Source organism: Brevundimonas sp. S1H14 (genome assembly GCF_047716865.1).
GTDB classification, from domain to species: domain Bacteria; phylum Pseudomonadota; class Alphaproteobacteria; order Caulobacterales; family Caulobacteraceae; genus Brevundimonas; species Brevundimonas naejangsanensis.
On sequence record NZ_CP136679.1, the window covers coordinates 545,961 to 600,899 of the forward strand.

Sequence of the window (54,939 nt, forward strand, 5' to 3'; positions counted from 1 at the left end):
GATCAGCCTTCGGCGGGACGCAGGCCGTTGGCGGCCTGTTGCACGGCGGCGGGGCGGCGCTGGCCGCCGGCGGCGATGATGCGGTCGATGCGGGCCTTCTCGGCGCGGAAGGCGTTCAGGTCGGCGCCCGCCAAGACGGTGCCTTCCTGGGTCTTGATGCCCGAGGGATTGATCCGCTGGCCGTTGCGCCAGATTTCATAGTGCAGGTGCGGTCCGGTCGAGGCGCCGGTCGAGCCGACATAGGCGACGACCTGGCCCTGGGTCACGCGCTGGCCCGCGCGCATGCCCGAGGCGTAGCGCGACAGGTGGCCGTAGCCGCTTTCCAGACCGTTGGCGTGGCGGATGCGTAGCCAGTTGCCGTAGCCGCCCCAGCGGCGGGCCTCGACCACCACGCCGTCGGCGGGGGCCACGACCGGGGTGCCGGTCGATGCGGCGAAGTCCATCCCCTGGTGCATCTTGCGATAGCCCGAGATCGGGTGGGTGCGGACGCCGAAGTTGGAGCTGACACGGCGGAAGTTCTGCAGCGGCGTGCGCATCATGGCGGTGCGCGTATTCTTGCCGGTGGCGTCGAAATACTGAGCCGTCTTCGAGCCGGCAGGCTGGAAGCGATAGAAGGCGTGGCCCTTCAGCTCGGCATAGAGGAGTTCGCCGGTCTCGACGGTGCGGCCCGATTCGGTGACCTTGCGGTCGAAGACGAGGGTGAATTCATCGGCGGCGCGCACGTCGCGCTGCATGTCGAACTTGTGGGCGAACAGCTGGCTGGCGCGGCGCACCACGGCCGAGGTGGCGCCCAGTTCGCGGGCGCTGGCGGACAGGGAGCGCTGAACCTTGTCGTTGGCGACGACGGTTTCCTCGGTCACCTTCTCGTCGAGCGAGCGTAGGCGAAGCGCGCCGTCGAAACTGCGCGACACGGTCAGCTGGCTGGCCGGGCCGGTGCGCATGGTCAGGCCGATCAGGCGGGCGTCGCCCATGCCGCCGCGCGGCTTGGACACGGCGGTTTCAAAACGCAGGCCGGCGCGCAGGTCCTTGAGGTCGAAGGCGCTGGCGACGGTGTCGGCCACGGCGCGGGCTTCTTCGGCGCCGACGCCGGTGCGGCGCACGGCCTGTTCGAACGTCTCGCCGCGACGAATCTGCACGGGAATGGCTTCGGGGGTGGTCATGCCGGCCGGAGCGGCGGCGGCGGCGTAGGCCTGGGCTTCCAGGAATTCGATCTGTTCCGCCGTCAGAGGGGGAACCTCCTCGGCCTTCACCTGTTCAAACCCTCGACCCGCAAGCAGGGCGATGCCGACGGCGGCGCAGGTGGTCAGCAGGTGCGGCGCAAGCCGAACAGGCTGGCGGCGAGGATCGAACTGAGCCATGGGTCCCCGGCGAATCGACGACGCGTGCTGCGCCAGACCAGTCGAAATTAGGTCACGTCGGACGTCCCCGACCGACAGTGAAGCGAGCCGTATAGCCCGCCTGATCCATGTTGGGAAGCGGTCAGGTTACATTCGGTTAACTTGGCGGGGGATTGATGAAGTATTTCGACGTTCGCTGCGGCCTTGTCGTGAATCTTCGCCATTTTTAGGGTCTGATCGTCGTGTAGTGGCGATGATGACACGGTATAGTTGTCGCAAGGCAACGACTGTCATCGTGGCGCATTTTGTGGCGTTGTCGCCTTCAACCGTTAGATGATGATCGTCCCGCGACCTTGACCGAAGACGCCGATCCTTCCTCGCCGCGCGAGCGACCTCGCAAGCCTTCCCCTATGCGGGCCCTGATGAAGGGCGCCGGGGTCGCCCTGATGGTGATTCTGGTGCTGGCGGCGGCGCTTTATCTGAACCGCCGGGCGGCGGCGCGCGAACTGCTGGTCGGCTGGCTGGAGCGCAAGGGCATCGACGCCGACGTCGAGGTCGAGCGGTTGGAGGTCAACGGCTTCGTCGGCAGGATCTCCATCGGCGATCCCAATAATCCAGATTTCAAGGTCGAGCGGGTCGAGGTCGATTACGCCGTGGGCCTGCCCTGGTCGAAAGCCGGGCTGGGCGTGACGCCCAGTCGGGTGCGGCTGGTTCGGCCGATCGTCCGCGCGGCGTGGAAGGACGGCAAGCTGTCTCTGGGCAGTCTGGACCCTCTGGTCGAAGAGTTCACCGGCAAGCCGCCCAAGCCGGATTCGCGCGCGCCCCTCGTCATCGTCGAAAGCGGTCAGGCGCGCATCGACACGGAATACGGGCCGGTTAATCTGCTGGCCGACGCGCGCATCGACAACGGCAAGCTGATGCGTCTGTCGGGCCGTATGCCTGCGGCCTCGCTCAAGAGCGGCGGGATCGAGGCGCGCGGTCTGGGCGGCGTGGTCGAGGCGACGACGACCGGCGATCGGCTGGCGATCGCGCTTGATCTTCAGGCGGAACGGTTTGCAGCTGGGGATCAGGCTAGCGGCGAGGGCGCGGTCCTGCATCTGAAAGGCGACCTGCCTTATCCGGACATGAAGACGCGGCGCGGCGACGGGCGCATCGCCCTGACCGGCCGGTTCTCGGCCGATGCGGCGAGCGGCGCCGGGATCCGGGGGCGCGCGCTTGGCGCCGACCTCAGTTTCGACGGTCAGGTCTCGGGCTGGCTCAACAAATACGCGCTGACGGGCAAGGGGCAGGCGACGGCCGCGGCGGCCGCTGTCGCCGGCGAGGGGCTACAGGCGAACGCGTTGGACCTTCGTCTGACGGACGCCGATCTGTCGGTGTCCGGCGGCGTCGATGCGGGGCAAGCGCAGTGGCGGCTGACGATGCCTGCGCGCCTCAGCGCCGGTTCGGGCCGGGCGGGCGACACGCGGCTGGAGGGGCTGGACCTGACCTCGGCCAGCCTGCGCGCGGGCGGCCACGGCGATGCGCTGGAGGTGCAGGGCCCAGTGACGCTTCAGGCGCGCTCCGTGCGCGCCAAGGACTTCAACCTGCGTAGCGCCAACGGCGCGCTGAATGTGGATATCGTGCGCGACGCCGTGACCCGCATCGATGTTCAGGGCGCGCTCAAGGTCGATCATGCCGCCGTGACCTCTATGGGCGCGCCGACAGCGGACGACCTGCCGGAAATGGCCGAGTTGAAACGCGCCCTGGGCGACTTCGCCCTGAACGCGCCGCGCATCCGCCTGGCCAGCGACAACGCCGGACTGGAGCTGACCCTGCCGCAGCCGATCACGGCGCGCCCGGCCAACGGCGGCGAGGTGCGGCTGGAGGCCCACCGCAAGCCCCTGTTCACCTCGGGCGAGGGGGCAAATGGGGGCGGGGCGCTGAGCCTGACCTCCACGCGCGGCGGCGGCCTGCCGGAAGCCCGCTTTGAAGGGGTCGAGTGGCGTCTGACGCGCGGCGGCTTTGCGGCGCGCCTCAAGGGACGGGCCGGGCTGGACTTCGGCCCGGCGCGCGATATCGCCTTCAGCACTCAGGGCGAACTGGCTTCGTCGGGCGGGCGGCTTACCTATACGGCCGACGACTGCATTCCTCTGACGGTCGGCAAGCTGGATCTGGGAGAGAACTCGGTCGAGGCGATCTCGGGGCGCCTCTGCCCCGGCGGGGAGCCCCTGATCACGGCCCAGGGCGGCGCCTGGCGCGCGCGGGCTCGTCTGGCCGATGTAGCGGCGACGGCGCCGTTTCTTGAGATGCGGTTTTCCGAAGCGGAAGGCTCTCTGGCCGTCGACGGCACGGCCAAGGGGCTGTCGATGCGAGCCGCGATCTCCAAGGCCCAGGCGTCCGACGTCGCTGATCCGGCCCGCTTCCTTCCGCTTCAGGCCAAGGGCGAGGCGCAACTCGCCGATGAGGTCTGGACCGCCGGTTTCGATCTCAGTCGACTGGACTATGAGGTCGGCCGCATCGACCTGCGCCACGACGGGCGCCTTCAGGCGGGCGGGGCGGCGATTTCCGCGCCCAACCTGATCTTCACCGAGCATGGGCTTCAGCCCGACGACCTCAGCCCGCTGGTCGCCGACTATGTGAAGTCGCCGGTCGAGGGCTCGGCCGGGTTTGAGGGGCGGTTCGACTGGACTGCCGAGGGGGCGACCAGTTCGGGCGTTCTGACCGTGCCGGATCTGGATTTCACCAGCCCGGCGGGCAAGGTTCAGGGTCTGAAAGGGCGGGTGGAGTTCACCAGTCTGACGCCCCTGATCACCGCGCCGGATCAGAAGCTGACCGCCGACCGCGTGCAGACGGTGACGCCGCTGACCGATTTCCAGTTGACGTTCGGCCTGGACGAAAAAGCCCTGACCATCGGCGGCGGGCGGATTCAGGCGGCGGGCGGGCGCATCAGCGTCGAGCCCCTGTCCCTGCCGCTGACGCCCGGCGAGGGCTGGGGCGGGGTGATCGTGGTCGAGGGCGTGCAGCTGAACGAGCTGCTGAAGAGCGCCAATCTTCAGGACAAGGCGGAACTGGACGCCGTGGTGTCCGGCCGTCTGCCCTTCACCTATGACCCCAAGGCGGGCTGGCGCATCGTCGGCGGCGTGCTGAACGGGGTGCGGCCCGGCCGTCTGTCGATCCAGCCCGAGGTGTTCGACGATCTCGGCGCGGGTGGAGGCGCGAACTCTGCCGATCTGCCGCCCAACACCATGCAGGATCTGGCCTATCAGGCCATGCAGGACCTGGCGATCAGCGACCTGACCGCCGAGGTCAACAGTCTGGACGAGGGGCGTCTGGGCGTCCGCTTCCGCATCAACGGCCGCCACGATCCGCCCGAGCGCGAACAGTTGCGCCTGACCTTTATGGAGCTGATCCGCCGCGACTTCATGAACAAGAAGCTGAATCTGCCGTCCGATACGCCGATCGACCTGACGCTGGACACGACGTGGAACGCCAATCAGATCGTCTCGGACCTGCTTGAATACGCCCGGCGCGGCGAAACACCCGTGCTGACGACGGATGAGCAGCCTTGATCGGCGGCTCCGCTTTGTTCAGAACCCGTTCACTCGCCGCAGCGTTATATGGCGGTGACTTCCAACGCCGCCTTCGGAGATCGGCCTCATGATCAGCAAGCGTCAGATCGTCGCTGCGCTCGGCCTCAGCGCCGTCAGCCTGGCCGCATGCGCGCCTACGGTGAACATCAAGTTCAGCGAGCCGCTGCAAATCTACGCCAAGCTCGACGCCGATATCCGCATCAAGCTGGACCAGGAACTGCAGAACCTGCTCCGCGAAAACCCCAACCTGTTCTGATACGAAAGGGGGCTTTGACATGACTAATCGCAAACTCTTCGTCGCCGTGGCCGCTGTGGCCGCCCTGGGCGTCGCCGCCGGCGCCGCCGTGGCACAGACCGCCTCGCAGAAGGCTCTGGTCGATCAGGCCAAGGCCGCAGGCTCGGCGGGTGAGCAGGCTGACGGCTATGTCGGCGTGCGCACCTCGGTCGACGGCGACACCCAGGCCGCCATCAGCGCCACCAACGCCGGTCGTCGCCAGGCCTACGCCCGCAGCGCCGCCGACGCCGGCACCACGGCCGAAGTGGCCGGGGCCCGGATGTTCGAGACCCAGTTGTTGCCGCGCATCAGCTCGGGCCAGTGGTACAAGAACGCCCAGGGCCAGTGGGTCCAGCGCTGAGCTGAGCCATGACAAAGACCTCCAGAGGCGGGCGGCTGGTCCGGCTTCTGCGGTCGCTGGTTCTCGCCGTCGCCATATCGGCCGTCAGCACGCTTGGGCTGGCGGCCTATTGGCGTCTGATCGGCGGCGGCGAGATGAGCCTGCACGGCTGGATCGCCATGGGGCTGGGCGTGCTGGGCACGGTCGGCCTGGCCTGGGGGTTGATGGCTCTGGCCTTCCGCTCGGATCGCGACGGCTGGGACGATCGGGTCGACAACCATCTGGATCCCGGCATCGAAGGCTCCGAGGACCGCAAGGACGAAGAGCTCTATTACTGACGGTTCAGGCTGCGGCTTCGGCGCTGTCGGTCAGGGCGGGCAGAAACAGGCCGCGTGTCAGGGCCGCGACGACGGGCACGGCCACGGCGTCGCCCATCAGCTTCAGCGCCGCGCTTTCGCTGGCGGGCAGGCGATAGGCCTCGTCCACCCCCATCAGCCGCGCCGCCTCGCGCCCGGTCAGGCGGCGCAGGGCGACCCGGCCGTCCTCCACAATGACCACATACTGTCGCGACGATCCGCCCGACGGCGTGCGCAGACAGCCCGCCAGCCCGTCGAAGCGCAGCTCCAGCCGTTGCAGCTTCCGCCCGTCCTTGGTCCGCACCCGGCGGAAGGCGGCGCCCACGCGCCGCTCGCCCGAGGCCTGGATCGCCTCCAGCCGCGCCCGGTGCAGCGGCGACAGCATGGCCAGCAGGGACTGCGCCTCCGCCTCGTCGAAACAGGGAACGTCAGGCTCAAGCACCGCCGCCAGATCGAGGTTGCGGCGCGGCGGCGTGTCCAGCCGCCACCAGGCCCAGTTCGCCTTCAGGGGCGCCGGCAGCCGCGCCCAGGCGGCGGTCAGGCGCGGCGAGTGGAAGGGCAGGGCGGGGCCTTTCAGACGCGGCCCCTCGATCCCCCGCATGGCGATGATGAACAGGCGCGGGCGCGACTGGGGCAGCCACAGTTCCGCGTCCAGCTCCAGCGCCCCGACCGTGTAACCAGCCTCGACCATCGCCCCGCATACGGCGGCGAAGTCCTGTCCCTCGCCCGAGGTCAGCAGGCCGACCACGTTTTCCAGCACGATGAGGCGCGGCGCCCGACCCTCGGCGTCCAGCCCCTGCATCAGCTTCCAGAAGCCCCAGAAGGCGCCCGACCGCTGCGCCTTCAGTCCGCCGCGCGCGCCCGCCAGACTGACGTCCTGACACGGCGATGAGGCCCAGCACAGGTCCGGCGCGCCCGGAACCTGATCGGGCGTCACCGTCCAGACATCTCCGTGGATCAGCGGCGTGTCCGGGTGGTTGGCGCGAAAGGCGCGGGCCTTGGCTGCGTCGATGTCATTGGCCAGAACAGTGCGGAAACCGGCGCCGCCCAGATGCAGCCCCAGCCCCGCCAGCCCGCCGCCCGCAAAGAACTCGCAGGCCGTGAAGGCGGCGCCTGAGTCTGTGGCTGGTGCGGGACGAATCGGCATGACGCCACATTAACCCAGGCGCGCCGCTTTGGCGCCTGCCTTGACGGGACGGCGGCAAACCCTGACCTTGGCTGACGAACCTCAGAAAGGATCGCCTATGCGCGCCGTCGCCCCGTCCGTCGCCCTGCCTGCCGTCTTGTCAGCCGCCGCCCTGTCGCTGGTCCTCGCCGCCTGCTCCCAACCTGCCCAAAAGGCGCCGGAAGCCGTCAAGGCCGAGCCTCGCGCCCTGGCAGGCGTCGATCTGGACCAGCCGGTGCGCGTGCTGGGTACCGAGCCCTTCTGGGCCGTGGAGATCACGCCGCAGGCCCTGATCTATTCCGGCGTCGACCGGCCGGAGCAGAGGGCCGCCAACCCCGGCCCGACGCTTCAGGGCAACCTCGTCAGCTGGACGACGAAGACTGAAGCGGACGCCGATCTGACCGTCACCCTGACGGCGACCGACTGTTCGGACGGCATGAGCGACCGGACCTATCCCCTGACCGCCAAGGTCGAGATCGGAGGCGAGACCCTGACCGGCTGCGCCGCCGCCACGGCCGCGATCGAGCGAGCGGGTGAAAGCGGTCGCGTCGAGTAAGGTCAAGCTGGCGCCGGGCTTGCACTGATCCCCTCAGCGCGGCCGGGCTGTCCCCGGTCGGTTCACCGGCCAGGATGGTCCCATGACGCCCTTAGCGACGCCGATCGACATCCGTCCCCTGACTTCGCTCAGGTTCCTCGCGGCCCTGTGGGTCGTGGTCTATCTGATGTGGCCCAATCTGGCGGTCGGCGGCATGCCTGCTCTGGCCGCCAAGGGCTATCTGGGGGTCGAACTCTTCTTCGTCCTGTCGGGCTTCATCCTCAGCCACGTCTACCTGCAGGCCTTCGGCGAGAAGCGCTTCGGCTATAAGGGTTTCCTGTGGGCGCGCATCGCGCGGATCTATCCGCTGCACCTGTTCACCCTGTTCGGCGTCATGGCCCTGGGGCTGGCGGCGACGGCGGCGGGGATGGCGATCGATTCCGGCATCCTCAGCTGGAAGACCCTTCTGCCCAATCTGCTGATGCTCCACGCCTGGGGCTTCGCGGGCGAGGCGGGCTGGAACCACCCGTCCTGGTCGATTTCGGCTGAGTGGTTCGCCTATCTGACCTTCCCGCTCTTCGCCGCCGCCGCATGGAAGCTGCGGAACCGGCCGTGGGTGGCGACGGGGGCGGCGGCCCTGTTTCTGGCGGCCCTCTATGTCGGCTTCGAGCGCGTCGCGGGTTATCGCCTGACCGAGGCGACGTTCAAATGGGGGGCGCTGCGGATCGTGCCCTGCTTCGCCTACGGCTGCGCCCTCTACCTGGTCTACCGCCGGGCGCCCCTGCCGCGCGCGGGCCTGCTGGCTGCGGCGGCGGCGGTCGTGATGGCGCTCAGCGCCGCCCTGTTGAGCTGGGACGGGATCACCGTCCTGTCGGGCGGTCTGCTGATCCTGGCCCTGGCCAGCATTCCCGCAGACAAGGCGGGCCTGCTGGGATCGGCGCCGGCCGTCTATCTCGGCGAGATCAGTTATGCCGTCTATATGTTGTGCGCCCCGTGGCAGATACTGGCGGTCAATGTCGTCGCCCGTTTGACCGGCGCTGAAGACAAGCAGCTTCCGCTGGTGTTGTGGCTGGCGATCATCGCCGGACTGATCGTCGTCGCTGCGATTGTTCATCGGCTGATCGAGCGCCCGGCCCGCAGTTTCCTGCGCGGATGGGCGAAACGGCGTCGATCATCTGTGGATCGACGGGGGAAACAGTCGGAAACAGTTCTTCAACATTCTGACCCTATCGTCTAAGGCTTGTCCGCGTTCAGTCGGGAGCACGCCAGATGATGAAACGGCTCACAGCCGCCGCCCTTGCGGCGACCCTTGGCTTCTTCGCCTTCAGCACCACCCCGGCCCAGGCCGGCGACCCCTACTGGCAGTGCGTCACCTTCGCGCGCATGTTCTCGGGGATTCAGATTTTCGGCGACGCCTGGACCTGGTGGCGTCAGGCTGTCAGCAAGTTCCGCACCGGCAATGCCCCTGAGACCGGCTCGGTCCTGGTGTTCCAGCCCCACGGCCGGATGAGCGCCGGCCACGTCGCCGTCGTCTCCGACGTCCTGACCGACCGGGTGATCCGCGTCACCCACGCCAACTGGGGCGGCAGCCGCGGCAAGGTCGAAGAAAACGTCACCGTCGTCGACGTCTCCTCCTCTGGCGACTGGAGCCGGGTGAAGGTCTGGTACAACCCGATCAACGATCTGGGCACTACCGTCTATCCGACCTACGGCTTCATCTATAACGGCGCCCGCGACGCCTTCGCCAACGGCCGCCAGATGGCCGCCAACGCTATCGCCGACGACCGCGCGGCCAACTAACCCCAGGTCGCGGCCGCGTCGAAAAAGGGTCTGGCCCCGCTCGGCTGATCGGGCGATAGCTGGTTCATGACCGACGCAAACGACATTCGCGGACCCAATATTCGGGATCGGGCCATCGACACGGCCAAGCACGAGCCGCAGGGCGTGACCTACGCCGGCTATCTGGCGCTTGACGACATCCTGTCCGCCCAGAAGCCGCGCTCCGACCAGCATGACGAGATGCTCTTCGTCATCATCCACCAGACCAAGGAACTGTGGCTCAAGCAGATCCTGCACGAGGTGGCCCTGGCGCAGACGCTGGTGCGCGCGGGCGATCTGGTGCCCGCCTACAAGAGCCTGGCCCGCGTCAGCCGCATCCAGTCGGTGATGACCCAGAGCTGGGACATCCTCGCTACCATGACGCCCGCCGACTATTTGAAATTCCGGGGCGACCTGGGCGCCAGCTCGGGGTTCCAGAGCGATCAGTTCCGCCGTCTGGAGACCATGCTGGGTCTGAAGGACCCTCGGTTCCTGCGCTTCCACGTCGAACGCCCCGACGCCCATGCGGCGCTGAAGGCGGCGCTGGAATCGCCCAGCCTCTATGACGACGTCCTGCGTCAGCTGGCCCGCGCGGGCCTGCCGGTGCCCGACGCCGTGCTGAACCGCGACGTCAGCCAGTCCTATGAGGCCGACGAGGGCGTCGAGGCCGCCTGGCTGGAGGTGTATCGCGACACCGAGCGCTGGTGGCCCCTGTACCAACTGGCCGAGAAGCTGGTCGATCTGGACGACGCCCTGCTGACCTGGCGGCATAAGCATGTGGTCACGGTCGAGCGCATCATCGGCCGTCGTCAGGGCACGGGCGGCACTGATGGCGTGGGCTATCTGGTCGAGACGCTGAAGCGCCGCTGTTTCCCTGAACTCTGGTCGCTGCGCACCAAGCTGTAGAGCGCGGGCAGATCGGCAACCTTCGCTGCTGGCAGGGATTGAACCTGTGAAACGGCCAAGGAGGTTTCCGATGAGCGGCAACAGTCACGACATCAAGGTCCTCAACAGTCTGATCGAGGGGCTGATCGACAGCGCCGACGGCTATCATGAAGCTGCGGTCGAAACAGCTGACGGCGCCTATCGCCACTGGTTCGAGGCGCGGGCGTCCGAGCGTCGCCGTCTGGCCGAAGAACTCAAGGCGGCGGTGCGCGAGCGCGGCGGTTCCTCCGATGAGGACGGCTCCATCCTAGCCAAGGCCCAGCGCGCTTTCAGCGATATCAGCCACGCCCTGCTGCGCAGCGAGGTCTCCATGATCGATACGGTCGAAAACGGCGAGGATCAGTTGAAAAGCCGGTTCGAGCGGGCGCTGGCGGACGAGGCCCTGTCGGCTACGACCAAGGAGAGCATCCGCCGCGCCTATGGCGAAGTCTGCGCAGGATATGATCAACTCAGCGCGCTGAAACACAGTCTCGCGGGCGACAGAGCGCGCTCAAGCAGCGAGCCGCCGCGCGGCGAGCGGTAGCGCACGTAAACCACGCTCAAGCAGCGAGCCGCCGCGCGGCGAGCGATAGCGCACTAAAAAGCCCCGGCGTTTCCGCCGGGGCTTTTGATCTTCAGCGCGAAGCCGAAGCCTGAAATCAGGCCTCGTCGCCGGCCTTCTCGGTCGTGCCGGCGGCCGGGACGGCGACCTTGCGGGCCGTCTGGCGCTCGGCGATCCGGGCCGACTTGCCGCGACGGTCGCGCAGGTAATACAGCTTGGCGCGACGGACGACGCCGCGACGCTTCACTTCAATGGAGTCGACGTTCGGCGACAGGATCGGGAAGCGGCGCTCCACGCCTTCACCAAACGAAATCTTGCGGACCGTGAAGGTCTCGTTCACGCCGCCGCCGTCACGGGCGATGCAGACGCCTTCGAACGCCTGGATGCGTTCGCGCTCGCCTTCCTTGATGCGCACGTTGACGCGCAGGGTGTCGCCCGGCTGGAATTCGGGGATGGTCTTGCCTTCGAGCAGGCGGGCTTTTTCTTCGGCAGCGAGTTGCTGGACGATGTTCATGTTATTTCTCCGGAGCTTGTTTGCTCTTTACCTGTAAGTTGGCGAGATGCCGCTCCCAGAGGTCCGGGCGCCGCTCCCGCGTCGTCGCTTCCCTTTGCGCCTGACGCCACTGGGCGATCTTCTTGTGATCGCCCGACAACAGGATCTCGGGGATGTCGTGGCCCTCGAACGTCCGCGGTCGCGTGTACTGCGGATGCTCAAGCAGGTCGTCCTCGAAGCTCTCGGTGGACAGGCTTTCCGCCGCACCCAGAACCCCCGGAACCAACCGGACGCACGCCTCGATCGCCACCATGGCCGCCGCCTCGCCGCCGGCGAGCACCGCGTCCCCGACGGAGACCTCCTCGAACCCCCGGGCGTCGAGCACCCGCTGGTCCACCCCCTCGAAACGGCCGCACAGGACGACGATGCCGTCGGCCTTGGCCCATTCCGTAACCCGCGCCTGCGTCAGGGGCCTGCCGCGTGCGCTCATGTACAAAAGCGGCCGAGATGGGCCTTCCAGGCTGTCGAGAGCCCTGGCCACCACGTCCGCTTTAAGCACCTGACCGGGACCGCCACCCGCAGGGGTGTCGTCCAGGAAGCCGCGCTTATCTTCGGAAAACGCGCGAATGTCCAGCGTCTGCAGGTCCCACAGCCCCTTCTCGCGCCAGGCGGTGCCGATCAGCGACACCCCCAGCGGTCCGGGAAAGGCCTCGGGGAACATGGTCAGGACGGTGGCGGTAAAGGGCATGGCGGCGGCTCATACACCAGAAAGTGGGAAAAATCCGACTCCGACTGCAGTCGACGCCCGCTCCCTCTCCCGGCGGGAGAGGGCTTGAGCCTCCAAGAGCGAAGCGATTGGCGCAGGCGAAAGAGTGAGGGGCTTGCCTTCTCAGTCGGCGTAAGCCGTGGCTCGACGGCCTTCGGCCGACTTTGGCCGAGAACCCTCACCCTTTCGCGCAAGAACGATCGCTGACGCTATCGTGCGCTCAATCCCTCTCCCATCGGGAGAGGGACTCGCGTTAGGAAGACTTAGGCCGGGTGGCCGCCGCCCTTGGCGATCCAGGCGTCGACCAGGTCGCCCAGCACGTCCAGCGGCACGGCGCCCGAGCCCAGGACCACGGTGTGGAAGTCCTTGATGTCGAAGCGGTCGCCCAGCGCCGCCTCGGCCTTGGCGCGCAACTCCTCGATCTTCAGCTCGCCGATCTTGTAGCTGGTCGCCTGGCCGGGATTGGTGATGTAGCGCTCGACTTCCTTCTGAATGTCGCGCTCGGACAGCAGGGAGTTGTGGCGGAAATAGTCCATCGCCTGCTCGCGGCTCCAGCGCTTGGCGTGCAGGCCGGTGTCGGTCACCAGACGCACCGCGCGCCACAGCTCGGTCGAGAGGCGGCCGAAGTCGGAATAGGGGTCCTGATAGAAGCCCATCTCCTTGCCCAGGCGCTCGGCATACAGGCCCCAGCCTTCGGAATAGGCGCCGTAGCCCCCGAAGCGGCGGAAGCTGGGCAGGTGCTCCATCTCCTGCGCATAGGCGATCTGGAAGTGGTGGCCCGGCGCGCCCTCGTGATAGCTGATGCCCTCGATCTGGGGCTTCAGCACCTGGGTCATGTCCGACAGGTTGACGTAGTAAATGCCCGGGCGCGAGCCGTCCGGCGCGGGCGAGTTGTAGAAGGCGATGGAGGCGGTGGCCTCACGGAACGGCTCGACCGCGCGGACCTCCAGCGGCGCCTTGGGCAGGTTGGAGAACCACTGCGGCGCCACGGCCATCACCTGGGCCACGAAGGCGCGGGCGTCGGTCAGATAGGCTTCCTTGCCCTCGGGCGTGTTCGGATACTGGAACTGCGGGTCCGTCTTCAGGAAGTGGAAGAACTCCTGCAGCGTGCCGGTGAAGCCGACCTGGGCCTTGATCGTCTCCATGTCGCGCTGGATGCGGGCGACCTCGTCCAGGCCGATCTGGTGGATCTGGTCGGCGGTCAGGTCGGTGGTGGTCGAGAGCTGCAGGCGCGCGTTGTAATAGGCCTCGCCCTGCGGCAGGCGCCAGACGCCCGCGTCGCTATCGGCCTGGGTCTGCACCTGGCCGAGGGCGGCCAGCACCGTGTCGAAGCCGCGCTTGTAGGGGCCGGTCAGAGCTTCGCGGGCCGAGGCCAGCAGACGGTCCTTGGTCGCCTGATCGGCTTCGAGGGCGGCGATCTTCTTCTGGAAGTCGGCCCAGACCGGGTTGTCGGCGCCGCCGTCGAACGGCGCTCCGGCGATCACCGCGCGGGTGTTGTCGATCGAGGGCTCGAACACGAAACGCGGCGACACCACGCCCTTGCCGGCGCGTGCGCTCAGGGTGTCGGCGACCTGGCCCATGTAGCGTTCGGCGGCGTTCAGGCGGGCGACATAGGCCTCGGCGTCAGACACGCTTGCGATGCGGTGGTTGTTGATCAGGAAGACCGGCAGGCTGGTGGTCGGGTTGCCGTTGGCGGCGAACTGGAAGCCCCAGTCGCGCCACTGGTTCGACAGGCGCGCCTGCTGCACGCCGTGCTCGAACAGGCGCCAGGACAGGCGGCTCTGCTCGCTCAGCTTGGTCGGATCGAACTGAGCCTTCATCTGGGCCAGCTGGGTTTCCTGAAGCGCCAGCGAGCGTTCGGCGGCGGCGTCGGAGACGTCGTCCAGCTTGTCATAGTCGGTCTTGCGGCCCAGCGAGGTCATGCGCTGGGGGCTGAGGGCCACGCGCGCCTCGAACGCCTGTTCGAAGAAGGCGTTGAGCCGCGCGTCCTCGCTCTGGGCTTGGGCGGGCGCCGCGGCGGGCGCCGCTTGAGCCATGGCGGCGGGCGCGGCGGCGCAGAGCGCCAGAACGGCGGCGGATGAAATCAGAAGACGACGCATGAGAAAGACCCCCTCGGTACAATAAGGGGCGCACTCTTTCGCGAAGCGTGGCGGGACGCAAGCGGCTAAGGCATCGCCCTCTCCCGGCGGGAGAGGGTCAGCTCGCGCGCAGCTGCGTGATCGTCCGCCCCGGCGCGATCTGTTCGGCGTCGGTGATCAGGTGGACCAGCGCCGGACGGCCGCCTGCCGCCGCCTCGCGCGCCGTCGCCAGCGCCGTCGGGAAGTCGCCGGTCGTCTCGCAGCGCACGGCGAAAGCGCCGAAGGCCTCGGCGTATTTCACGAAGTCGGGGTTCTTCAGCTCGGTGGCGATGACGCGGGCCGGGTATTCCCGCTCCTGGTGCATGCGGATGGTGCCGAAGGTCCCATTGTCCACGACCACCACGACGACGCCGAGGCCGTACTGGGCGGCGGTGGCCATCTCATTGGCGCTCATCATGAAGTCGCCATCGCCGGCGATGCAGACTACTTCGCGCGACGGATGGACCGCCTTGGCCCCCAGCGCCGCCGGATAGCCATAGCCCATGGCGCCTGAGGTCGGGGCCAACTGGGTGCGGCGCGCCTGATGGCGGTGGAAGCGGTGCAGCCAGGCGGCGAAATTGCCTGCGCCGTTGGTGATGATGGCGTCCTCGGGCAGGGCGTCGGCCAAGTGGGCGATGACCTCGCTCATGTTGACCGCGCTCTCAACCTCGATGGGCGAGGAGAAGCTCAGGAAGTCGGCATGGGCCGCTGCGCCCTGTTCGCCCCATGTCCGGCCCGGCTCAATGGCTGACAGGGCCAGCGCCGCCAGCGAGTTGTCCGCCGCCGCCGACAGGGCGGGCGCCCAGACGCGGCCCAGCTCTTCCGGTCCCGGATGGATGTGGATCAGGGTCTGCGCCGTCTTGGTGCGGTCCAGCAGGGTGTAGCCCTGCGTCGGGTTCTCGCCCATGCGCGCGCCTATAACCAACAGCAGGTCGGCGTCCTTGACCCGAGCCACCAGCTTCGGGTTCGGTCCGAGGCCGAGGTCGCCCGCATAGCCGGGGTGGTCGTTACGGATCAGATCCTTGCGGCGGAAGGACAGTGCAAGGGGCAGGCCCAGACGTTTTGCCCAGTCGGAAATCGCGTCGGTCGCTTCATCGGTCCAGCCCGAACCGCCCAGGATCAGCATCGGGCGTTCGGCGCGCGACAGGCGCTCGCGCACCTGTTCGACGAAGGCCGGGTCCAGCGCGGCCTTGGCCGGGACGACGGGGCGGATCGGCGCGGGGCCGCCGTCTTCGTGCAGGATGTTCTCGGGCAGGGCGACGACGACCGGACCCATGCGGCCCTGCTGAGCGGTGGCGAAGGCGCGCTCGACCACTTCGACGGTGCGCTGCGGGCTTTCGATCTCGGTCGCCCATTTGGCCAGGCCGCCGAAGACCTCGCGATAGTCGACCTCCTGGAAGGCGCCGCGGCCCCGGTCGGTCAGGGCGATCTGGCCGACGAACAGGATCATCGGCGTCGAATCCTGATGCGCCGTATGCACGCCGATGCTGGCGTGGGTCGCGCCCGGTCCGCGCGTGACCATGCAGACGCCGGGACGGCCCGTCAGCTTGCCATAGGCCTCGGCCATATTGGCGGCGCCCGCCTCATGACGGCAGACGATGACCTCGATCTTGTCGCGCACGTCGGCCAGGGCGTCGAGCACGGCCAGATAGCTCTCGCCCGGCACGCAGAAGACCTTGTCGACCCCGTTCATCACCAGGGTGTCGACCAGACGGCGGGCGGCGGTGTCAGGAGCTTGCGTCATACGTTCGCCGTTAGCAGATTGCAGGATGAATTGGCCATGCAACCTTATGGCCAAGCTTCACGTTGAAGCGCTCTATCGATCCACGGGGATTTCATCATGCGCAAGCTCATCGTTCTGGGCGTCATCGCCGCAGCCCTGACCACCGCCGCCTGCAATACGGTCTCGGGCATCGGTCGCGACCTGTCGGCCGCCGGTCAGGCCGTCACTTCGGGCTCGGAGCGCGCCAAGAACTGACGTGAAGGCTTTCGCCGCTCCCCTGTCGCCGGACGCCTTGTTTTACCTTTCAGCGGCAAATCCGCCAAGGATATCCGCTATGCTGACGCTCCAATCGGAGGAATGAGCATGGGACTTCTGGACAATATTCTGGGCGGTCTGGGCGACGGCGCGGCCGGGGGCGTGGCCGATCTGCTGAAAAGCCAGGGCGGCGTGGCGGGCCTGACGGAAAAGTTCGGTCAGAACGGCCTGGGCGATGTGGCGGCCTCATGGATCGGCAAGGGCGGCAACGCCGCGATCAGCGCCGAGCAGATCGCCGCCGTGCTCGGTTCCGGCCCTATCGCCGACTTCGCCAAAAAGCTGGGCGTGTCGCCGGAACAGGCCAGCGCGACTCTGGCGACCCTGTTGCCGCAGGTCATCGACCGCCTGACGCCGAACGGTACGGCCGCCGGCGCTGACGACATGCTGGGCGGTCTTCTGAACAACCTGCCGGGCGGCCTCGGCGGCGCCCTGGGCGGCCTGTTCAAGCGTTAAGGCGAGGCTTCAGGTCTCCGCCTCATATGTGACGCCCGTCAGATACAGCCCGTCTGACGGCGCCACCGGGCCGCAGCGGGCGCGGTCTTTCGCCGCCAGCGCTTCGGCCAGATCGGCCGGACTCCAGCGGCCCAGACCCACTTCGGCGATGCTGCCCGCCATGGAGCGCACCTGACGATGCAGGAAGCTGCGCGCCTCGAACACCAGATGCACCTCTTCACCGACGCGGGCGACGCGGGCGACGTCCAGCGTCTTGACCGGGCTGGCCGCCTGACAGGCGGCGTCGCGGAAGGTGGTGAAGTCGTGCAGGCCGATCAGATGTTGGGCGGCGGCGTGCATGGCCTCGGCGTCCAGCGGCTTCCTGACGTGCCAGACCCGGCCGCGCTCCAGCGCCGGGCGGCCGGGCCGGTTCAAGATGCGATACAGGTATTTGCGCCCCGTCGCGGTGAAGCGGGCGTGCCAGTCGTCGCTGACCGGCGTGCAGTCCAGAACCGCGACCGCCTCTTTCACCAGATGGGCGTTCAGGGCGTTCATGACTGTCTGCGCCGGCCAGTCCTTGTCCAGATCAACATGACAGGTCTGGCCCGTGGCGTGGACGCCCGTGTCGGTGCGCCCCGCTGCGGCGATCCGCACGCTCTGGCCTGAAAAGGCGGTAATCGCCGTCTCAATGGCGCCCTGCACGGTCGGCTGATCGGTCTGGGCCTGAAAGCCGTTGTAGGCCGAGCCGTCATATTCGACCGTGAAACGATAGCGGGGCATCAGCCCAGAACCACTCCGGCGGAGATGGGGAAGCCTCTCAGCATTTCTTCGGTGGGTTGCGCCGCCTTGCCAGGACGCTGCACGCGGGTCAGACGCACCGCGCCGCTTCCGCAGGCGATGGTCAGGGCGTCGTCCAGCACCTGACCGGCCGGGCCTTGCCCGTCAGCCAGAACCGACATCAGCGCCTTGACGCGCACCGGCTCGCCGTCGGCCTCGACCTCGAACCAGGCGCCGGGGAAGGGCGACAGGCCGCGGATGTGGGCGTCCACCTCGGCGGCCGGGCGCGTCCAGTCGATGCGGGCCTCGGCCGAAGTGATCTTGCGGGCGTAGGTCGGCTCGCCCGTCTGCTCCGTCTCGGTGAAGCCGCCGCGCTCGATGGCCGCCAGGGCGCGCGGCCACAGGGCGGCGCCGACATGGGCCATGCGGTCGCTGAGGCTGGCGGCCGTGTCGTCGGCGTGGATGTCCATCAGTTCCGACAGGATGATGGCGCCTTCGTCCAGTCCTTCGCTCATCCGCATGATCTGGGCGCCGGTCTGGCGATCGCCCGCCATGATGGCGCGCTGGATCGGGGCGGCTCCGCGCCAGCGCGGCAGCAGCGACCCGTGCAGGTTGAAACAGCCCAGACGCGGCGCTTCCAGCACCTCGGGCTTGAGGATCTGGCCGTAGGCGACGACGCAGGCGGCGTCGAGGTCCAGGCTCTTGAAGACGTCGATCGCTTCTGCCGACTTCATGCTTTCTGGCGTGAAGACCGGCAGGCCCATGGCCTCGGCGAAGGCGTGAACCGGCGACGGCGTCAGCTTCTGGCCCCGGCCCTTGGGGCGCGGCGGTTGCGAATAGACGGCGACGATCTCGTGCCCCGAGGCGATCAGCTCGGCCAGGGACGGCACGGCGAAGTCGGGGGTTCCCATGAAGGCTAGGCGCATGGGCAGGCCTTTAGACCGTGAGGCCGATTACATCCAGCGGGTATAGACGCCGCCGCCCTCGTCCCACTCGCCGCCCGCGTCCAGCGCGTCGTCGAAATCGAGCAGGCGGTCGACGATGAGGCCCGCCACCACGCCGACGGCGGCGACGGCCAGCAGGGTCGCGACGCTGACGACGCCGACCTTTTCATTGCGCGTCAGGCGGCGACGGCCGCGCTGGTCTATGATGCGGGTCTTGCGGGACATCAGGCGGCCATCCTCGCGTGTTTCTTGACCTTGGCGACCGCGCGGTCGCGACGCAGGCGCGACAGGTGGTCGATGAACAGCACGCCGTTCAGGTGATCCAGTTCGTGCTGGAAGCAGACGGCGTAGAGGCCCTCGATCTCTTCTTCGATCGTCTCGCCCTGATAGTTCATGTAGCGGACGCGCACGCGGGCCGGACGCTCGACCGCGTCATAATAGGTCGGCACCGACAGGCAGCCCTCTTCGTAGGAGAACATCTCCTCCGACGCCCACAGGATTTCCGGATTGACGAAGAAGCGCGGGTTGCGGCGCTCCAGCGCCTCTTCCTCGGTCTGCGGCTCGTCAGCGGCGCCCTCGACCGGCTTGTCGCCTAGGTCCATGACGACCACGCGGGTCAGCTCGCCGATCTGCGGCGCGGCCAGACCAATGCCCGGCGCGTCGTACATCGTTTCCAGCATGTCATCCATCAGGGCGCGCACGGCGTCGCTGACGCCGCCCTCGACGGGCGCGGCGACGGTCTTCAGGATCGCCAGATCGGCGGCGTTATCGATAGTCAGGATACGACGAATGGCCATGCGGGGGAGGTAGGGCCGCAACCCCCGAAGGTCAAGAATTACCGACTGTCGCGCTGGGACTTGAGAACGTCTTCAGGCAGGCGGCACTTCGCGCGGCTTGCGGTCCTGGTCGATGGCCACATAGGTGAAGACGCCCTCGGTCACGCGGACCGACAGGGCTTCAGCCTGGCCGCGCGCCCGCTTCCACGCCTCGACATGCACGCGGATCGAGGTACGTCCGATCTTGATGATCCTGGCGTAGATGGACACCTCGTCGCCGACCGACACCGGCTGGTGAAACACCATGCCGTCCAGCGCCACAGTGGCGCAGCGGCCGCCTGCGCGCTCGAACGCCGGGGTCGCCCCGGCCAGGTCCATCTGGGCCAGAAGCCAGCCGCCGAAGATATCGCCCTCGGGGTTGGTGTCGGCGGGCATGGCGATGACGCGGCCGACGGGCTGTCCTTCAGGCAGGGTGGCGATAGGCTTTTCGTCGGACACGGCGATTTCTCGATAGGGCGAGGGGGAGGGCGGATTTCATGCGCCTTTGGCCTTGAGGGCGCAAGTTCGTTGCGGCGATCTCAGGAACGGGCGACGAAACGCAGAACTGCAGGCAGGCTGGCGAAGGGCGCAGAGCCGTGGTCCTCGTCGGCCAGGACCGACAGGGTCGCCCCGTTGGCTGTCGCCAGATCGCGCAGGTTGGAGACCATGCGCCGCGCCAGATGCGGGCCGGGCAGGGCAGGGGCCTCTTCTTCGGCGCCGACGGCCAGGAACAGGTCGCTTCGGGTCTGCGGCGGTTGAGCCTTGATGACGGCCGGATTCCACCAGATCGACGGGCTGATGGCGACGAAGCGGGCGAAGGGGGCCGAGCGCGCGCGCGCTTCCAATACGAACTGACCCGACATGGAATGGCCCATCAGGGCGGCGCGCGCAGGGTCGGCGCCGTGCCGGACCGCCAGCGGCAGGACGTCTTCGATCAGTCGGCGCAGCAGGTCGGGACCGCGCGGCGCGACTGTCCGCCCGCCCTTGTCGGCGCCGGGAACGAAGGCGAAGGCGCCCAACCGCTCTGCGCCGGGCGCCAGGGCGACGCCGATCACCATCATCGGCCCCACGCGCGTCTTCTGCGGGCGGCGGGCCAGGCGGCGCGCGCACTCGGCGGCGGCGGTGAAATAGGCCTCGCCCTCCATCACGATCAGCAGGGGCCAGCCCTCAGCCGGGGGCTCGCCCTCGGGCGCGCTCAGCCACAGGCTCAGGCCGGGCGCGTCGCTCCCGGCGGTCAGGCTCAAGGCGCGGCACCCGCCGGACAGGGGCGGGGCGGAGGGCGAAAAGACGCAAGCGGCGGAATCCATGGCTTCACCCTAGCCCATCTCGGCCCTGAGATGTATTGCGACGCAGTCGCTGAATGGAGTGTGCTGTTGGCGAGTCTTGAACCTGCCGCGTCGAAAGCGGCGTCTAGCGCGACGCCCAGCCGAACGCCCGACGCGATTGCGGCCTATGGGCGCGACGTGCGCTTGCGGTTCGTCGCCATCGGCGGGCTTGCGGTTCTGGCCTTGTGCAGTCTGCTGCTGGACGTGGTGACGGGGCCGTCCTCCATGTCTCCCCTGACCGTGCTTCAGGGCGTGTTCGACCCGTCCAGCCTGACCACGGCCCAGCAGGCCATCGTCTGGCAGGTGCGCCTGCCCTACGCCCTGATGGCGATGATGGTCGGCGCCGCCCTGGCCCTGGCGGGCGCCGAGATGCAGACGGTGCTGAACAATCCGCTGGCCAGTCCCTTTACGCTGGGCGTGTCCTCGGCCGCCTCCTTCGGCGCTTCGCTGGCTATCGTGCTGGGGGTAGGGGCCAGCTTCATCGGCGCCGACTGGCTGGTGCCGCTGAACGCCTTCGTCTTCGCCTTCGGCTCGGTGCTGGCGCTTCAGGCGCTGGCGCGGATGAAGGGCTCGGGCGTCGAGAACATCGTCCTGTTCGGCATCGCCCTGGTCTTCGCCTTCAACGCCCTGACGGCGTTGGTGCAGTTCCTGTCCTCGGCCGAGGCGCTGCAGCAACTGGTGTTCTGGACGATGGGATCGCTGTCGCGCGCCACCTGGGGCAATGTCGGGGCGCTGGGCGTAGTGCTGGCGGTGGTCGCGCCCTTTTCCCTGCTGTCCTCGCGCGGCCTGACGGCGCTTCGCCTCGGCGAGGACCGGGCCATGAGCTTCGGCGTCGACGTGAAGCGTCTGCGTTTCCTGTCCCTGCTGCGGGTCAGCCTGCTGTCGGCGACGGCCGTGGCCTTCGTCGGCGCCATCGGTTTCATCGGTCTGGTCGGGCCGCACATCGCCCGCCTGCTGGTCGGCGAGGATCACCGCTTCTTCCTGCCCGCCAGCATCCTGTCGGGGGCCGTCATCATGTCGCTGGCCTCGGCGGCGTCCAAGATCATCGTGCCCGGCGTGCTGATGCCGGTCGGCATCGTCACCGCCGTGATCGGGGTGCCGGTTTTCCTGGTGCTGATCTTCCGCAACGGGGGACGCGCATGACCGGGCTGGATATCCAGAATCTCAGCGCCGGTTACGGCGGCCGCCCCATCGTCGAGGGCCTCAGCCTGCCGCCGCTCAGCCCCGGCGAGGTGGTGTCCGTGGTCGGCCCGAACGGCGCGGGCAAAAGCACCTTCCTGCGGGCCCTCGCTGGTCTGATCCCGGCCAAGGGGGCGATCCGGCTGGATGACGCTGAACTGACCGGCCTGTCGCTGGCCGATCGGGCCAAGCGCGTCACCTACATGCCCCAGACCCTGCCGCAGGGCGTAGCCCTGACGGTGCTGGAGACGGTGGTCGCCTCAATCCGCGCCACGCCGCTGGGCGGCGCCAGCTTCACCGACCAACAGGCGGTCGAGCGCGCCTATGAGGTGCTGCAACGCATCGGCGCCGAGGCTCTGGCCGGGCAGCGTCTGGACCGGCTGTCAGGCGGCCAGAAACAGCTGGCGGGCCTGGCTCAGGCCCTGGCGCGCGAGCCGCGCCTGCTGCTGCTGGACGAACCGACCAGCGCGCTCGACCTGCACTATCAACTGCGCGTGCTGGACCTGGCGCGCGAAGCGGCGGCCGAGCGGGGCATGACGGTGATGATCGTGCTGCACGATCTTCAGGCGGCGGCGCGCGTCTCGGACCGGATCGCCGTCATGGCCAAGGGGCGGCTGGTCGCCTTCGGGACACCCGACGAAGCCGTCACGCCCGCCATCCTGGCCGAGGTCTATCGCGTCTCGGCCCGCGTCCAGCGCTGCGATCGCGGCGTGCTGCAGGTCATGATCGACGACGTGCTGGCGCACTGATCGTCGCTTCTATCCAACCCATGAAAAAGGCCTGGCTGCATCGGCGGCCGGGCCTTTTCTTATTCGGTCCTGATCGGGACTACGGACGGATCAGCGTCACCACGTCGCCGGTCGGGTCGACCGGGACCGGCGTGCCGGCCGGGGCGTTGCGCGGCAGGCCGCGCGCCTTGTTCGAGACGTAGACGGCGTTGGTCGCGCGATCGATGGCGATGGTCTGGGGGAAGGTCCCGGTCTCCAGGTTGGCCTTCACTTCATAGGTGTCCGAATCCAGCACCGTCACCGTGCCCGCCTGACGGTTGGCGACGTAGATCTGCTTGACCGCGCCGTTGTAGGCGACGCTCAGGGCGCCCGCGCCGGTGGCGGCTTTGTGGATCAGGGCGCCGGTGTCGGCGTTCAGCACCGTCAGTTCGCCCGACTTCTGGTTGGCGACGAACAGGCGGCGGCCTTCGGAATCGACGGCGACGTTGATGGCGGAATCGCCGTGCGACGGCCATTTGCCGACCGTCTCGCCGGTGGCCAGGTCGATGGCGGCGACTTCATTGCTGCTCATGCCCGTGACGTAGAGGCGGTTGGTCGCCGGATCTAAGGCCGCGCCGGTCAAAGCGCCGATCGCGACGGGAATGGCCCGCTCGACCTTATTGGTCGCGCCGTCGATGACCCAGACCAGGTTCGGCTTGGCGGCGTCGTCCGCCTCGCCGCCGACGACGCTGACATAGACCTTGTTGTTCGCCTCATCGACGACGACCTGGCGGACGTGAGCGCCTTCTTCGTCGCCGTTGCGGATGGTGGAGATGACTTCGCCCGTGCGGGCGTTGATGGCCGTGACGGCGCCCGCGCGGGTGTCGGTGCCGTACAGGACCTGGGTGCGGGTGTTCAGGTTCAGGCCATAGAGCGGATTGGCCGAGACGTCGACCGAGGACTCCGGCGCCAGGCTCTGGCCCTGCAGGCGAACGATCTGGGCCTGATTGGCGCCGCGCGGGCCGACGGCGGCGACATAGAGGTCGTTGTCGGCCGGGTTGAAGACGATCTCATACAGGCCGCCGGGGGCGACTTTGACGGTCTTCTCGATCGTCTGGGCCGAGGCGGTCGAGGCCATCGTCAGGGCGGCGAAGGCGGCGGCGGTGACAAGGCCGTTGCGCAGGATGGTCATGGCGGTTCTCCGGGGTGAAATCAGGGGGCAGGACATCAGGCGGCCGGGACCAGATCGGTCCAGTAGTCCCCGCGATAGGGCACGGCCAGGAAGTCCTTGTTGATCGTGTCCAGCGTCGCGCGCGGGTCCAGATCGGCGAACAGTTCGGGCTGAATCCACTTGGCCAGAACCTCGGTGGCGACGATGTCGATGGGCGAGTTGATCAACTGGTGCGACAGGCCGTGCACCTTGCCCTCGCGCACCGCCTTCAGGGTCGACAGGCCGCGCCGCCCGGCCACGCGGCGCAGCGAGGCGCGCGAGGTCTCTGCGTCGTATTTCGGGCCGACGACAAAGCCGCCGGTCTTCTCCAGGTGCGGGCCGCCGGTGGCGATGTAGATGTCGGGATCGCGCTCGACCACGAACTCCAGGTTCAGCTTGCCGGACGGCTGTTTCAGCGCCTCGGCCCCGATGTTGCGGGCGCCGACGAAGGTCAGATAGTCGCCGATATTCCCGGCGCCGACCGAGTTGCAGCAGTCCGGTCCGTTGCCCGCGTGGGCCTCAAGGAAGACGGTCGGCTTCTGCTCGTCCTTCAGCCCGGCCACACGGTCGGAGATGGTTTTCAGCTTGGCGGCGCGGAAGGCGTTATAGGCCTGCGCCTGCTCCTCGCGGCCGATCATGGACCCCAGCAGGCTCAGGCTGCGGGGCTGATTCTGGAACGGGTGCTGGAAGAAGTCGATATAGGCGACGCGCACGCCCGCCTGCTCCAGCTGCGCCGTCTGGGCGTCGGTCGGGCCGGAATCCAGCGACACCAGGGCGACCTGGGGCTGGGCGCCCAGCACCGCTTCGACGTTGAAGGCGGCGGCTGAACTGGGCGTCCTGGGCAGGCTGGCCAGCGCCGGGGACTTCTCCAGATAGGCGGCGTAGATTTCGGGGCTGAGCCGGTTCACGTCCCCCGCCCAGGCGGCCAGCAGGCTGACCGGATCGGGATGGATCAGCGACAGGGCGATCAGGAAGCGGCTGTCGTCGATCGAAAGCTTCGTCACCGGCGGGGTGATGGCGACGGGCCGGTCGCGCAGATCGGTCAGCAGGGACGAGGCCCCCGTCTCTTCACGTCGCGTGCAGGCCCCGGCGCCGGCGGCCATCAGGGCGGCGGCGCCCAGCAGAAGGGCGCGACGGCCCGGTTTGAATTCGGCCATCGGCCCCATCCTCAGAAGTCCCAGCTGACGCCCATCCAATAGCGACGACCGTCGCCCTGGAAGTCGTAATCGGCGACATTCAGCACCTTGTCCGTCAGATTGTAGACGCCGAACTTCAGCGTCACGTCGTCGCGCACCCGCCAGTTGGCGCCGATGTCGGCCAGGGCGTAGTCGGGATAGCGGCGGCCGACCTGACGCGGCCCATCCAGCACCGGCTCGCCATTGATGCCGACGCGCAGGCCCGCATTGATCTCTTCGCCGTGATAGGAGGCCGCCGCCCACAGGTTCAGCCGGTCCGTCGCGGCGTAGTCGGCGCGCAGATTGGCCATGTGCTCGGGCGTGCGCGACAGCGGCAGGCCGTCGTACAGCCCGCCCTTCTGGGCCGAGTCCGTATAGGTATAGCCCGCCTTCAGCGTCAGCTGATCGGTCGCCTGCCAGCTGCCGCCCAGCTCGACGCCCTGAATGCGGGCGTCGTTGATATTGTACCAGTAATACAGCTGATACAGCGGGTCCTCGTCCCAGCGCATGACTTCATCCGGCACGTCGCAGACGCCGTTGTTGTTGACGTCCGGGCCGCACACGCGGTCGTCGGCGATCTTGTCCTTGAAGTTGGTGCGGAACACCGTGGCGTTCAGCGCCAGCGTCGGGATCGGCCGCCACAGGGCGCTGACCTCATAGTTGACGCTGCTTTCCGGCTTCAGATTCGGGTCGCCGATGATGACGCCGCACAGGCCCGCCCCATAGTTGCAGTTGGCGCCGCCCGTCTCATAGGCGTAGCCGTCCGCCACGGCGCGGATTTCCGGCGCACGGAAGCCGGTCGAGACGCCGCCCTTGATCGTCAGCGTCTTGCTGGGCGTCCAGACGGCATAGGCGCGCGGGCTCCAGTGATCGCCGTAGCGTTTGTGGTCGTCGACCCGCAGGCCCAACGTCAGCGCCAGTTCCGGCGTCAGGGTCCACTCGTCCTCGATGAACAGGGCGCGCTGCCAGACCTCGAAGGTCTTGGCCACATTGTCGCGGGCGCCGGGGTTGATGTCCTTCAGGCTGTTCTCGATCCACTGGCCGCCGAAGACCAGGTTGTGATCCCCCAGACGCGAGCCCTGCAGCGGCAGGTTGAACAGGGCGTCCAGCACCGTATTGGTCAGTTCCGGCGCGCGTGGATTGCGCACCATCGCCCCGGTCGCGTCGGCGGTGAAAATCTCACGCGACGACTCTTCGCGCATCAGCGACAGGGCGCTGGTCCCCCAACTCCAGTTCCCGTTCCACGACAGGGAGGCGCTGTCGCGGCTGTGGTCGTTCCGGGTGCTGCGGCCATTGGCGGCCACGGTCTTGCCCGCCGTGCTGAAGCGTTCGATGCGCGTGGTGTCGGCCTGCAGCATGACCTCGTGGTCGGGCGTGGGCGTCCAGGCCAGACGGCCGGTCAGGCTGTGTTCCTCGGACCCCATGACGCCGGTGCTGCTGGGAGCGTTGAAGATGTCGTCCTCGGCGCGGTCATAGACCCGGCCCCAGATCTGGGCACCCAGCTTGCCGCCGACGATCGGCCCGGCCAGGTAGAACTGACCCTGGCTCCAGTCGCCGTTGTCGCCGCCTTCTTGCGCCACATAGTCCGCCAAGATCGTCCCGCCCCAGCGGTCCGGCACCTTGCGGGTGATGATGTTGATGACGCCGCCAATGGCGTCCGAGCCGTACAGCGACGACATCGGCCCGCGCACCACCTCGATCCGTTCGATGGCCGAGACGGGCGGGGTGAAGCTCTGCTCCAGACCGCCGTTGCCGTTGACCCGGGCGTCGCGCGTCGACTGGCGCCGGCCGTCGACCAGCGTCAGCGTATAGGCGCCCGGCAGGCCGCGGATGAAGATGTCCTGAAAGTTCGAGCCGCCGCTGACCGACACGCCCTCGACGTCGCGCACGGCGTCGAACAGATCGACATAGGCGCGGCTTTCCAGCTGCTGGGCCGAGACGACGGTGATGGTGGCGGGCGCCTGTTCAATGCGTTGGGCGCGGGTCGAGGCCGTGACGACGACATCGTCAACCGTGGCGACGTTGGAGTCCTGCGCCTGCGCCGTCGTCGCCCAGCCGCCGATCACGGTCAGCAGGGCCAGTGTGCTCGCGGCGCCGGTCTTCAAGCTCGTCATTCCATGCCTCAATCAAGAGGAATGGCGAATAGTAATAATCACTCGCACTTGCAAGCGTGCTGATGGGACACGCTGACGCAAGGCGGACGAGAAGACGGGGGAAGATCAGGCGGCGGGCGGCGTCGGCAGGCTGGGCGTCGGCTGGTCCGATGCCGGAGCGACGGAGAGCGCCTCGGTTTGCGGCGCCCGCACCAGGAAGGGCCCCAGGGCGAAGGCCGCCGCCGCCGCGCCCGCCGACAGGGCCAGGACGGCCACGACAACATAGGCGGTCATGGCGCGCGCGCGCCGACGGCGGGAGCCGCTCGATCTGACGTGCGTGATCAGCACATACTGTCGATTGCTGAAGGCCTCGGAGCCCACGATGTTATGCTGGGACAAGAATACGCTCCCGACTGTCCTGTAGCGGACGGTTCAGAGAGCGGCCTCATACGGCCAAAGGATGGCGAACAGCGATCAGCTTTCGTAATTCGTCAGTATTGTCAATGGCCAAGGTTGACGCTGATGGCGCGCCCGCCGCGCGTCTGGACCCGGCGCATAACCACCACGATCTCGTCTCCCGCCTTGACCGGCGAGATTAGGAACCAGCCGCCGTCGGGCAGGCCGGTGAAGCGGAAGCCGTTATCCGTACAGGCTTCGGCCCGCTCGAACGAGCGATAGTCGGCGCCCTGTTCCCCGGCCGAGCGGGCGCGCACCACGGCGGCGGGCACGGCGGCGCGTTCGGTCGAGCCGTACAGGCGCTGCATCCGGGCGCGGGTGTAGGGGGTGTCGGGGATCAGGCCGACATTGCCGACGCACTGGAAGGCGCGGCCGTCCTGAATGAATTCGACACGGCCGTTGATCGAGGCCTGACCGGCGCGCGCCGACCAGGCGAAGTCGTCGGCGCTGAAGACGGCCGGGCCGGTGGTCCCGCCGCCCATCGGCGTGGTGGCGCAGGCGGCCAGCGTCAGTCCGGCGACCGCCACGGCGGCGAGGGCGATCCGGCGCGAGCGGCGCGCGTTCGAGGGACGGTCGGTCATCGTAGGTCGGCTCCGGCTTTACTCGATCAGGCGTGTTCCGGCATGAGCCCCGTCGCAGGGGTGAGTCAAGGTTGCCCGCCGCCGCAGCCTGTTCCACAAGAGGCGCCGGAGACCGGACGACAGAGGCCGGCCACACTGAATTTAGGGACTTCATGACCGTCACCATCGACGACATCCGGGCGGCGCAGCAGCGTATCGCCGGCCAGGTCGACCGCACGCCCGTCCGTTACTCGCGCCGCCTGTCGCAGCTGACCGGCGCCGAGATCTGGATCAAGTTCGACAATCTGCACTTCACTGGCAGCTTCAAGGAGCGCGGCGCCCTGAACCGGCTGCTGCAGCTGACCCCGGACGAGAAGAAGCGCGGCGTCGTCGCCGCCTCGGCGGGCAACCACGCCCAGGCCCTGGCCTATCACGGCGGCCGTCTGGGCGTGCCCGTGACCATCGTCATGCCCGAGGGCACTCCCTTCGTGAAGGTGGACGGCACCCGCGCCCACGGCGCCAATGTCGTCATCCACGGACTCGACTTCTCGGCCTCGACCGAGGAAGCCAAGCGGCTGAAGGCCGAGCACGGCTATGTCTTCGTCTCGGCCTTCGACGATGAGGGCATTGTGGCGGGGCAGGGGGTCTGCGGCCTGGAGTTCGTCGAGGACGCGCCGGACCTGGACGCCCTGATCATCCCCATCGGCGGCGGCGGTCTGATCGCGGGCAGCGCCATCGCCGCCAAGGCGGTCAAGCCGGACATCAAGATCTTCGGCGTCGAGGCCGCCCGCTATCCCTCCTTCACCGCGCGCCGTCGCGGCGAGCCCGCCAAATGCAGCGGCCAGACCATCGCCGAGGGCATCGCCATCAAGGCCGTGGGCGAGATTCCCTTCGCCCTGGCTGATGCGCTGATCGATGAGGTCTTCGTCTGCGAGGAGGCCGATTTCGAAAAGGGCGTGGCCCTGCTTGCGACGCTGGAGAAGACTGTGGCCGAGGGCGCCGGGGCGGGCGGCCTGGCCGCCATCCTGGCCAACCCCGAACGCTTCAAGGGCATGAAGATCGGCGTCGAACTGACCGGCGGCAACATCGACGCCCGCATGCTGGCCGTGGTGCTGAACCGCGAAATGGTCCGCGAGAAGCGGCTGATTGTCTATCGCATCCTGGGCGACGACCGCCCGGGCATGCTGTCGGCCATGGCCGCCGTGATCGGCGGGCTGGGCGGCAACATCATCGACGTCGTGCACAACCGGCTGGCGCTGGACGTGCCCGCCAAGGGCGCCGAGTTCGACATCATGGTCGAGACCCGCGACGCCCGTCACGCCGAGGAAATCGGCGCCGCCTTGAAGGACCAGGGTTATGAACTTCGCATGGGCTAAACGCCCCGCCGCCGCCCTCGCCGCGACCGCCCTGCTGACCCTGGCCGCCTGCGGCCGCCCGACCGCCGCGCCCGAGGACCTGGCGAAGAACGCCGCCGAATCCGCCGCCTTCATGAAACAGAACGCCTCCGAAGAAGGCGTCCGGACCCTTCCGTCCGGCCTGCAGTACAAGGTCGTGGCCTCCGGCCCGGCGGGCGGCGTCAGCCCCGACCGCAACGATCTGGTCAAGGTCGACTATGAAGGCACGCTGACCGACGGCACGGTGTTCGACAGCTCGTTCAAGCGCGGCGCCCCGGCCGTCTTCTCGCCCGAGGGGGTGGTGCCCGGCTGGACCGAGGCCCTGCAGATGATGAAACCGGGGGACGAGTGGATTCTCTTCCTGCCGCCCGAGCTGGGCTACGGCGAGATGGGCGGCCCGCCGATGATCCCCGGCAACGCCGTGCTGGTGTTCCGCCTCAAGCTGCTGGACGTCGCGCCGGTCCCCGGCGGCGGGCGCGGCGTCGGCTCGGCGATGGGCTAAAGCGTCTTCCTTCTCCCCCTTGCGGGAGAAGGTGGGCGCCGCAAGGCGCTCGGATGAGGGGTGTCATTGCGGCGACCTGAAGGTTTGATCACGCCGTCGCCGCATCCTTGCTGAATGTCGCGTCGACACCCCTCATCCGTCTCGCTGCGCGAGCCACCTTCCCTCAAGGGGGAGAAGGGCTCTAGATGCGTTCGCTGATCTTGATGGCGGCCTTGCAACCGACCTTGATGACGCTGCTGAGCAGGCGATAGGCGGGCGCTTCGCGGCTGCCGTGCTCGATGGCGTGGTCGTGGTGGGCCAGTTCCTCTTCGCGGAACTTGGTCAGTTCGGCGGCCAGCTCGGGATCGCGGTCGCGGATTTCCTCGATCTGGTCGGCATAGTGTTTCTCGATGACGCTCTCGACCGCCTCGGTGCAGGCGTGGGCGGCTTTTTCCGAGATCAGGGCCGTTCCGGCGCCCAGCGCCGTGGCCGCCAGCTTCCACAGCGGGATCATGGCCGTCGGGCGCACCCGGTTCTCGTTCAGCAGGGTCTCGAAGCGGGCCAGGTGGACGGCTTCATGCCCTTCCATCTCGGTCAGGTCGGCGGCGATGGCGTCCTTGCCCTTGCGGCCTTCCAGCACGGCGCGCTGGGCGCGGTAGATGTGGACGGCGGCGAACTCGCCCGCATGGTCGACGCGCAGCATTTCAGCCAGCCGCGCCTTGTCCTGACCGACGCCGGGGCGCGGCAGGGGAATGCGGCGAGCGGCGGCGATGTCTTCAGCGGATTGGGTCATGACGCCCCTTCTTAGCTCTTGGGCGCGCGCGCGTCCTTGGGACGTTTCGCCGCCAGCAGGCTGATGATAGCCAGCGCCAGAGAGATGACAAAGTTCCAGCCCGCCATCGACAGGCCCGCAAAACTCCACGGCACGTCGCCGCAGGAGACGAAGGCCGTCCCGCCCCCCGTGCCGTCGAGCAGCGCCGTCAGCGCCGACAGGTCGATCGAGGTCGAAGGCGCGGCCATGCAGGTGGCGGGCAGGCTCCACCACTTCAGCTCGCCCCCGGCATGATAAGCCGCCGTGACCGCCCCCGTCAGAAAGACGACGGCCAGCAGGAAGGAGGCGATGCGCGGCGTGCCCCGGCTGGCCCGGCTGAACAGGGCCCAGAAGGTCGCGGCTCCGGCGATGGCGACGGCGGCCCAATAGACCTCGCGTTGCTTCAGACACAGGCTGCACGGCGGCATTCCGCCGAACCGCTCGAACGCATGGGCGGCGCCCAGCATGGCCAGGGCGGCGGCCAGGGCGAAGGCCGTCCACCAGCGGGTCAGCAATTTGTAGATCGCGCTCATGTGCGCCTCACAGGAACCGGGCGCCTCTCATAAACCGTGCCGGGGGCGGCGTCGATCAGTGTCCGATAAGCTTGACTATAAAGAAGGCGCCGACCAGCAGCACAAGAAACAGCACGGTGAACAGGGCCAGCCGCTTTTCGACGATCGCCAGCATCGGCGGCCCCCAGCGCTTGAGCACGAAGGCGACCAGGAAGAAGCGGGCGCCGCGCGTCACGACGCACAGGGCGATGAACAGCGCCAGATTGAACTGGAAGATGCCCGAGGCGATGGTGATCAGCTTGAAGGGGATGGGCGTCAGGCCCTTGATCAGGATGACCCAGGCGCCGTGCTGTTGGAACAGGGCCTTGGACGCCTCGAACGTATCGGCCTTGCCCAGCCAGGCCAGCATCTGCAGGCCCACCGGCTCCAGAAAATAGCCGATGGCGTAACCCAGCAGGCCGCCCAGCACCGAGGCGATGGTGCAGACCGCCGCATAGAAATAGGCGCGCTCGGGCTTGGCCAGCACCATCGGCGCCAGCATCACATCCGGCGGAATCGGGAAGAAGGAGCTTTCGGCGAAGGAGACGACGGCCAGCGACCGGGTGGCGTGACGATGGCGGGCCAGAGAGAAGACCCAGTCGTAGAGCTTGCGCAGCATTCAGGCGTCCTGATCGAGGCCCCCGCCTCTTGTCGTTCTGCCCGATAGCAGGCTGCGCCGATGCGGGCGAGAGGTCAGGCCGCGGCTGCGACACTGGAACGTGCGCCCTTTCCGCTGAAACCCGCCTTGCGCCCCATGCCGCCCCGCCAGTAGGTTCCGCCCCAATCAGCGGCCGCGCCATGACGGCCCCGGCCGCGCCAAACCATAAGAGAGAGGAGACGCGTCATGCAGGACGCCGCCAAACTCGACCAGGAAAACCCCCTCGGCGTCGACGGCTTCGAGTTCGTCGAATTCACCGGCCCCGAGCCCGAGGCGATGATTTCGCGTCTGGAGCTGATGGGCTTCACTCCGACGCATGTGAACCCGGCCAATGACGTGGTGCGCCTGAAGCAGGGCGACATCACCATGCTGGTCCATCGAACGCCGAAAGCGCAGGCGGCGGAATTCGCCCGCGACCACGGCCCGTCGGCCAACGGCATGGCTTTCCGCGTCGCCGACGCCAAGGCGGCCTATGAAGGCGCGCTGGCGCGTGGCGCACGCGCAGCCGAGGGCGTGCACGGCGGGGCGCTGGCCAACGACTACCCCTATGTGCTGCAGGGCATCGGCGGCAGCCTGCTCTACGTCATCGACCAGTATGGCGAGACCGGCTCCCTCTATGACGCATGGGACGAGATCGAGGGCTGGGAAGAGGCCGAGCGCAAGAACAGCGTCGGTCTGGAGATCCTGGACCACCTGACCCACAACGTCCGTCGCGGCGAGATGCGCACCTGGTCGGGCTTCTACAACTCGGTGTTCAACTTCGAGGAGCAGAAGTATTTCGACATCAAGGGCAAGGCGACGGGCCTGTTCTCCCAGGCCATGATCGCGCCCGACCGCGCCATCCGCATCCCGTTGAACGAGAGCCAGGACGAGAATTCCCAGATCGAGGAATTCATCCGCCGCTACAACGGCGAAGGCATCCAGCACATCGCCCTGACGACCGAGAACATCTTCGAGACGGTCGAAGCCATGCGCGCGCGCGGCGTCGACTTCCAGGACACCATCGAGACCTATTTCGAGCTGATCGACAAACGCCTGCCGGGCCACGGCGAGGACGTGGAGCGGATGCGCAAGAACCGCATCCTGATCGACGGTTCGGACGAGGAAGGCCTGCTGTTGCAGATCTTCACCCAGGACACCTTCGGCCCGATCTTCTTCGAGATCATCCAGCGCAAGGGCAATGAAGGCTTCGGCAACGGCAACTTCCAGGCCCTGTTCGATTCGATCGAGCTGGACCAGATCCGTCGCGGCGTCATCAAGGTCGACGCCTGAATGCGGTTCCGACCGCCGCACTGGCTGCCCTGGCTCGGCCCGCTTCTGGCGGCCGGGGCCGGGGCGCTCGCGGGCGAATACTGGCTGGGGGGCGGGTTCTGGATGGTCCTGATCGCCGCCCTCGTCTGCGGCTTCGCCCCGATCCTGGCCCACCGGCTCTGGCGTCGCCTGCACCACAAGGCCTAGCTTTGCCCGCCTCCCCATTGCATGGGGATCAGACAGTACATTGGGGAGCCTGAAATGAAGTCCATCGCCTTCGCCGCTGCTGCGGCCGCCGCCGTCCTGGCCGCGCCTGCCCTCGCTCAGGAGGCGCCGACCTGGTCGCTGGCCATCCACGGCGGCGCGGGCGTGATCGAGCGCGCCCAGCTGAGCCCCGAGCGCGACGCGGCCTATCGCGCGGGCTTGCAGGCGGCGCTGGACGCCGGTTCGGCCGTGCTGGCGCGCGGCGGCTCCTCGCTGGACGCGGTTCAGGCCGCCGTCGAGGCGATGGAGGACAACCCCCTGTTCAACGCCGGGCGCGGCGCCGTCTTCACCTCGGCGGGCAAGAACGAACTGGACGCCGCCGTCATGGACGGGACGGACCTGAACGCGGGCGCCGTCGCAGGCCTGACCCGCACCCGCCACCCCATCGCCGCCGCCCGCGCGGTGATGGAGAAGTCGCCCCACGTCATGCTGATCGGCGAGGGCGCCGAGACCTTCGCCCGCTCGGCGGGTCTGGAAGAGGTCGGCCCCGGCTTCTTCTTCACCGAAAGCCGCTGGCAGGCCCTGCTGAAGGCGTTGCGCGACGCCGGGCAGCCCCTGCCGCCGCGCCCGGAAGGCGCTCCGGCCGAACCGGCTCGCCTGGGTCCGGCCGCGCCCCTGGCCTTCAACCTGCATGAAGCCCCGCTGGATGAGCGCAAGTTCGGCACGGTCGGCGCCGTGGCGATGGACAGCCAGGGCCGCCTGGCCGCCGCCACCTCGACCGGCGGCATGACGGCCAAGCGCTGGGGCCGGGTCGGCGACGTGCCGGTCATCGGCGCCGGGACCTACGCCTCCAACGCCGACGGCTGCGCCGTCTCGGCGACGGGTTCGGGTGAATACTTCATCCGCGCCACCGTGGCCCGCGACATCTGCAGCCGCACCGCGACTGGCGCCGGCGTGCAGCAGGCGGCCGACGCCGAGATCGCCGAGGTCGGCTCTATCGGCGGCGACGGCGGCGTCATCGTCATGGGCAAAGACGGCGTCCACGCCTTCTCGATGAACACCTCGGGCATGTATCGCGGCGCGGTGTCCTCGACCTCGCCCGCGCGCGTCGCCATCTACGGCGACGAAGAAGCCGCGCGTTGACGCCCATGAAGCCGGGCAGGGGCGATCATTCGGGCGTCGTCGTGCCGCCGCCCGCGATCTATTTCGCCTTCCTGCTCGGCGGCTGGGGGTTGGGCCAGTGGCTGGGCGAGCCGTCGCTTGGCCTTGCGACTGAGGTTCGGCGCGGCCTCGCCCTCGTGCTGATCCTGGGCGGCCTGCTGCTGGACGGGGCGGCGGCGGGCTATTTCCGCCGCCTGGGCACCCCGCCCGAGCCGTGGAAGCCGACGACGGTTCTGGCCACCGGCGGCCTCTACCGCTTCAGCCGCAACCCGATCTATCTGGGGTTCGCCATCACCTATCTGGGGCTGGCGATCGCGATGGACAGCCCGATCGCCCTTGGCCTGCTGATCCCCTGCCTGATCGTGGTCGACCGCTTCGTTATCGCCCGCGAGGAGCGCTATCTGTCCGCCCGTTTCGGCCCCGAGTACGAGGCCTATCGCCAGAAGGTCCGTCGATGGCTGTAAGCCCTGAAACGCCGGAGCCCCACGCCGATGAACTGTCGGAAATGGCGCTTGAGGAACTGGACGCCGCCTGCGCCCTGCGCTGGGTCGAGATGAAGGCGATCACCCCCTGGGGCGACACCTATGAGGGCATGGCCCCATCCGGTCGTGAGGTCGAGGTCGAACGCCGCTATCTGTGGGCGCATGATCCCGTCGGCGCCATCATCATCGAGGTCGAGGTCCGCGACCCGGCCAAACGCACCGGCGCCGAAGCGCGCGCCGTCATCAGCCCGCCGGGCGTCGATACCCCCTGACGCGTCTGCGCCCGTCGCGCAGACTTCCCTCCGGCCCTGCTTCGGATTAGCTTCAGCTCATGAAACTCGCCTCGCTCAAGCACGGCCGTGACGGCCGCCTCGTCGTCGTCTCCAACGACCTGAACTGGTTCACGGACGCCTTCCTGATCGCCCCGACGCTGCAGGCGGCGCTGGACGACTGGGAGCGGTGCGAGCCGCTGCTGCGCGCCCTGGCCGAAAGCCTTGAGCACGAAGCCGTGCCGCGCGGCCGTTTCCGCGAGCACGAGGCCGCCGCCCCCCTGCCGCGCGCCTATCAGTGGGCCGACGGGTCGGCCTATGTGAACCACGTCGAACTGGTGCGCAAAGCGCGCGGGGCCGAGATGCCCGAGAGCTTCTGGACCGATCCGCTGATGTATCAGGGCGGATCCGACGGCTTCCTGTCGCCGCGCGACGCCATCCCGCTGAAGGACGAGGCCTGGGGCTGCGATCTGGAGGCCGAGATCGTGGTCGTCACCGGCGATGTCCCTCTCGGCGCCAGCCGCGACGAAGCTCTGGCCTCGATCCGTCTGGTCGGCCTGGTCAACGACGTCTCGCTTCGCAACCTGATCCCCGGCGAACTGGCCAAGGGCTTCGGCTTCGTCCAGTCCAAGCCCGCCAGCGCCCTGTCGCCGGTCTTCGTCACCCCGGACGCCCTGGGCGAGCAGTGGAACGACGGCAAGCTGTCGGGCGCCCTGCTGGTTCAGATCAACGGTCAGGATTTCGGCCGCGCCGATGCGGGCGTCGACATGACCTTCGACTTCGGCACCCTGATCGCCCACCTGGCCAAGACGCGCTCCTTAGGCGCCGGGACGGTCATCGGCTCGGGCACGGTGTCGAACAAGGACGCCGACGGCGGCCCCGGCAAGCCGGTGTCCGAAGGCGGCCTTGGCTACAGCTGCATCGCCGAAATCCGCACCGTCGAGACCATCCAGACCGGCGCTGCCAAGACGCCCTTCCTCAAACACGGCGACACCGTCCGCATCGAAATGCTGGACGACAAGAACCGCACCCTGTTCGGCGCCATCGAGCAGACCGTGGAGCCGGCCTGAGCAACCCGATAAAAACTGGCGACGGCTGCGCTTCATCGATTGACGCGACCTCAGCCGTCGCTAGATTGCGCCGCCTTGAGCCAGGCCGTGCCGGTGTGGTGGAATTGGTAGACGCGCCGGACTCAAAATCCGGTTCCGCAAGGAGTGTCGGTTCGAGTCCGACCACCGGCACCAGCTGACTTTTCAATGACTTAGCCCCTTTTCGGGGCCGTAAGGGCCGATTTACGGCGCTTACTCTTTCTCATTGAGCCTATTCAATACTGACAATGAATCCTCTATGAATAATAGAAACGGCGGTCTTATTCGGATCGCCGTTTCTTTGCCCTCGTGGTGAGGGTAAATGAATATATCTACTCTTTGATGGCTTTCAGAGAGCCGTCGACCAGCGGGCCATTACAGAATTCTCCATTGTAGAGATTCCAAGCCCAGACCATACATTTCCCCTGAGCTCCTGGGCCGGTCCCGAATAGGATGGTGGCGTACTCAGCGCAGTAGGCGTCAGGTCCCATTATGCAAAGCGGGTCAGATGGATTCGCGGCGGCAGGAATTGCGACTACGGAAGCGGCCATAATAGCGCCTGCGCTCAGTCGAGCGACAGTAAGACGAACAGTCATGTTTTCCTCCTTAGGGGATTAATCTCCCATCGCTACGGTGTCGGCTTTATTCTAGATCTCAACTCACAAAATGGTGTTATCGGAGTTGCGCGGCGACTTCGTTGAAGATGATGGGCTGCCGACCGGAGACCGCATCGACGTGAGTATGCACGCGCCGAGAGATGGTCTTTTCGCCCTGCCTAGCGCTGGTAAGACCAATGTGCCGTACTAGCTGGCGCTATAAACATTTGCTTGGACGCATTCTCTCGCGGCGCAGCTTGCGCGCGACTTGCGCATTCAGGGGGGGATTGCCTCTTGAATAACCGGACACCAGTGTCCACTTAGCGCGCCATGACCCGTCCGTTGCGACAAGACGCCGCAGAACGTCGTGAGAAGCTGCTTCTGGCGGCGGAGGCCGCCTTTGCGCGCGATGGACTGGATGCGCCGCTGCACCTGATCGCCGAGCAGGCGGGGGTCGGTCGGGCGACCCTGTATCGAAACTTCGCCGACCGCTCCGAACTGGCCCTGGCGGTCTTCCTGAAGCAGATCGACGGTCTGGCGAGACGCACCCGCGCGCGGCTGGATGACCCCGACGTCTTCATCTGGTTCTTGGAGCAGATGACTGGGCTGATGCTGGACAGCGCGGGTCTGTCCAGCGCGATCCGCGATCTGAAGGACGAGGCCCTGGCCCCGATCCGGCAGGGCTTGAAGGCGGCCGGCGCCGAGGCTCTGGCCGTGTCCCAGGCGTCTGGGCGGGTGAGGCCGGACCTGAGCGTCGAGGATATCCGAGTCCTGGCCCTGATGCTGGGCGCCCCGTCGCGGACGGCGCCGCCGAAGGCGCGCGAGGCGCTCAGCCTGCGGTCCCTGGCCCTGGTGCTGGACGCGGTGCGGCCGCGCTGCGAGGCCGCATGAGCCGCCGTCACTGGGACCTGCCGTGGGAGGATTACCTCGCCACCCTGAAGCCGCACGAGCGGCCGGTCCTGCCCGGCTCGCCCGCGACGCCGGATCATACGACGCCCTGGCGGCTGGCCTACGCCTTCGTCGGGGTGCTGGTGGCCCTGACCGGCAGCCTGGGCAACGCCGCCGTGACGGCCGACCTGCCGCAACTGGCCGGGGCGCTGGGCGTGACCACGACGGAGGCGGCCTGGCTGCCCGTGGTCTTCGTCATGACCAACGCCTGCATGAACCTGCTGCTGGTCAAGTTTCGCATGCAGTACGGCCTGCGCCTGTTCACCGAGATCATCCTGGTCGTCTTCCTGGCCACGGCGGCGGCGCATCTGTTTCTGGAAGACTACGGCTCGACCCTGGTCGTGCGCGGCGTGGCCGGGATGGCGGCGGCGGGGATGTCGACCCTGGGCATCCTCTACATCATCCAGGCCTTTCCAGCGCAGCACCGGCTGAAGGGCATCATCATCGGCGTCGGCCTGTCCAGCCTGGCCATTCCCCTGGCGCGGCTGGGGGTGACGCGCCTGCTGGACCTTGATCAGTGGCGGGCCTTCTACATGTTCGAACTGGGGCTGGTGCTGGTCGCCCTGCCGGCCGTCTTCGCCCTGAAGATGCCGCCGTCGCAGCGGGTGCGGGTGTTCGAGACGCTGGACTTCGTCACCTTCGCCCTGTTCGCGCCGGGCGTGGCCCTGCTGACGGCCGTTCTGGGGCTGGGCCGCATCGTCTGGTGGACCGAGGCGGCGTGGATCGGCTGGGCTCTGGCAGGGGCGATCGTGCTGCTGACCGCCGCCGTGCTGATCGAATACAATCGGACCAATCCGCTGATCGACCTCAAGTGGCTGGCGGGCCGCGACCTGGTGCGGCTGCTGCTGGCCATCCTGCTGGTGCGGATCGTCCTGTCGGAACAGACGACCGGCGCGGTAGGCTTTCTGCAGCAGATGGGACTGGTCCCGCAGCAGATGCAGGGCCTGTTCCTGGTCATGCTGGCCGCCACGGCGGCGGGGACCCTGGTCAGCGCCTTCACCCTCAATCCGATGAAGCTGTGGAAGCCGATCTCGATCGCCCTGGTCATGATCGCCGTCGGCGCCTTCATCGACAGCCACGCCACCGTGCTGACGCGCCCGACCCAGCTCTATTTCAGCCAGGCGCTTCTGGCCTTCGCCGCGGCCTTCTTCGTCGGCCCGACGATGATCCTGGGCTTCGGCAAGGTGCTGCAGGGCGGGGGCAAGAACATGGTCAGCTTCATCGTGCTGTTTTCGATCGGCCAGAACGTCGGCGGACTGATGGGCTCCGCCCTGGTCGGCACGATCCAGACCCTGCGCGAGAAGTTTCACTCCAGCCAACTGTCCGAGAGCATCGGCCTGGGCGATCCCGAGACCGTGCTGCGCTTGCAGCAACTGGGCGGCGCCTACGCCCACGTCATCGGCGACGCGGCCCAGCGTCAGGGCGCGGCCCTGGGCCTGCTGCAGCAGCAGGTCAGCCAGCAGGCCCAGGTGCTGGCCTACAACGACGTCTTCCTGCTGATCTCGGGGGCTGCCGCGATCGGCGCCGCCTGGGTCGCCCTGAACCACTATCGGCCCAAGCTGGAGGCGCGCCGCGCCGCCCGCCGGGCCCAGACGCAAGCCTCCGACGCCGCCGCCTCCGTCGCGACGGCTGTCGATTGAACCGGACCAGATCATGACTGACGCCGCCCCTCCGCCGTCCGCTCCCGCCGCGCCTCCTGCGCCCCCTCCGTCTGGGCCGCCCCCCGCAGCCCCGGCGCCGTCCAGCGGCCGCCGCGTGATGTGGAGCGTGGCCTTGATCGCCATGGCGCTGGTGGGGATCGGCCTGATCCTGCACGCCTGGGGCCTGCCGCCCTTCTCGGGCGGGCCGCAGACGACGGACAACGCCTATGTCCGCGGTCAGGTGACCATCATCAGCCCCCAGGTCAGCGGCTATGTCACCTCGGTCGAGGTGCAGGACTTCCAGACGGTGAAGAAGGGCCAGCTTCTGGCGACCATCGATGACCGCATCTATCGCCAGCGGCTGGAGCAGGCGCAGGCCTCCCTGCATTCGGCCGAGGCCGCGCTGGCCAACTCGGCCCAGAGTCAGGCCTCGGCGCGCGGATCGGTGGCCCAGACGCGCGCCGCCATCGCCGCCGCCCAGTCGGCTGTGACTAAGGCCCGCGCCGACGCCATGCGGGTTGGCGCCCTGTTCGAGGGCGGCTGGGTCGCCCAGGCTCAGGTCGACACAGCCCAGAACGCCCTGCGCGCCGCCGAGGCCCAGTTGGCGCAGGCCCGCGCCGCCGAGGACGTGGCCCAGACCGGCGTCACCTCGGCCGTGGTCAGCAAGGGCTCGCTGGAGGCCGCCGTCGAAAACGCCCGCGCCCAGGTGCGTCTGGCGCAGATCGATCTCGACAATACCCGCATCGAGGCTCCGCGCGACGGACGGCTGGGCGAGGTGACGGTGCGCCAGGGCCAGCAGGCGGCGGTCGGCACGCAGTTCATGGCCCTGGTCCCCGACGTGGTCTGGGTCACGGCCAATATGAAGGAGACGCAGATGCGCGACGTGCGCGTCGGCCAGCCGGTCGAGATTACCGTCGACGCCCTGGGCGGACGCGTCCTGACGGGCAAGGTCGAGCGCATCTCGCCCGCGACCGGCTCCGAGTTCAGCGTCATCCGCCCCGACAACGCCACCGGCAACTTCACCAAGGTGGCCCAGCGCATCCCTGTCCGCATCGCCGTTGATCCGGGGCAGGAGGGGGTGGAGCGGCTGTCGCCCGGCATGTCGGTGACGGCGCGGATCAAGGTGAAGGCGTAGGTTTCGATTCTAATCCCACTCATCCCGGCGTGCGTGGAATGAGCGACGAAAAGGGGCAGTCCGTCTCGCCGTATTTGCTGCGGTGCAAAAACTTCATCGCTTCGGGCTTGCGTCAGCCTGACGCAGGCCGCATCTGGACCTGATGAACAGAGCCCCGACCCCGTCCTCCGTGATCGAGGCCCCGCCGGCGCCCTTCAAGGGGCCGGGCTTCGCTGAATTCGTCTGCCTGATCGCTGTGATGATGGCGCTGAACGCTCTGGCGATCGACGCCATGCTGCCGGCCTTGCCCCACATCGGCGAGGATCTGGGCGTGACCAATGAAAACAGCCGCCAGTGGGTGATCACCGCCTATCTGCTCGGCTTCGGCGTGGCTCAGCTGTTCTATGGGCCGCTGTCGGACCGCTATGGGCGGCGCCCGGTCCTGTTTGCGGGCATCGGCATCTATGTCGTCTTCAGCATTCTGGCGGCCTTCGCCCATACGTTCGACATGCTGATCCTGTCGCGGATCGGCATGGGGATCGGCGCGGCGGCGACGCGGGTGCTGGCGGTTTCCATCGTGCGCGACCGCTACGTCGGACGGACGATGGCGCGCGTCATGTCGCTCAGCTTCCTGGTCTTTCTGGGCGTGCCGATCATTGCGCCCGCGATGGGGCAACTCGTCATGCTGGTGGCGCCCTGGCCGTGGATCTTCGGCGTCTTCGCCCTTTCGGGCGGGGCCTTCCTGGTCTGGGCGGCCCTGCGTCTGCCCGAGACCCTGCACGCCGAAGGCAGGATGCCGATCGACGTCAGCCGGATCGCCGCCGCCTTCCGCTTCGCCTTCACCAGCCGTCAGGGCATGGGTTACACCCTGGCCATGACGGTCATCAGCGGGGCGCTGTTCGGCTTCATCAACTCCTCGCAGCAGATCTTCTTCGACGTGTTCAAGGCGCCCGGCCTGTTCCCGGTGGTCTTCGCCCTGGTGGCGGCGGGCATCGCCGTGGCCTCGATCCTGAACGCGCGTCTGGTCGAGAAGCTGGGCTCGCGCCTGATCGCCCACGCCGCCCTGTTCGGCTTCATCGGCTTCAGCGCCCTGCACGCCCTCATCGCCTGGCTGGGCTATGACAGCCTGTGGATGTTCGCCGTCATGCAGGCCTGCAAGATGTTCTGCTTCGGCTTCATCGCTGGCAATTTCGGTGCGATGGCGATGGAGCCGATGGGCCATATCGCCGGCACGGCCTCCTCGGCCCAGGGCTTTATCTCCTCCATCGGCGGCGCCCTGCTGGGCTTCGCCATCGGTCAGCAGTTCGACGGCACGACGGTGCCGATGACGGTCGGCTTCGCCCTGCTGGGCGTGGCGGCTCTGGCGCTGGTTCTGGCGGCCGAGCAGGGGCGGCTGTTCAAGGCCCGCCATCTGCCGCCGGTTGCAGCCGAGACTTGATCTTTCGAGCGCGAGGGAGCCTCTTCGGGCGCATCTGAATACGGAGCGTTCGATGACCCTGAAGCTGGTCGGGCGGGTTTCCGCCCTCGCTATAGCCGCCGCCCTCGCCACATCCCTGGGCGCCTGCGCCACGACCGGAGACGCCGTGCCGATGACGCCTCTGGTTCCCGCCGCACCCGTCTCTGCAGCGGTCCCGGCGACCGCTTACGTCAACGACCCGCACTCTTGGGCCCGCCCGACCGAGGCGCGGGTGACGCACGTCGACCTGGACCTGACCGCCGACTTCGCCGCCAAGACCCTGTCGGGCAAGGCCACGCTGGACGTGACCGGCCGTCCCGGCGCGACCGAGGTGGTGCTGGACGCCAAGATGCTGGACATCAAGGGCGTGACCGACGCTCAGGGCCGTCCGCTGGAATGGAGCCTGGGCGCCGCGGACCCGATCAAGGGACAGCCTCTCAGCGTGCGCCTCCCCGCCTTCCAGGGCGATGAGGGGCAGAAGATCGTCGTCGCCTATGCCACCCGCCCCGACGCCTCGGCCCTGCAATGGCTCAGCCCGCAGCAGACGGCGGGCGGCCAGAAACCCTATCTGTTCAGCCAGGGGCAGGCGATCCTGACCCGCACCTGGATTCCGACCCAGGACAGCCCCGGCATCCGCCAGACCTACAGCGCGCGCATCGTGGCGCCGTCAGACCTGACCGTGGTCATGTCCGCCGAGCATCTGACCCCGAACGGCGAGGCGGCGGGCGAAAGGCTAAAGGCCTGGCGCTTCAAGCTGGATCAGCCCATCCCGCCCTATCTGATCGCCATCGGCGCAGGCGATCTGGCCTTCGCCCCCTTCGACGGACGCACCGGCGTCTGGACCGAGCCGAGCCGATTGCAGGCCGCGCAATGGGAGCTGGAGCCGACGGCCAAGATGGTCGATGCGGCCGAGGCCCTGTACGGCCCCTATCGCTGGGGCCGGTATGACCTGCTGGTCCTGCCGCCCAGCTTCCCCTTCGGCGGGATGGAGAACCCGCGCCTGACCTTCGCCACCCCGACCATCATCGCCGGCGATCGGTCGCTGGTGTCGCTGGTGGCGCACGAACTGGCGCACTCCTGGTCCGGCAATCTGGTGACGAACGCCACCTGGGCCGACATCTGGCTGAACGAGGGTACGACCACCTATTTCGAGAACCGCATCATGGAGGCGCTGTACGGCCGCGAACGCGCCCTGCAGGAACAGGCCCTGGCCTGGAACGATCTGGTCGCCGAGATCGCCGCCACCGATCCGGCAGACACTCGCCTGCATCTGGACCTGACCGGGCGCGACCCGGACGACGGCCTGTCAGGCATTCCCTATGACAAGGGCGCGGCCTTCCTGCGCACCATCGAACGCATTGTCGGGCGCGAGACGTTCGACGCCTGGTTGCGCGGCTATTTCGACCGCCACGCCTTCCAGCCCATGACCGATGTGGGCTTCCTGAAGGACATCCGCGAGAATCTGGTCAAGGGCGACGCAGCGCTGGAAGCCGAGCTTCAGCTGGAGAACTGGATCTATCAGCCGGGCCTGCCGTCCAACGCCCAGGCGCCGGTGTCGCACGCCTTCGAAGCCGTGGACGCGGCGGCCGAGGCCTTCTACGTCGCCAAGGGCCCGGCCTCGGCCGCGCCGTGGAAGGACTGGAACACCCAGCAGCGCCTGCGCTTCCTGTCGTGGCGGCCGCAAGGCCTGGCGGCGGGCGCCGACTGGCTGACCCCGGCGCAGTTGGCCGATCTGGAAAGCACGCTGAAGCTGGACAGCGAAGGCAACGCCGAACTGACCTTCGCCTGGCTGCAGGCGGCCCTGGCCAACCGTTATGAGCCCGCGGTGGCGACGGCCGAACGCTTCCTGACCAGTCAGGGGCGGCGCAAGTTCGTCCTGCCGCTGTTCCAGACCCTGTGGGCCGAAGGCGACTGGGGTCGCCCCATCGCCACGCGCATCTACGCCGAAGCGCGACCGCTGTATCACCCGGTGACGAGCAACTCCGTCGATCAGGTGGTGGGGCGGCCGTAAGAGGCCTTCCACTTCCGTCATCCTCCGACAAGCCGCGTAGCGGCGCAGATCGGGGGACCCAGCGGCGCCGAAGGCGATCTTCGAGGCAAGCGGCGCGCGTGGATTTTTCGCGCTCACGCGCGCCGCTGGGTCCCCCGGTCGTCGCTTCGCTCCGCCGGAGGATGACGGAGGCGACACTGGATCGCTTGACGCCAAGCTCGGCTGAGGCTCCCCTGCGCCGCGACTGGAGGCGCTGATGATCCGAACCCTGAAGACGACCCTGCCGCTGGCGGTTGTGCTGTTGCTGACCGCAGCGCCCGCAGCCTACGCCCAGAACCTGTTGATCCGGGGCGGGACCATCCATACCGGCGTCGAGGCGATGCCGACCGCCGAGGTCGTGGTCGTGCGCGACGGGCGCATCGCCTATGTCGGTCCCGCGGACGGCGCGCCTTCGGCCGAGGGGCTGGAGGCGGTCGATCTGAAAGGGGCGACGCTGTTTCCCGGCTTCACCGACGGCCACGCCCATCTGGACGGCATCGGCTGGCGCGAGATGACGCTGAATCTGGAAGGCGCCGCCTCGCTCGCTGAGGCCATGGCGCGCCTGACCGCCTGGTCCGAGGCCCACCCCGACGGCGTCATCGTCGGGCGCGGCTGGATCGAGACCCACTGGCCCGAGAAGCGCTTCCTGACCGCCGCCGATCTGGACGCCGCCGCGCCGGGGCGGGTGGTGGTGCTGAGCCGGGCCGACGGCCATGCGCGGGCGGTGTCCAGCGCGGCCCTGGCCGCGGCCGGGATCGATGCGACGACGCCGACCCCCTCGGGCGGTGAAATCCTTAAAGGCGCGGATGGACAGCCGACCGGCTTGCTGGTCGACGGCGCGATGGCCCTGCTCGAAGGTCTGGCTCCCGAGGCGGATGCAGCGGCGACGCGTGAGGCCTATCGCGCCGGGTTCAACGTCTACGCCCGCTACGGCTGGACGGGCGTCCACTTCATGAGCGCGCCGTGGAAGGACGTGCCCCTGCTGGAGGCGATGGCCGAGGCGGGCGAGGCGCCCCTGCGGGTCTACAACAGCATCGACATGGGCGACGCGCGCGCCCTGATGGCGGGCGGGCCGCGCGACGCGGGCGACGGGCGCATCATCACCCGGGCGATCAAATTCTACGCCGACGGCGCCCTGGGTTCGCGCGGGGCCAAGCTGTTCGAGCCCTATTCAGATCGGCCCGACACGTCCGGCCTGATGCTGGCTTCGCGCGAAGAGGTCATGCCGCTGTATCAGGAGGCGCTGCGGACCGGCATCCAGATCGCCACCCACGCGATCGGCGATCAGGGCAATCACGACGTCGCCGCCTGGTATGAAGAGGCCCTGCGCTCGACGCCCAAGGCCGAGTGGAAGCTGGCCGACCCGCGCTGGCGCATCGAGCACGCCCAGATCATCCGGCCGCGCGACTATCACTATTTCAACGACCTGCCGATCATCGCCTCCATGCAGCCCAGCCATGCCATCGGCGACCTGCATTTCGCCGCCGAGCGTCTGGGCGACGCGCGGCTGGACGGGGCCTACGCCTGGCATACGCTGGTGGAACGCGGCGTGATCGTGGTCGGCGGCTCGGACGCACCCGTAGAGCGCGGCGACCCGCTGATCGAGTTCTACGCCGCCGTGGCGCGGCGCGACCTGAACGGCTTTCAGGGGCCGGACTGGCGGCCGGACGAAGCGGTGGACCGGGCGACGGCGCTGAAGATGTTCACCCTGTGGCCCGCCTGGGCCAGCTTCCGCGAGAATGAGCTGGGCACCATCGAGGTCGGCAAGCGCGGCGACTTCACCGCCTTCGACATCGACCTGATGACCGTCCCCGCCGCCGACATTCCCAAGGGCCGGGCCGTGCTGACGGTGGTCGACGGACAGATCGTCCACCGGGCGGATTGAGGGGGCGGACTGAGGGGGCTGATTGATCAGACGGAATCCCGCCCCTTCTCGTTGCGGGGCGGGGCTGCTTCGGTTAAGCCCCGCGCATAGGATTTTATCTCCGGCCAGGTCTGCGGCCGGGGCTTGGCGTTTGGAGCGTCTGAGATGGCTGATTTCGCCCCCGGTCTGGTCACTGTATTCGGAGGCTCGGGCTTCATCGGGACCCAGGTCGTGCGCGCCCTGGCCCGTCGCGGCTGGCGCGTGCGCGTCGCGGCGCGCAACGCCAAGAGCGCGCCCGTGCTGCACATGGCCGGCGACGTCGGCCAGGTTCAGGTCGTCCGCTGCGACATCACCGACAAGGCGGCCGTCGCCGAGGCCGTGCGCGGCGCCGACGCCGTCATCAATCTGGTGGGCATCCTGTTCGAGACCGGCGGCCGCAAGTTCCAGACCCTGCACGTCGAGGGCGCGACCAACGTCGCCGAGGCTGCGGCGGCGGCGGGCGTCCAGCGCCTGACCCACATCTCGGCCCTCGGCGCCGATGCGCACGGCAAGGCTGACTACGCCCGCACCAAGGGCGAGGCCGAGGTCGCCGTGCGCGCCGCCTTCCCCGGCGCTGTGATCGTGCGTCCGTCGATCGTCTTCGGCTCGGGCGACCAGTTCCTGAACCGCTTCGCCGCCATGGCCAGCTGGTCGCCGGTCCTGCCGCTGATCGGAGGCGGCCAGACGAAGTTCCAACCGGTCTATGTCGCCGACGCCGCCGAGGCCATCGCCCGCGCCACCGTCGCTCCCGAGGCTGAAGGCGAGACCTATGAGCTGGGCGGTCCTTCGGTCTGGACCTTTGAGGACATCCTGAAGTTCATCCTGCGCGAGACGAACCGCAGCAACATCCTGCTGCCGCTGCCCTTCCCGGCAGCGCGCATGATCGGCTCGCTGGCCCAGATCCCGGCCATGATCGGCCTGGCGCCTGTGCTGACCAAGGATCAGGTCGTGCTGCTGGAGAGCGACAACATCGTGTCGCCGGGCGCCAAGGGTCTGGCCGACCTTGGCGTAGAAGGTTCGGGCCTGGAGGCTATCGCCCCGGCCTATCTGTGGCGCTATCGCGCTGGCGGCCAGTACGCTGAAAATCCCGCCGCCTGATTCAGGTGCGGCTCAAGAAAAACCCCTCGGGACCGGCGTCCCGAGGGGTTTTTGCTGTGCGCTGGGCGATGGCCCTACAGCGCCCCCGTCGCCGCCAGGCCGATGATGCCGACCACGCCGACCGCGATCCGCCACCAGGCGAAGGGGCCGAAGCCGCGCTTGGACACGAAGTCGAGCAGGAAACGCACCACGGCCAGGGCCGAGATGAAGGCGGCGACGAAGCCGATGGCGATCAGGCCCAGATCGCTGAAGTCCAGAACGTCGCGGTTCTTGAACAGGTCATAGGCCACCGCCGCCCCCATGGTCGGCAGGGCCAGGAAGAAGCTGAACTCGGCCGCCGACCGCTTGTCCGTCCCCAGCAGCAGCCCCCCGGCGATGGTGGCGCCCGAGCGCGACACGCCGGGGATCATGGCCAGACACTGGAACAGGCCGATCAGGAAATAGACCCGGAACGGATAGCGATCCGCGTCCAGATAGGCCGGGATCTTGTTCATCCGGTCCAGCCACAGCAGCAGCACCCCGCCGACGATCAGGGCGATGCAGATGATCAGCGGCGTCTCGAACAGCACTGTCTTGATGAAGCCATAGGCCAGAAAGCCGATCACTACGGCGGGAAGGAAGGCGACCAGCAGGCCGATCAGAAAGCGTCGCGCCTCGGCATCGAACGGCCAGCGCGTCGCCAGCGTCCACAGCCGTCTGAAATAGATGCTGATGATGGCCAGCAGGGCGCCCAGCTGGATGACGATTTCAAACGTCTTGCCCGTGCTTTCAAAGCCGAGGAAATGCCCCAGCAGCAGCAGATGGCCGGTGGAAGACACCGGAATGAACTCGGTCAATCCTTCGACCAGACCCAGAAGGATCGCCGTCAGCCAGTCCGCCATGAATGCTCCGTCTCGGTTTTCAGGTCCGGGGGTCAGGCGCGCCGCGCCCTGCGGCGTCGCGTCCGCCCTTCCATAGCGCCCCGGCCTGCTCGCCGCCATTGGCGCGGGCGCGGTTTTGGGCGACAAGGGCGAGGAAATGACCGTCTCCCCCCTCGACGCCGCAAATGAGACCACCCGTCGGATCACCACCTTGTCGGTGGCGACGGCGGTTCTGCTGATCATCATGAAGGCCTTCGCCCTGGGAGCGTCCGGCTCGGTCTCCATCCTGGCCAGTCTGGCGGATTCGACGCTGGACCTGATCGCGTCGCTGGCGACCTTCTTCGCCGTGCGTTGGGCGGCCCTGCCGCCGGACGACGCGCACCGCTATGGCCACGGCAAGGCGGAGGGGCTGGCCTCTCTGGTGCAGGCGGGCATGGTGCTGGCGTCCAGCGTCTTCATCGGCTGGGAGGCTGTGCAGCGCATCTTCGATCCGCGCCCCGTCACCTCGGGCGGCTGGGCGATCGGCGTGGTCGTCCTGTCCATCGCCATAACGTCCGCCCTGGTGTGGATGCAGACGCAGGCGGTGAAGAAGACCGGCTCCCTGGCGGTGGCGGGCGATCGCGCCCATTACGCCGCCGACCTGGCCTCCAACGTCGTGGTGCTGATCGGCGTGGTCTCCGGCTCCCTGCTCAAGGCGCCTGGACTGGACGCGGCGGCGGGTCTGGTGGTCGCGGTCTGGCTGGCCTGGGGGGCGCTGAATCTGTTGAGGGGCGCAGCCGATCACCTGCTGGACCGCGCCGCTTCGGACGAGGACCGCGCCGCCATCGTCGCGGCGGTGACCGAGGACGCCCGCATCGCCAACGTCCACCAACTGCGCACCCGCATGACCGGCCAGGCGCTGATGGTGCAGATGCATGTCGATCTGGACCCTGATCTCAGCCTGAAGGCCGCGCACGGCATCACCCTGGACGCGGAGAAACGGGTGCTGAAGGCGTTTCCTCACGCCGACATCATGATCCACGCCGATCCGCGCGGCGCCGCCGAACCGCACGGCGGCCCCTTGGCTTCGGCGCGGCCGACGGGACCGGAGCCGGTCAAGGCTGAACCCAACGGCCCCCAACCGGATCAGTGCGACGCCCCGGACGCGCCCTCGAAGCGGGTCGGCCCCTGGTCCTGAGGCCCTGCGGCAATCGCGCGCGGTAAACGGAGCCTTAACGGGCGCGGGCGCATTGAAGGCGGACGATGTCCACGCCCGCCGTCCTGTATCATTTCGCCTTTCATCCGGCTTCGCGCACGGCGCGGCTGGCGCTGGGCGAGGCCAAGGTCGAGTACGCCGAGGAGCCGGTCCGGCCGTGGGAGGGCGACTGCCCGCTGTTCGAGCTGAATCCCTCGGGCATGCCGCCGGTCCTGAGCGTGACCGAGAAGGGCAGGGGCCTGACCCTGTGCGAACAGGACGCCATCCTCGGCTGGCTGGAAGACCGCGCCAAGGGCGATTTCCTGCTGCCGTCCGACATGGCCGAGCGGGCCGAGGCGCGCCGTCTGGCGACCTGGTTCAGCCGCCGTTTCACCGATGAGGTCGACGCCGTCCTGCTGCATGAGCGGATGGAGAAGCCGTTGCTGCGCATGGGGCCGCCCGACGCCCGGATGCTGCGCGAGGGCCGCGAATTCCTGAAGGGCCACCTGACGGTTCTGGAGCCGCTGGCGGCCGGCCGCGAATGGCTGGCGGGTCGCCGTCTCAGTCAGGCCGACCTGATCGCGGCGGGCCATCTGTCGGTGCTGGACTATTTCGGCGAGATCGCCTGGGCGTCCTGGCCCTCGCTGAAGCTGTGGTACTCCAAGCTGAAGTCGCGCCCCTGTTTCCGCCCCCTGCTGGGTGACCGCTTCCCCGGCGTCCACCCCGCGCCCTGGTACGCCGACCTCGACTTCTGAGGGCCGGGAGGGCTAAAGCGCCCTCATGGCGGCCGATCCCCGCATCTTCATCCGACAGCGCGCCGCCGAACTGGGCTTCGGCGTGTGCCGCTTCGCCTCGGCCAGCGAGCCGTGGAGCGCGGGCGAGCGGTTGGCCTATTTCGTCGATGCCGGCCGCCACGGCGACATGGGCTGGATGGAGACGACGCTGGAGCGCCGCGCCCACCCCACCGCCATGTGGGACGGCGCTCGGACCGCCATCGTCCTGGGCATGAACTACGGCCCCGACGAAGATCCTCGGCCTGAGCTGGAGGAGGCGTCGGCGGGCTATATCTCCGTCTATGCGCGCGGCGACGACTATCATGAGGTGATCAAGGGGCGGCTGAAGATCCTGGCCGGTCAGATCGCTGCGCGGCTCAAGCAGGAGGTCAAGGTCTTCGTCGACACAGCCCCCCTGATGGAGAAGCCGCTGGCCCAGCGCGCAGGCCTGGGCTGGCAGGGCAAGCACACCAACCTGCTCAGCCGCACCCACGGAAACTGGCTGTTTCTGGGCACGATCCTGACCGCCGCCGAAATCGAGCCGGACGAGGCCGAGATCGAGCACTGCGGCCGCTGCACCGCCTGTCTGGACGCCTGTCCGACCAAGGCTTTTCCGGCGCCGTTCCAGATCGACGCCCGACGCTGCCTCTCCTATCTGACCATCGAATATGCGGGCGCCTGGCCTCGCGAGTTCCGCATCGCCACGGGCAACCGCATCTATGGCTGCGACGACTGTCTGGCGGCCTGTCCGTGGAACAAGTTCGCCCAAACCGCATCGGAGGCCCGGCTTCAGGCGCGCGATGCGCTGAAGTCGCCGCCGCTGACAGACCTGCTGGCGCTGGACGACCCCGCGTTCCGCGCCCTGTTCACCAAGAGCCCGGTCAAGCGCATCGGCCGCGACCGCTTCATCCGCAACGCCCTCTATGCGGCGGGCAATTCCGGGGACGCCGTGCTGATCGCGCCGGTCGAGGCCCTGCTGGACGATCCCGCCCCCGTGGTGCGCGGCGCGGCGATCTGGGCGCTGGCGCGTCTGTCGCCGGAACGGTTCGCGACCGAGCGCGCGGCGCGGCTGGCGCATGAAACAGACGAAGAGGTCAAACAGGAATGGTCCTTCTCCCCTTGAGGGAGAAGGATCACTCGACGTCAAACGCCAGCAACAGCGTCTTCTGCGCAGGGTTGGCGTTGTCGTCGGACAGGATGTAGAGGCGCACGTTTTCGCCCCTCGCCTCGGCGGCGACGCCCTCGAAATTGTCCGTCAGCCCCGGCAGCTTCAGCTCGATCAGCACCGGCCCCAGCGTCCCGTCCGCAGCCATGCGGCGCACGTGGGCGCGCACGTCGAAGGGGGGCCGCCACGACCGCTGGACCGTGAACCAGCCGTCTCCGCCCGGATCGCGATCCAGTCCCGTCAACCGCCAGCTATCGGCGGGCGGGCTCGGCCGGGTCACGACGCGACAGCCTTGCGTCGAGCAGTCCCACACTCCGCCGTCTTCGCCCCCGACGCGCCAGCCGCCGGGCGCGGCCGCCAGCCCCTCCATGCCTTCGTTCAAGGGAAAGTTCGCTGCCGGGTGCAGCTGCGCTAGCGGTCGGGCGCGCAGGGCGTCCAGAGGGCCGTAGCTCCAGATGCGGTGTTCGCGTTCGAAGCTGACCAGCACCTCGCCGTCGTCGGTCAGGGCCAGCCCTTCGGCGTCGCCCATGCGCTTTTCGGCGATCGGTTCGCCGTCGGTCAGCGTCAGGCGCCGCACTCGCAGGTCATGCAGCCCGGCCAACTTGCCGTCTGCATCTAGCTCCAGCCGCCCGCGCACCAGGTCGCCGGTGTCGGACACGGCGACGAAACCGCCGTCGCCCGTCAGCTTCAGGTCCGACAGGCCGTGCAGGGTGGAGGCGGGCGCTGCGATCAACTGCACCCCGCCCGCATAGCGCACGCCCTTGGCCAGCCTGGCGCCGCCCGGCCAACCCAGACCGACCTGCCGGGTCGAACCGCCTGCGGGCGACCAGCCGTCGGCTGTAGCCCCGGGCGTCCAGGGATGGGAGGTCGCCGCCGCCCCGGCGCAGGCGGCCAGGGCGAGAGAGATCAGGGCGGCGACATGGAGGCGCCGGTTCACGCCGCGCGCTTGTGCGAGGGCCGCCCCGTCCTGGCGCTGACGGTCTTGGGTTCGGCCTCGAACAGTTCGGCCAGCTTCTCGGTCATGGCGCCCGCCAACTGCTCCACATCGACGATGGTCAGGGCCCGGCGATACCAGCGGGTCACGTCGTGGCCGATGCCGATGGCCAGCAGTTCGACCGGGCTGCGCGTTTCGATCTTCTCGATCACCTGGCGCAGATGCTTGTCCAGATAGAGGGCCGCATTGGCTGACTGGGTGGAGTCATCGACCGGCGAACCGTCCGAGATGACCATCATGATCTGCCGCGCCTCGGGACGGGCCAGCAGGCGGTCGTGCGCCCATTCCAGCGCCTCGCCGTCGATGTTCTCCTTCAGCAGGCCCTCGCGCATCATCAGGCCCAGGTTCTTCTTTGACCGGCGCCAGGGCGCGTCGGCGCTCTTGTAGATGATGTGGCGCAGGTCGTTCAGGCGGCCGGGGTTGGCGGGCTTGCCCGCGCTGATCCAGGCCTCGCGGCTCTGTCCGCCCTTCCAGGCGCGGGTGGTGAAGCCCAGGATCTCGACCTTGACCCCGCACCGTTCCAGCGTCCGCGCCAGGATGTCGGCGCAGACCGCCGCCACCATGATCGGCCGCCCGCGCATCGAACCCGAGTTGTCCAGCACCAGGGTCACGACCGTATCGCGGAACGGGCTTTCGCTCTCCATCTTGAACGACAGGGGGCTGGTCGGGTCGGTGATCACGCGGGTCAGGCGCGCCGTGTCCAGCATCCCTTCCTCAAGGTCGAACATCCAGCTGCGGTTCTGCTGGGCCAGCAGACGCCGTTGCAGCTTGTTGGCCAGGCGCGAGACCACGCTGCCCAGGGTCGACAACTGGGCGTCCAGCAGGGCGCGCAGCCGGTCCAGCTCCATCGGGTCGCACAGTTCGGCCGCGTCGATGACCTCGTCGAATGCGGTGGTGAAGGCGTGATAGACCTCGACCGCGCGGCCGTCGTCCTGGGTCTGCTGATGGTTGGGGCGCTCGCCCTCGCTCAGTTCAGGGGCGTCTTCCTGTCCTTCGCCGTCCGGTTCGCCCGGCGTGCCGTCGGGGCGGGCCTGACGATCATCGTCGGCGGACTGATCGTCGGCCGAGCCGTCCAGCGACTCGCCGCCGTCGCCGCCGTCCTGTTCTTCCTGTTCGTCCGGTTCAGCCTGGTCTTGATCCGGCTTTTCGGCGTCGTCCTCGCCGTCTTCCTCCGAATCGCCGCCATCGGCGTCGCCGGGGTCCAGGTCCAGCGCGCGCAGAAGGTCTTTCAGCCGCGCGCCGAAGGCCGCCTGATCGTCGCCCGACGCCGCCAGGGCGTCCAGTTCGGCGCCCGCCTTGGCCTCCAGCTCGGCGCGGACCCGGTCCAGCATGGTCCGGGCGCCGTCGGGCGCGGGCTCGCCCGTCATCCGCTCGCGCAGCAGAAGGGCGGCGGCCTCAGCCACCGGCACCTGCTCCGCCTCGGCGCGCAGGGCGCCCGACTTCTCCAGCCGGGTCAGCAGCGCCGAGTCCAGATTGCGCCGCACGCCCCTCAGTTCGCGCGCGCCGACGGCCTCGACGCGGGCCTGTTCGACGGCGTCGAACACCTCTGCGGCGTTGATGTCGTTCGGGCGCAGCCGCGCGTCCAGGGCTGCGTCATGATTGGCCAGGCGCAGGGCCAGCCGGTCGGCCTGACCGCGCAGGGCCGCGCTTTCGGGCCCGCGCGGATCGCGCGGCGGGTGCGGCAGGGTCAGGACCCCGCCCGTCAGCCTCGGTCCGTCCGAACCGAAGCGCACCTCCAGCTCGGCCTGTTCGGCCAGCGCCCGCGCCGCGTGCGACAGGGCGCGTTTAAAGGTCTCTACGGGGGTCTCTGCGGCGGCCATGCGCCACACATAGACCATGCCGCGCCGGGGGGAAGAGGGCGAGACGTCCTAGGACGATGATTGCCGCCTAGAAAGGCTCAGGGACGGATGGCGCGTTTGGGCAAGCGTTTCGCGTTCGCCAGTCGACAGACGTCTTGTCGTATGTTGGAGCCCGTCATTTGGCCGCGATAGCAATCTTCGCGGACTTCATCTCCAGGACGCGGCGCCGAGCGATCGCGCACCCAGCCGCCCACGGGCATGGCGGCTGCTGATTGGGCGTGAACAGGCGTGGTGGTCGACGTCGACAGGATCAGACTGAAAAGAAGCGGCGTGAACATGAGGAACACCTTTTGTCTGCGTTAAGCATCAGCCCACAGGGCGACCGCCAGGAGAGCGCGGCACCGGAAGTTCGCCCCAGCGCGAGCCCTGCATTTCGCGTATCACGTCAGACGACATCTGTTCGCGCTGGCTACTGTTCAAAGGCACCTTGCGGCAGACGCGTTGCTGGATGGTGCTGCCCATGGCCCGCTCCCAGCCGCAGACCGTACGGGTGGGGACGTTGGCCACCGTCGGCGATCGCGCGGAAATGGCCCGCGTGGGGGAATTGGACGTGATGGGCTGGCGGCGTTCCGCTGTGGCCGTGTCGTCGTTCTGCATCGGAGCGCCGCTAACAATCAGTAGGGCGATGGTCGAAATCAGCATGGCGAAGCCTCCATGGGCACATTCGACGGCTACTATGAGGGCAGTCTTAAAATCTTACAACGTCGTTCTTTCAACGGCTCCGCTTAGACCTGACGGGGTTTAACCCGCACCCGCATGACGCCTCCGGGGCCGACCTCGACATCGAACCGACCGGCGGCGCGGATCAGTTCGGACAACTTGGTGTGACCATAGGTGCGCTGGTCGAAATCGGGATAGGCGTTGCGCAGCCGACTGCCGATGCCGCCCATCGCCACCCAGCCGTCGCCGTCTTCGTCCATATCGGCGATGGCCTTGGCGATCAGACGCCCGGCTTCGGACGGTTTGCGGCGAGCGGGGGCGGGGGGCGTCGCCGCGGCCTCGTCATTGGTCTC

57 protein-coding genes and 1 tRNA gene (1 of these 58 cut by a window edge) are annotated in these 54,939 nt (G+C 68.2%); 32 read left to right on the forward strand and 26 right to left on the reverse strand.

Annotation, left to right across the window (positions count from 1 at the left end):
* Positions 1-2: 2 nt before the first annotated feature.
* Positions 3-1,358: a peptidoglycan DD-metalloendopeptidase family protein gene (locus RSD66_RS02610; RefSeq protein WP_415288884.1), complete on the reverse strand. Its 1,356-nt coding sequence runs from the start codon at positions 1,356-1,358 to the stop codon at positions 3-5.
* A 401-nt stretch (positions 1,359-1,759) separates the two neighbouring features.
* Here RSD66_RS02610 and RSD66_RS02615 point away from each other — a divergent pair, with 401 nt between their 5' ends.
* From RSD66_RS02615 to RSD66_RS02630, 4 genes are all read left to right on the forward strand, one after another.
* Positions 1,760-4,885, forward strand: a complete 3,126-nt coding sequence (locus tag RSD66_RS02615) for a YdbH domain-containing protein (protein WP_415288885.1) — start codon at positions 1,760-1,762, stop codon at positions 4,883-4,885.
* Between the two features lie 88 nt (positions 4,886-4,973).
* On the forward strand, positions 4,974-5,162 hold the full coding sequence (locus tag RSD66_RS02620; protein ID WP_003166838.1) for a YnbE family lipoprotein: 189 nt from the start codon (positions 4,974-4,976) through the stop codon (positions 5,160-5,162).
* A 19-nt stretch (positions 5,163-5,181) separates the two neighbouring features.
* Positions 5,182-5,541: a YdbL family protein gene (locus tag RSD66_RS02625; RefSeq protein ID WP_024353820.1), complete on the forward strand. Its 360-nt coding sequence runs from the start codon at positions 5,182-5,184 to the stop codon at positions 5,539-5,541.
* 8 nt (positions 5,542-5,549) lie between these two features.
* Entirely contained in the window at positions 5,550-5,858 is a 309-nt protein-coding gene (locus RSD66_RS02630) for a hypothetical protein (RefSeq protein ID WP_415288886.1), read from the forward strand.
* A gap of 4 nt (positions 5,859-5,862) precedes the next feature.
* On the opposite strand, the gene RSD66_RS02635 is transcribed toward RSD66_RS02630, so the two are convergent.
* Positions 5,863-7,023 carry a DNA cytosine methyltransferase gene (locus RSD66_RS02635; protein ID WP_415288887.1) on the reverse strand — a complete coding sequence of 387 codons (1,161 nt, stop codon included), beginning with the start codon at positions 7,021-7,023 and terminating at the stop codon, positions 5,863-5,865.
* 97 nt (positions 7,024-7,120) lie between these two features.
* Here RSD66_RS02635 and RSD66_RS02640 point away from each other — a divergent pair, with 97 nt between their 5' ends.
* The 5 genes from RSD66_RS02640 (at position 7,121) to RSD66_RS02660 (ending at position 10,862) form a co-directional block, all read left to right on the forward strand.
* A complete protein-coding gene (locus RSD66_RS02640; protein WP_415288888.1) occupies positions 7,121-7,597 on the forward strand; it encodes a COG3650 family protein in 477 nt (158 codons plus the stop codon).
* Between the two features lie 82 nt (positions 7,598-7,679).
* Positions 7,680-8,813, forward strand: coding sequence for an acyltransferase family protein (locus RSD66_RS02645; protein ID WP_415288889.1), 1,134 nt, complete (start codon positions 7,680-7,682; stop codon positions 8,811-8,813).
* Between the two features lie 32 nt (positions 8,814-8,845).
* Positions 8,846-9,376 carry a CHAP domain-containing protein gene (locus RSD66_RS02650; protein ID WP_003166844.1) on the forward strand — a complete coding sequence of 177 codons (531 nt, stop codon included), beginning with the start codon at positions 8,846-8,848 and terminating at the stop codon, positions 9,374-9,376.
* Positions 9,377-9,442: 66 nt separating this feature from the next.
* The gene (locus tag RSD66_RS02655; protein ID WP_415288890.1) at positions 9,443-10,300 is read left to right on the forward strand and encodes a tryptophan 2,3-dioxygenase; all 858 of its coding nucleotides are present in this window, start codon (positions 9,443-9,445) and stop codon (positions 10,298-10,300) included.
* Between the two features lie 70 nt (positions 10,301-10,370).
* Positions 10,371-10,862, forward strand: a complete 492-nt coding sequence (locus RSD66_RS02660) for a PA2169 family four-helix-bundle protein (RefSeq protein WP_024353813.1) — start codon at positions 10,371-10,373, stop codon at positions 10,860-10,862.
* A 115-nt stretch (positions 10,863-10,977) separates the two neighbouring features.
* On the opposite strand, the gene rplS is transcribed toward RSD66_RS02660, so the two are convergent.
* From rplS to RSD66_RS02680, 4 genes are all read right to left on the reverse strand, one after another.
* On the reverse strand, positions 10,978-11,394 hold the full coding sequence (gene rplS / locus RSD66_RS02665) for a 50S ribosomal protein L19 (protein ID WP_024353812.1): 417 nt from the start codon (positions 11,392-11,394) through the stop codon (positions 10,978-10,980).
* A gap of 1 nt (position 11,395) precedes the next feature.
* Positions 11,396-12,121 (reverse strand): tRNA (guanosine(37)-N1)-methyltransferase TrmD, encoded by a 726-nt coding sequence (gene trmD / locus RSD66_RS02670; RefSeq protein WP_415288891.1) that lies wholly within the window; start codon positions 12,119-12,121, stop codon positions 11,396-11,398.
* A gap of 281 nt (positions 12,122-12,402) precedes the next feature.
* Positions 12,403-14,238 (reverse strand): DUF885 domain-containing protein, encoded by a 1,836-nt coding sequence (locus RSD66_RS02675; RefSeq protein ID WP_415288892.1) that lies wholly within the window; start codon positions 14,236-14,238, stop codon positions 12,403-12,405.
* A 97-nt stretch (positions 14,239-14,335) separates the two neighbouring features.
* On the reverse strand, positions 14,336-16,000 hold the full coding sequence (locus RSD66_RS02680) for a thiamine pyrophosphate-binding protein (protein WP_415288893.1): 1,665 nt from the start codon (positions 15,998-16,000) through the stop codon (positions 14,336-14,338).
* 96 nt (positions 16,001-16,096) lie between these two features.
* Here RSD66_RS02680 and RSD66_RS02685 point away from each other — a divergent pair, with 96 nt between their 5' ends.
* The gene (locus tag RSD66_RS02685; RefSeq protein ID WP_119412611.1) at positions 16,097-16,234 is read left to right on the forward strand and encodes an entericidin A/B family lipoprotein; all 138 of its coding nucleotides are present in this window, start codon (positions 16,097-16,099) and stop codon (positions 16,232-16,234) included.
* 102 nt (positions 16,235-16,336) lie between these two features.
* Positions 16,337-16,747, forward strand: coding sequence for a YidB family protein (locus RSD66_RS02690; RefSeq protein WP_029673311.1), 411 nt, complete (start codon positions 16,337-16,339; stop codon positions 16,745-16,747).
* A 9-nt stretch (positions 16,748-16,756) separates the two neighbouring features.
* Here RSD66_RS02690 and truA read toward each other — a convergent pair whose 3' ends face one another.
* From truA to RSD66_RS02720, 6 genes are all read right to left on the reverse strand, one after another.
* Positions 16,757-17,506 (reverse strand): tRNA pseudouridine(38-40) synthase TruA, encoded by a 750-nt coding sequence (truA, locus tag RSD66_RS02695; protein WP_415288894.1) that lies wholly within the window; start codon positions 17,504-17,506, stop codon positions 16,757-16,759.
* Positions 17,506-18,429 carry a methionyl-tRNA formyltransferase gene (fmt, locus tag RSD66_RS02700; protein ID WP_415288895.1) on the reverse strand — a complete coding sequence of 308 codons (924 nt, stop codon included), beginning with the start codon at positions 18,427-18,429 and terminating at the stop codon, positions 17,506-17,508. The genes truA and fmt overlap by 1 nt, the downstream gene beginning before the upstream one ends.
* A 27-nt stretch (positions 18,430-18,456) precedes the next feature.
* A complete protein-coding gene (locus tag RSD66_RS02705) occupies positions 18,457-18,672 on the reverse strand; it encodes a hypothetical protein (protein WP_415288896.1) in 216 nt (71 codons plus the stop codon).
* Positions 18,672-19,244, reverse strand: coding sequence for a peptide deformylase (gene def, locus RSD66_RS02710; RefSeq protein WP_024353804.1), 573 nt, complete (start codon positions 19,242-19,244; stop codon positions 18,672-18,674). The genes RSD66_RS02705 and def overlap by 1 nt, the downstream gene beginning before the upstream one ends.
* Positions 19,245-19,316: 72 nt before the next feature.
* Positions 19,317-19,721, reverse strand: a complete 405-nt coding sequence (locus RSD66_RS02715; protein ID WP_415288897.1) for an acyl-CoA thioesterase — start codon at positions 19,719-19,721, stop codon at positions 19,317-19,319.
* 80 nt (positions 19,722-19,801) lie between these two features.
* Positions 19,802-20,569: an alpha/beta hydrolase gene (locus RSD66_RS02720; RefSeq protein ID WP_415288898.1), complete on the reverse strand. Its 768-nt coding sequence runs from the start codon at positions 20,567-20,569 to the stop codon at positions 19,802-19,804.
* A gap of 60 nt (positions 20,570-20,629) precedes the next feature.
* Between RSD66_RS02720 and RSD66_RS02725 the strand changes: the two genes are divergently transcribed.
* Complete coding sequence (locus RSD66_RS02725; protein WP_415288899.1) at positions 20,630-21,730, forward strand: FecCD family ABC transporter permease; 1,101 nt, start codon at positions 20,630-20,632, stop codon at positions 21,728-21,730.
* A complete protein-coding gene (locus tag RSD66_RS02730) occupies positions 21,727-22,515 on the forward strand; it encodes an ABC transporter ATP-binding protein (RefSeq protein WP_024353799.1) in 789 nt (262 codons plus the stop codon). Before RSD66_RS02725 ends, RSD66_RS02730 begins: the two co-directional genes overlap by 4 nt.
* A gap of 79 nt (positions 22,516-22,594) precedes the next feature.
* Here the strand turns inward: RSD66_RS02730 and RSD66_RS02735 are convergent, their stop codons facing one another.
* The 5 genes from RSD66_RS02735 to RSD66_RS02755 all read right to left on the reverse strand — a co-directional run bounded on the left by RSD66_RS02735 (position 22,595) and on the right by RSD66_RS02755 (position 27,988).
* On the reverse strand, positions 22,595-23,665 hold the full coding sequence (locus RSD66_RS02735; protein WP_415288900.1) for a YncE family protein: 1,071 nt from the start codon (positions 23,663-23,665) through the stop codon (positions 22,595-22,597).
* A gap of 35 nt (positions 23,666-23,700) precedes the next feature.
* Positions 23,701-24,840: an ABC transporter substrate-binding protein gene (locus RSD66_RS02740; protein ID WP_415288901.1), complete on the reverse strand. Its 1,140-nt coding sequence runs from the start codon at positions 24,838-24,840 to the stop codon at positions 23,701-23,703.
* Positions 24,841-24,851: 11 nt separating this feature from the next.
* Positions 24,852-26,972, reverse strand: coding sequence for a TonB-dependent receptor domain-containing protein (locus RSD66_RS02745; RefSeq protein WP_415288902.1), 2,121 nt, complete (start codon positions 26,970-26,972; stop codon positions 24,852-24,854).
* Between the two features lie 105 nt (positions 26,973-27,077).
* Positions 27,078-27,245 carry a hypothetical protein gene (locus tag RSD66_RS02750; RefSeq protein WP_415288903.1) on the reverse strand — a complete coding sequence of 56 codons (168 nt, stop codon included), beginning with the start codon at positions 27,243-27,245 and terminating at the stop codon, positions 27,078-27,080.
* Between the two features lie 206 nt (positions 27,246-27,451).
* Positions 27,452-27,988: a hypothetical protein gene (locus tag RSD66_RS02755; RefSeq protein WP_119412623.1), complete on the reverse strand. Its 537-nt coding sequence runs from the start codon at positions 27,986-27,988 to the stop codon at positions 27,452-27,454.
* 152 nt (positions 27,989-28,140) lie between these two features.
* Here RSD66_RS02755 and RSD66_RS02760 point away from each other — a divergent pair, with 152 nt between their 5' ends.
* Both RSD66_RS02760 and RSD66_RS02765 read left to right on the forward strand, forming a co-directional pair.
* Positions 28,141-29,343, forward strand: a complete 1,203-nt coding sequence (locus tag RSD66_RS02760; protein ID WP_415288904.1) for a threonine ammonia-lyase — start codon at positions 28,141-28,143, stop codon at positions 29,341-29,343.
* On the forward strand, positions 29,324-29,863 hold the full coding sequence (locus RSD66_RS02765) for an FKBP-type peptidyl-prolyl cis-trans isomerase (protein WP_415288905.1): 540 nt from the start codon (positions 29,324-29,326) through the stop codon (positions 29,861-29,863). Before RSD66_RS02760 ends, RSD66_RS02765 begins: the two co-directional genes overlap by 20 nt.
* A gap of 181 nt (positions 29,864-30,044) precedes the next feature.
* Here RSD66_RS02765 and RSD66_RS02770 read toward each other — a convergent pair whose 3' ends face one another.
* From RSD66_RS02770 to RSD66_RS02780, 3 genes are read right to left on the reverse strand one after another with little or no spacing between them, the layout of a single operon-like run.
* Complete coding sequence (locus RSD66_RS02770; RefSeq protein ID WP_119412626.1) at positions 30,045-30,635, reverse strand: demethoxyubiquinone hydroxylase family protein; 591 nt, start codon at positions 30,633-30,635, stop codon at positions 30,045-30,047.
* Positions 30,636-30,646: 11 nt separating this feature from the next.
* Positions 30,647-31,186: a disulfide bond formation protein B gene (locus tag RSD66_RS02775; RefSeq protein ID WP_415288906.1), complete on the reverse strand. Its 540-nt coding sequence runs from the start codon at positions 31,184-31,186 to the stop codon at positions 30,647-30,649.
* Positions 31,187-31,241: 55 nt separating this feature from the next.
* Positions 31,242-31,823 carry a YqaA family protein gene (locus tag RSD66_RS02780; RefSeq protein ID WP_119412627.1) on the reverse strand — a complete coding sequence of 194 codons (582 nt, stop codon included), beginning with the start codon at positions 31,821-31,823 and terminating at the stop codon, positions 31,242-31,244.
* 225 nt (positions 31,824-32,048) lie between these two features.
* Between RSD66_RS02780 and hppD the strand changes: the two genes are divergently transcribed.
* The 14 genes from hppD to RSD66_RS02850 all read left to right on the forward strand — a co-directional run bounded on the left by hppD (position 32,049) and on the right by RSD66_RS02850 (position 47,101).
* Positions 32,049-33,134: a 4-hydroxyphenylpyruvate dioxygenase gene (gene hppD / locus RSD66_RS02785; protein WP_415288907.1), complete on the forward strand. Its 1,086-nt coding sequence runs from the start codon at positions 32,049-32,051 to the stop codon at positions 33,132-33,134.
* Entirely contained in the window at positions 33,135-33,320 is a 186-nt protein-coding gene (locus RSD66_RS02790) for a hypothetical protein (RefSeq protein WP_024353787.1), read from the forward strand. It abuts the gene before it with no gap.
* 54 nt (positions 33,321-33,374) lie between these two features.
* The gene (locus RSD66_RS02795) at positions 33,375-34,460 is read left to right on the forward strand and encodes an isoaspartyl peptidase/L-asparaginase family protein (protein WP_415288908.1); all 1,086 of its coding nucleotides are present in this window, start codon (positions 33,375-33,377) and stop codon (positions 34,458-34,460) included.
* 5 nt (positions 34,461-34,465) lie between these two features.
* Entirely contained in the window at positions 34,466-34,942 is a 477-nt protein-coding gene (locus tag RSD66_RS02800; RefSeq protein WP_415289558.1) for a methyltransferase family protein, read from the forward strand.
* Entirely contained in the window at positions 34,933-35,232 is a 300-nt protein-coding gene (locus RSD66_RS02805; RefSeq protein ID WP_415288909.1) for a hypothetical protein, read from the forward strand. The genes RSD66_RS02800 and RSD66_RS02805 overlap by 10 nt, the downstream gene beginning before the upstream one ends.
* Before the next feature lie 59 nt (positions 35,233-35,291).
* Entirely contained in the window at positions 35,292-36,299 is a 1,008-nt protein-coding gene (locus tag RSD66_RS02810) for a fumarylacetoacetate hydrolase family protein (RefSeq protein WP_415288910.1), read from the forward strand.
* A gap of 89 nt (positions 36,300-36,388) precedes the next feature.
* Positions 36,389-36,473 (forward strand) — tRNA-Leu (locus tag RSD66_RS02815).
* A 770-nt stretch (positions 36,474-37,243) separates the two neighbouring features.
* Positions 37,244-37,804, forward strand: coding sequence for a TetR family transcriptional regulator (locus tag RSD66_RS02820; RefSeq protein WP_024353781.1), 561 nt, complete (start codon positions 37,244-37,246; stop codon positions 37,802-37,804).
* The gene (locus tag RSD66_RS02825; protein ID WP_415288911.1) at positions 37,801-39,501 is read left to right on the forward strand and encodes an MFS transporter; all 1,701 of its coding nucleotides are present in this window, start codon (positions 37,801-37,803) and stop codon (positions 39,499-39,501) included. The genes RSD66_RS02820 and RSD66_RS02825 overlap by 4 nt, the downstream gene beginning before the upstream one ends.
* A 13-nt stretch (positions 39,502-39,514) precedes the next feature.
* On the forward strand, positions 39,515-40,636 hold the full coding sequence (locus RSD66_RS02830; RefSeq protein ID WP_415288912.1) for an HlyD family secretion protein: 1,122 nt from the start codon (positions 39,515-39,517) through the stop codon (positions 40,634-40,636).
* Between the two features lie 142 nt (positions 40,637-40,778).
* Entirely contained in the window at positions 40,779-42,053 is a 1,275-nt protein-coding gene (locus RSD66_RS02835) for a multidrug effflux MFS transporter (protein ID WP_415288913.1), read from the forward strand.
* A gap of 52 nt (positions 42,054-42,105) precedes the next feature.
* Positions 42,106-44,082 (forward strand): M1 family metallopeptidase, encoded by a 1,977-nt coding sequence (locus RSD66_RS02840; protein ID WP_415288914.1) that lies wholly within the window; start codon positions 42,106-42,108, stop codon positions 44,080-44,082.
* A gap of 235 nt (positions 44,083-44,317) precedes the next feature.
* Positions 44,318-45,985 carry an amidohydrolase gene (locus tag RSD66_RS02845; RefSeq protein ID WP_415288915.1) on the forward strand — a complete coding sequence of 556 codons (1,668 nt, stop codon included), beginning with the start codon at positions 44,318-44,320 and terminating at the stop codon, positions 45,983-45,985.
* A 144-nt stretch (positions 45,986-46,129) separates the two neighbouring features.
* Entirely contained in the window at positions 46,130-47,101 is a 972-nt protein-coding gene (locus RSD66_RS02850; protein ID WP_415288916.1) for a complex I NDUFA9 subunit family protein, read from the forward strand.
* 74 nt (positions 47,102-47,175) lie between these two features.
* Here the strand turns inward: RSD66_RS02850 and RSD66_RS02855 are convergent, their stop codons facing one another.
* Positions 47,176-47,982 (reverse strand): undecaprenyl-diphosphate phosphatase, encoded by an 807-nt coding sequence (locus tag RSD66_RS02855; protein ID WP_346524277.1) that lies wholly within the window; start codon positions 47,980-47,982, stop codon positions 47,176-47,178.
* Between the two features lie 136 nt (positions 47,983-48,118).
* On the opposite strand from RSD66_RS02855, the gene RSD66_RS02860 reads away from it, so the two are divergent.
* The 3 genes from RSD66_RS02860 to queG all read left to right on the forward strand — a co-directional run bounded on the left by RSD66_RS02860 (position 48,119) and on the right by queG (position 51,031).
* Positions 48,119-49,138 carry a cation diffusion facilitator family transporter gene (locus RSD66_RS02860; RefSeq protein ID WP_415288917.1) on the forward strand — a complete coding sequence of 340 codons (1,020 nt, stop codon included), beginning with the start codon at positions 48,119-48,121 and terminating at the stop codon, positions 49,136-49,138.
* Between the two features lie 65 nt (positions 49,139-49,203).
* Complete coding sequence (locus RSD66_RS02865; protein WP_024353772.1) at positions 49,204-49,890, forward strand: glutathione S-transferase family protein; 687 nt, start codon at positions 49,204-49,206, stop codon at positions 49,888-49,890.
* A 25-nt stretch (positions 49,891-49,915) separates the two neighbouring features.
* Positions 49,916-51,031, forward strand: coding sequence for a tRNA epoxyqueuosine(34) reductase QueG (gene queG / locus RSD66_RS02870; protein ID WP_415288918.1), 1,116 nt, complete (start codon positions 49,916-49,918; stop codon positions 51,029-51,031).
* A gap of 10 nt (positions 51,032-51,041) precedes the next feature.
* Here the strand turns inward: queG and RSD66_RS02875 are convergent, their stop codons facing one another.
* The 5 genes from RSD66_RS02875 to RSD66_RS02895 form a co-directional block, all read right to left on the reverse strand.
* Positions 51,042-52,010 (reverse strand): esterase-like activity of phytase family protein, encoded by a 969-nt coding sequence (locus tag RSD66_RS02875; RefSeq protein ID WP_415288919.1) that lies wholly within the window; start codon positions 52,008-52,010, stop codon positions 51,042-51,044.
* Positions 52,007-53,887 (reverse strand): cobaltochelatase subunit CobT, encoded by a 1,881-nt coding sequence (gene cobT / locus RSD66_RS02880; protein WP_024353769.1) that lies wholly within the window; start codon positions 53,885-53,887, stop codon positions 52,007-52,009. The genes RSD66_RS02875 and cobT overlap by 4 nt, the downstream gene beginning before the upstream one ends.
* Positions 53,888-53,964: 77 nt before the next feature.
* On the reverse strand, positions 53,965-54,204 hold the full coding sequence (locus RSD66_RS02885; RefSeq protein WP_415288920.1) for a hypothetical protein: 240 nt from the start codon (positions 54,202-54,204) through the stop codon (positions 53,965-53,967).
* Positions 54,205-54,232: 28 nt separating this feature from the next.
* Positions 54,233-54,568, reverse strand: a complete 336-nt coding sequence (locus RSD66_RS02890) for a hypothetical protein (RefSeq protein ID WP_024353768.1) — start codon at positions 54,566-54,568, stop codon at positions 54,233-54,235.
* 83 nt (positions 54,569-54,651) lie between these two features.
* A protein-coding gene (locus RSD66_RS02895) for an NYN domain-containing protein (protein WP_415288921.1) crosses the window boundary here: on the reverse strand, positions 54,652-54,939 show its final stretch. It continues 468 nt past the right edge of the window; only the last 288 of its 756 coding nucleotides appear in the window; its start codon lies beyond the right edge, outside the window; it ends in the stop codon at positions 54,652-54,654.

Coding starts and splice junctions, on each gene's coding strand:
- RSD66_RS02610 (WP_415288884.1), bottom strand. CDS start 1,358: ATGGCTCAGTTCGATCCTCGCCGCCAGCCTGTTCGGCTTGCGCCGCAC.
- RSD66_RS02615 (WP_415288885.1), top strand. CDS start 1,760: ATGAAGGGCGCCGGGGTCGCCCTGATGGTGATTCTGGTGCTGGCGGCG.
- RSD66_RS02620 (WP_003166838.1), top strand. CDS start 4,974: ATGATCAGCAAGCGTCAGATCGTCGCTGCGCTCGGCCTCAGCGCCGTC.
- RSD66_RS02625 (WP_024353820.1), top strand. CDS start 5,182: ATGACTAATCGCAAACTCTTCGTCGCCGTGGCCGCTGTGGCCGCCCTG.
- RSD66_RS02630 (WP_415288886.1), top strand. CDS start 5,550: ATGACAAAGACCTCCAGAGGCGGGCGGCTGGTCCGGCTTCTGCGGTCG.
- RSD66_RS02635 (WP_415288887.1), bottom strand. CDS start 7,023: ATGCCGATTCGTCCCGCACCAGCCACAGACTCAGGCGCCGCCTTCACG.
- RSD66_RS02640 (WP_415288888.1), top strand. CDS start 7,121: ATGCGCGCCGTCGCCCCGTCCGTCGCCCTGCCTGCCGTCTTGTCAGCC.
- RSD66_RS02645 (WP_415288889.1), top strand. CDS start 7,680: ATGACGCCCTTAGCGACGCCGATCGACATCCGTCCCCTGACTTCGCTC.
- RSD66_RS02650 (WP_003166844.1), top strand. CDS start 8,846: ATGATGAAACGGCTCACAGCCGCCGCCCTTGCGGCGACCCTTGGCTTC.
- RSD66_RS02655 (WP_415288890.1), top strand. CDS start 9,443: ATGACCGACGCAAACGACATTCGCGGACCCAATATTCGGGATCGGGCC.
- RSD66_RS02660 (WP_024353813.1), top strand. CDS start 10,371: ATGAGCGGCAACAGTCACGACATCAAGGTCCTCAACAGTCTGATCGAG.
- rplS (WP_024353812.1), bottom strand. CDS start 11,394: ATGAACATCGTCCAGCAACTCGCTGCCGAAGAAAAAGCCCGCCTGCTC.
- trmD (WP_415288891.1), bottom strand. CDS start 12,121: ATGCCCTTTACCGCCACCGTCCTGACCATGTTCCCCGAGGCCTTTCCC.
- RSD66_RS02675 (WP_415288892.1), bottom strand. CDS start 14,238: ATGCGTCGTCTTCTGATTTCATCCGCCGCCGTTCTGGCGCTCTGCGCC.
- RSD66_RS02680 (WP_415288893.1), bottom strand. CDS start 16,000: ATGACGCAAGCTCCTGACACCGCCGCCCGCCGTCTGGTCGACACCCTG.
- RSD66_RS02685 (WP_119412611.1), top strand. CDS start 16,097: ATGCGCAAGCTCATCGTTCTGGGCGTCATCGCCGCAGCCCTGACCACC.
- RSD66_RS02690 (WP_029673311.1), top strand. CDS start 16,337: ATGAGCATGGGACTTCTGGACAATATTCTGGGCGGTCTGGGCGACGGC.
- truA (WP_415288894.1), bottom strand. CDS start 17,506: ATGCCCCGCTATCGTTTCACGGTCGAATATGACGGCTCGGCCTACAAC.
- fmt (WP_415288895.1), bottom strand. CDS start 18,429: ATGCGCCTAGCCTTCATGGGAACCCCCGACTTCGCCGTGCCGTCCCTG.
- RSD66_RS02705 (WP_415288896.1), bottom strand. CDS start 18,672: ATGTCCCGCAAGACCCGCATCATAGACCAGCGCGGCCGTCGCCGCCTG.
- def (WP_024353804.1), bottom strand. CDS start 19,244: ATGGCCATTCGTCGTATCCTGACTATCGATAACGCCGCCGATCTGGCG.
- RSD66_RS02720 (WP_415288898.1), bottom strand. CDS start 20,569: ATGGATTCCGCCGCTTGCGTCTTTTCGCCCTCCGCCCCGCCCCTGTCC.
- RSD66_RS02730 (WP_024353799.1), top strand. CDS start 21,727: ATGACCGGGCTGGATATCCAGAATCTCAGCGCCGGTTACGGCGGCCGC.
- RSD66_RS02735 (WP_415288900.1), bottom strand. CDS start 23,665: ATGACCATCCTGCGCAACGGCCTTGTCACCGCCGCCGCCTTCGCCGCC.
- RSD66_RS02740 (WP_415288901.1), bottom strand. CDS start 24,840: ATGGCCGAATTCAAACCGGGCCGTCGCGCCCTTCTGCTGGGCGCCGCC.
- RSD66_RS02745 (WP_415288902.1), bottom strand. CDS start 26,972: ATGACGAGCTTGAAGACCGGCGCCGCGAGCACACTGGCCCTGCTGACC.
- RSD66_RS02750 (WP_415288903.1), bottom strand. CDS start 27,245: ATGACCGCCTATGTTGTCGTGGCCGTCCTGGCCCTGTCGGCGGGCGCG.
- RSD66_RS02755 (WP_119412623.1), bottom strand. CDS start 27,988: ATGACCGACCGTCCCTCGAACGCGCGCCGCTCGCGCCGGATCGCCCTC.
- RSD66_RS02760 (WP_415288904.1), top strand. CDS start 28,141: ATGACCGTCACCATCGACGACATCCGGGCGGCGCAGCAGCGTATCGCC.
- RSD66_RS02765 (WP_415288905.1), top strand. CDS start 29,324: ATGAACTTCGCATGGGCTAAACGCCCCGCCGCCGCCCTCGCCGCGACC.
- RSD66_RS02770 (WP_119412626.1), bottom strand. CDS start 30,635: ATGACCCAATCCGCTGAAGACATCGCCGCCGCTCGCCGCATTCCCCTG.
- RSD66_RS02775 (WP_415288906.1), bottom strand. CDS start 31,186: ATGAGCGCGATCTACAAATTGCTGACCCGCTGGTGGACGGCCTTCGCC.
- RSD66_RS02780 (WP_119412627.1), bottom strand. CDS start 31,823: ATGCTGCGCAAGCTCTACGACTGGGTCTTCTCTCTGGCCCGCCATCGT.
- hppD (WP_415288907.1), top strand. CDS start 32,049: ATGCAGGACGCCGCCAAACTCGACCAGGAAAACCCCCTCGGCGTCGAC.
- RSD66_RS02790 (WP_024353787.1), top strand. CDS start 33,135: ATGCGGTTCCGACCGCCGCACTGGCTGCCCTGGCTCGGCCCGCTTCTG.
- RSD66_RS02795 (WP_415288908.1), top strand. CDS start 33,375: ATGAAGTCCATCGCCTTCGCCGCTGCTGCGGCCGCCGCCGTCCTGGCC.
- RSD66_RS02800 (WP_415289558.1), top strand. CDS start 34,466: ATGAAGCCGGGCAGGGGCGATCATTCGGGCGTCGTCGTGCCGCCGCCC.
- RSD66_RS02805 (WP_415288909.1), top strand. CDS start 34,933: ATGGCTGTAAGCCCTGAAACGCCGGAGCCCCACGCCGATGAACTGTCG.
- RSD66_RS02810 (WP_415288910.1), top strand. CDS start 35,292: ATGAAACTCGCCTCGCTCAAGCACGGCCGTGACGGCCGCCTCGTCGTC.
- RSD66_RS02820 (WP_024353781.1), top strand. CDS start 37,244: ATGACCCGTCCGTTGCGACAAGACGCCGCAGAACGTCGTGAGAAGCTG.
- RSD66_RS02825 (WP_415288911.1), top strand. CDS start 37,801: ATGAGCCGCCGTCACTGGGACCTGCCGTGGGAGGATTACCTCGCCACC.
- RSD66_RS02830 (WP_415288912.1), top strand. CDS start 39,515: ATGACTGACGCCGCCCCTCCGCCGTCCGCTCCCGCCGCGCCTCCTGCG.
- RSD66_RS02835 (WP_415288913.1), top strand. CDS start 40,779: ATGAACAGAGCCCCGACCCCGTCCTCCGTGATCGAGGCCCCGCCGGCG.
- RSD66_RS02840 (WP_415288914.1), top strand. CDS start 42,106: ATGACCCTGAAGCTGGTCGGGCGGGTTTCCGCCCTCGCTATAGCCGCC.
- RSD66_RS02845 (WP_415288915.1), top strand. CDS start 44,318: ATGATCCGAACCCTGAAGACGACCCTGCCGCTGGCGGTTGTGCTGTTG.
- RSD66_RS02850 (WP_415288916.1), top strand. CDS start 46,130: ATGGCTGATTTCGCCCCCGGTCTGGTCACTGTATTCGGAGGCTCGGGC.
- RSD66_RS02855 (WP_346524277.1), bottom strand. CDS start 47,982: ATGGCGGACTGGCTGACGGCGATCCTTCTGGGTCTGGTCGAAGGATTG.
- RSD66_RS02860 (WP_415288917.1), top strand. CDS start 48,119: ATGACCGTCTCCCCCCTCGACGCCGCAAATGAGACCACCCGTCGGATC.
- RSD66_RS02865 (WP_024353772.1), top strand. CDS start 49,204: ATGTCCACGCCCGCCGTCCTGTATCATTTCGCCTTTCATCCGGCTTCG.
- queG (WP_415288918.1), top strand. CDS start 49,916: ATGGCGGCCGATCCCCGCATCTTCATCCGACAGCGCGCCGCCGAACTG.
- cobT (WP_024353769.1), bottom strand. CDS start 53,887: ATGGCCGCCGCAGAGACCCCCGTAGAGACCTTTAAACGCGCCCTGTCG.
- RSD66_RS02885 (WP_415288920.1), bottom strand. CDS start 54,204: ATGTTCACGCCGCTTCTTTTCAGTCTGATCCTGTCGACGTCGACCACC.
- RSD66_RS02890 (WP_024353768.1), bottom strand. CDS start 54,568: ATGCTGATTTCGACCATCGCCCTACTGATTGTTAGCGGCGCTCCGATG.